Genomic DNA, 56254 nt, shown 5'->3' on the forward strand with positions numbered 1-56254 from the left:
AGAGAGATTGCTTAGAATAGCGAGGATCTAGGAGCTGTAGCTGGATTGATATGAAGTCGGAAGAGACGTTCGCTCGTCCGATGGTTGAATGATTGCCTTATCCAGTTTTGAGGGTTTACCTCAAACTATATATGATGTGGTGGTGAAGGCGAAGAGGTCACACCTGTTCCCATGCCGAACACAGAAGTTAAGCTCTTCAGCGCCGATGGTAGTCGGGTCGATCCCCGTGAGAGTAGGACGCCGCCACGTTAATATAAAACCAGAAGTTTGTGCTTCTGGTTTTTTCTGTATTTAAAAGTTAATGAAGAGGAGGACCGTTTATGGAATGGAGCAGTTTTTTTGACGATGATTTTCTTACATTTACTACAAGAATCGTAATTGCCTTGCTATTAGCTGGGCTGATTGGATTCGAAAGAGAGTTAAAGAATCATTCCGCAGGATTTAGGACTCATATTTTAGTTGGTGTAGGCTCCTGTTTAATGATGCTGCTCTCCTTATACGGTTTTGAATCTTACGTGGATGAATTTGAAAATGTACGATTTGATCCAGCGCGCATACCTTCCTATGTGATAAGTGGTATTGGTTTCTTAGGTGCAGGAACAATTATCGTCAATGGCTTAACTATTAGAGGTCTCACTACTGCTGCTTCGATATGGACAGTAGCAGGGATAGGGTTAGTGGTCGGCGCCGGTATGCATGATATCGCCATCTTAACTACTATTATCGTATTATTAAGTTTAGTTCTATTAAATAAAATTGAAAAAGAGAATTTTAATAAGAAGAAACCATATATCTTTCAACTAAAGGTAAGACCTGATGTTAAATTGCAATCGATCACTGCGATATTTGATGAAAAAGAACTGAGGATTAAAGGAATTAATATTAAGAAACAAGAGCAAGACTATAACAAACTGATTATTGAAATAGATAAAGGCCAAAAATACCACCGTACTGAATTAATCGAACAGCTTTCCCGTAATGAAGAAGTTCTTCAGATTAATCATAAATTCTAAAACCATGCCAAAATTCGGCATGGTTTTTTGTTTTAGCAGAAAAGAAATTAGGGAATCATGAATGTGAACGTAATCCAAACATTTTAGTTGCGTAACTCACAAAATTGAGTATAATAAAATTAAAGTCAAAGATAGTCAAAGTCAAAAGAGGAGGAGGGAAAATGAGGAATATCTCTGATGTAATAGAGGAATATTTGAAAGAGGTTTTGAATAAGAACCAGCAAAAGACAATTGAAATTAAGCGCAGTGAAATAGCTGATCAATTTCAATGTGTGCCTTCTCAGATTAATTATGTGATTAAAACTCGATTTACTGTGGAAAAAGGTTATATAGTAGAAAGTAAGCGTGGCGGTGGCGGATATATTCGTATTAGCCGTATCCAGCACCGCAAGGAATCGGATATGATTGAAGAGATTGTTGACATGATTAATCCCCTCGTTTCTCAAACAGCAGCTACGGATGTGATTGAGAGGTTATTAGAGAGTGGAATTATTACAGAGAGGGAAGCAAAACTTATGGGAAGCATTATTGACCGTGAAGTCCTCACGTTCCCTCTTCCTCTCCGTGATGAAGTCCGTTCTCGAATGATGACGGCTATGCTCTTCACTCTAAAGTATAAAAGCTGAATTGGAAGGGAGAGAGCGTTATGGAATGCCAGGAGTGTCACCAAAGGAAAGCTACGGTGCATTTAACTCAGGTAATAAATGGTCAAAAAACAGAAGTTCACGTTTGTGAACATTGTGCTAAAGATAAAGGTTATATGAGTTACGGAGAAGAAAATTTTTCTCTCAGTAATCTTTTGTCAGGACTATTCCATTCTGAAAGTCCGTCTACTTTTAAAGGAAAACAAGCTCACACCCAGCAGCAAACTCCTCAGCTGCAATGCCCTACCTGCGGAATGACTTATCAGGAATTTGCGCGAATTGGGAAATTTGGGTGCGGGAATTGTTATGAAACATTTGACGAGCGCTTGAACCCTGTTTTGAGAAGGGTTCACAGCGGAAATACTACTCATGACGGTAAAATTCCAAAGCGTGAAGGCGGCCATCTGCATTTAAAAAGAGAGCTGGATGAACACAAATCTAATCTTCGACAATTAATTGAGCAGGAAGAATTCGAGGAAGCAGCGAAAGTTAGAGATAAGATCCGAACTTTGGAAAGCCGATTTCATGAGGGGGAGGATGGTGAGCAATAATGTCATTGCAGCAATTTATGAATGAGGCTCTTAGTCCTTGGATGAAGCAGGATGGGCCTGACAGCGATATTGTATTAAGCAGCCGCATTCGACTGGCTCGAAATTTTTCCAGTTCTCCATTCCCGTTGATCGCTTCTGATGAGACTTTGGAAAAAGTTCTAGATTTCTTCAAAGAGGAATATAAAGGTCAATCCTTCCGCGATTACAAAGGCTTTGAGGTTGTCCAAATGAATGATCTTGAGCCTGTGGAAAAAAGGGTGCTGGTTGAAAAGCATCTTATTAGTCCACATTTGGCGGAGAAACCTAAGCATTCAGCTGCTTTGATATCAGAAAATGAGCAGGTTTCCATTATGATTAACGAGGAAGACCATATACGATTGCAGTTGTATTTTCCTGGTTTTCAATTGGATAGAGCTCTCGAACAGGCCTCCCAGCTGGATGATTGGCTTGAAGAAAAAATCAACTATGCTTTTGACGAAAAAAGAGGTTATTTAACAGCCTGTCCAACTAATGTGGGCACAGGCATGAGGGCTTCAGTGATGATGCACCTTCCTGCCTTATCCATGACCCAGCAAATTAATCGTATGACCCCGGCAATTAACCAGCTTGGACTTGTTGTTAGAGGAATATACGGTGAAGGAAGCGAAGCTCTTGGAAACATCTATCAGATTTCCAACCAGATTACGCTTGGAAAATCAGAGCAGGACATTGTAGAGGATCTGCATAGTGTAGTAAAACAATTAATTGATCAGGAAAGACGAGCCCGTGAGGCGTTAATAAGCCGATCAGGAGTTCAACTGGAGGATCGTATATTTCGCTCTTACGGTGTTTTAAAGCACAGCCGTATCATAGAGTCTAAAGAGGCTGCCAAGTGTTTATCTGATTTGAGGCTTGGAATTGATCTTAAACTAATTGACGATATCCCAAGAACTATCTTAAATGAGCTGATGATTTTAACTCAGCCCGGGTTTTTGCAACAATATGCTAAAGCCTCTCTAAATCCAGATGAGCGTGATGTACGCAGAGCTTCACTAATTCGAGAACGACTTCAATTAGAAAATGAAGAATAAATGTTAGGAGGGAATGTCCATGATGTTTGGGCGTTTTACAGAAAGAGCTCAGAAAGTACTTGCACTAGCACAAGAAGAAGCTGTTCGTTTAGGACACAATAACATCGGCACAGAGCATATTCTGCTTGGTTTAGTAAGTGAAGGAGAAGGAATAGCGGCTAAATCATTAACCGCATTAGGTCTGGAAGCTTCAAAAATTCAGCAGGAAGTAGAAAAACTGATTGGAAAAGGTGAGAAGGTTTCCCAAACCATTCACTATACTCCCCGCGCCAAGAAAGTTATCGAATTATCCATGGATGAAGCACGTAAACTTGGTCATTCATATGTAGGAACAGAACACATTCTTCTCGGCTTAATCCGTGAAGGAGAAGGGGTAGCTGCCCGGGTGCTTAACAACCTTGGTGTCAGTCTGAATAAAGCACGTCAGCAAGTGTTGCAGCTCCTTGGCAATAATGAGTCCACCGGCGGTCAAAATCGTCGAGGAGGCGGCTCTGGAGGCCAGGCAGCTAGTGCGAATACACCAACCCTTGACTCGCTGGCTCGAGACTTAACGACAATTGCTAAAGAAGGCAATATTGATCCCGTTATTGGAAGAGGTAAAGAGATTGAACGAGTCATTCAGGTTCTCAGCCGTCGTACCAAAAATAATCCGGTACTTGTAGGTGAACCTGGTGTAGGTAAAACAGCCATCGCAGAAGGTCTTGCCCAGCAGATTATAAATAATGAAATACCTGAGATTCTTCGTGATAAACGGGTAATGACCCTTGATATGGGAACCGTTGTTGCGGGCACAAAATACCGTGGTGAATTCGAAGACCGCTTGAAAAAAGTAATGGAAGAAATTCGCCAGGCCGGTAATATCATTCTATTTATTGATGAGCTGCATACCTTAATTGGTGCAGGCGGTGCAGAAGGCGCCATTGACGCTTCCAACATTCTGAAGCCGTCACTTGCCCGTGGAGAACTACAATGTATCGGTGCAACTACTCTTGATGAATATCGTAAGTATATTGAAAAAGATGCTGCACTTGAACGTCGTTTCCAGCCTATCCAAGTAGATGAACCAACCTTGGATGAATCAGTGCAAATCCTTCAAGGTCTGCGCGATCGTTATGAAGCACACCACAGAGTAACTATACCGGATGACTCTATTGAGTCTGCTGTTCGTTTTTCAGACCGTTATATTACAGATCGTTTCCTTCCAGACAAAGCGATCGATCTAATTGATGAAGCAGCATCAAAAGTTCGTCTACGTTCTTATACAGCTCCGCCGAACCTAAAAGAACTTGAACAAAAGCTTGAAGAAGTTCGTAAGGAAAAAGATGCAGCTGTTCAAAGCCAGGAATTTGAAAAAGCGGCTTCTCTGAGAGACAGTGAACAGCGTTTACGCGATGAACTGGAAGAAACGAAAGATGAATGGAAAGAAAAACAAGGGCAAGAGGATTCAGAAGTTACGGTAGAAGATATTGCTTCTGTCGTATCCACTTGGACTGGAGTTCCTGTATCCAAAATGACGAAAGATGAAAGTGAACGTCTTCTCCAACTGGAAGACACGCTTCATAACCGTGTCATTGGCCAGGATGAAGCTGTTAAATCAATATCTAAAGCTATTCGTCGTGCAAGGGCAGGTCTAAAAGATCCGAAACGCCCAATTGGTTCCTTCATTTTCCTAGGACCAACCGGAGTAGGTAAAACCGAACTGGCTCGTGCACTGGCAGAAAGCATGTTTGGTGAAGAGGATGCTATGATCCGTATTGACATGTCTGAGTATATGGAAAAACACAGCACCTCCCGATTGGTAGGTTCACCTCCTGGTTATGTAGGATACGAAGAGGGCGGTCAACTTACTGAAAAAGTCCGTAACAAACCGTACTCTGTCGTACTCTTAGACGAAGTAGAAAAAGCACACCCTGAAGTATTTAACATTCTGCTTCAAGTGTTGGAAGATGGTCGTTTAACCGATTCTAAAGGACGTGTGGTAGACTTCCGTAACACCGTTCTGATTATGACCTCAAACGTAGGTGCACAGGAGCTGAAAAGTAATAAATACGTTGGCTTCAGCATGGATGACTCGAATCAGAGCTATAAAGACATGAAATCTAAAGTTACGGATGAACTGAAGAAAGCGTTCCGTCCAGAATTCCTAAACCGTATTGATGAAACCATAGTCTTCCATTCACTAGAAAGAAAACACATGAAAGACATTGTAACTTTGATGGCAGAAGAGTTGAGAAAACGTCTGCAGGAGCAGGAAATCAACTTCACCTTATCTGATAAAGCTATTGAGCATATTGCAGAAACAGGATTCGACCCTGAATACGGAGCACGCCCGCTGCGCCGCTCTATTCAGAAAAACGTTGAAGATCTTCTATCTGAAGAGTTGCTAAAAGAGAATATTGCTAAAGGTCAATCCGTGAAAATTGACTTGAATGACAATAATGAATTCGTCGTTTATACGGAACAGGAATCTACAAACTGAATAAATCATAGCTATTAAGTGCTAAATTTAAAAATCGGAAGGCGTTTGCCTTCCGGTTTTTTTCTTATTCCTATATGCTTTTAGTAAGAGGAAATTAATCTAATTGATATGACTGTGAAACTTTTTCACAAACATAATCGTATAAACTAGAAGGGAAGGGGCGAAGAATCTTGGCAAAAAGAAAGACAAAGTTTGTTTGCCAGGAATGTGGTTACGAAACGGCGAAATGGATGGGCAAATGTCCGGGGTGTCAACAATGGAATACGCTCGTTGAAGAAGTGAGCGCTCCAAGTACAAATTCCCGCCATGTGTTTCAAACTAGTTCCACTTCCTCAAAAACGAAACCAGAAAAAATCAATTCCATAAAATCCGAAAAGGAACCGCGTCTCCCGACGGATATGCCAGAGTTTAACCGTGTACTTGGCGGAGGAATAGTAGCTGGATCCCTGGTTTTAATTGGCGGAGATCCGGGGATAGGTAAATCAACATTATTGCTTCAGGTATCGGCTCAGATTGCCAATAAAGATAAGCCTGTTCTTTATATATCAGGTGAAGAATCTTCAAGACAAACTAAGCTAAGAGCCGAGCGGTTAAATATAACCTCAGATGAACTCTATGTATTATCTGAAACAAATCTGCAGGATGTCATGAACCAGATTGAAGCTATAGAGCCAGAGTTTGTTGTGATTGATTCCATTCAGACCATTTTCAAGGAAGATGTCACATCTGCTCCAGGTAGCGTATCTCAAGTTAGGGAATGCACCAGCCAATTAATGAGAATAGCCAAAAACAAAGGTATTCCGATTTTTATTGTAGGGCATGTTACTAAGGAAGGTTCTATAGCGGGACCTAGACTTCTTGAGCATATGGTAGACGCCGTTTTATATTTTGAAGGGGAAAGACACCATACGTTCCGAATACTCAGAAGTGTTAAAAACCGTTTTGGAAGTACACACGAGATGGGCATTTTTGAAATGAAAGAACAAGGTTTAGTGGAAGTATTAAACCCATCTGAAATTTTCCTGGAAGAAAGGTCTCAAGGAGCGGCAGGTTCCGTTGTAGTTGCATCTATGGAAGGTACACGTCCTGTACTCGTAGAAATACAGTCCTTAATATCTCCTACTGCCTACGGAAATCCAAGAAGAATGGCTACAGGGCTTGATAACAACCGTGTTCCATTACTCATGGCCGTTTTAGAGAAGCGGGCCGGTCTCCTCTTACAAAATCAGGATGCTTATGTGAAAGTAGCAGGGGGAGTGAAGCTGGATGAGCCTGCGATTGATTTGGCGGTTGCATTAAGCATTGCTTCGAGTTTTAGAGATCAAGTTTCTAAGGCTGAAGATGTAGTGGTTGGAGAAGTCGGCCTGACAGGAGAGGTTCGCCGTGTCGCTCGTATTGAACAGCGTGTGCAGGAAGCCGCAAAGTTAGGATTCAAGCGTGTGATTATTCCTAAGAAAAACCTGGATGGGTGGAAGCCTTCTTCTTCGATCGAAGTGGTAGGGGTAAGTACGGTACAGGAAGCTATGAAGGTTACATTGGGGGACGCATAAATGGAATGGCATGATATGAAAGAGAATGGAATTGGAGAAATTTTGAAGCTTGTGGCTCCAGGCACGCCGCTCCGTGATGGTATCGATAATGTGCTGCGGGCTAATACTGGAGGATTGATCGTCCTTGGTTATGATGAAGTCATTCGGGATTTGGTAGATGGCGGATTTAATATTCAATCTGACTTCACACCTGCACACTTATATGAGCTGGCTAAAATGGACGGAGCCCTAATTCTAAACGATGAAGCTACCAAGATCCTTTATGCGAATGCGCAGCTGATGCCCGACCCGGATATTCTCTCTACAGAAACTGGGATGCGCCATCGTACGGCTGAGCGTGTAGCGAAGCAGACAGGATCCTTAGTTATTGCCATATCACAGCGGAGAAATGTTATCACCCTGTATAAAGGCTCTTTGCGGTATTCCTTGAAGGACATTGGCGTAATATTAACAAAAGCTAATCAGGCAATTCAGACGTTGGAGAAATACAAAAATGTACTGGATCAGTCCATAACTAACCTCGGTGCAATGGAATTTGAAAACATGGTTTCCTTTTCTGAAGTCATTCAAGTGGTCCACCGGGTAGAAATGGTGCTTCGAACGAAAACAGAAATTCTCAACTATGTGAATGAACTCGGCACAGAAGGACGTTTAATTCAACTGCAGATGACAGAACTGGTATCAAATATTGAAGAAGAGGCTGCTTTACTCTTGAAAGATTACAGTAAGCGTCCAGACTACGAACCATATTATATTCTAAGAAAAATGCAGGAAGTAACAAATCCGGAGTTGTTGTCAGATGAACAGGTGCTCAAGCTGTTAGGGTATTCTCCTAATACGAAGATGTCAGATCCGCTTCACCCTAGAGGTTACAGGATTTTAAGCCGTATTCCCCGTCTTCCACCTTTAATTATTGAGCATTTAGTAGAAAGGTTTGGAACCCTGGACGATATGATTCAGGCTTCTCAAAAAGATCTGGTAGGTGTAGATGGTGTAGGAGAGATAAGGGCGACGAAAATTCGGGATGGTTTAGAACGGATTCAAGAGCAGCTATTTGTAGATCGTCATATATGATTCTATTGACTTATTTACTATGAATATGGTATGATAAATCGTTTCGGAGATTGACTTTTTTTGGAAACTATGCTATTTTATAAAGCATCATTCCTCTTATTACACGGTTATTAGGTGTGAGGTTTGGTCATACTGTGAGTGAGGAGGTGGATACAAGTGCTTAAACGAATTGTACAGTTGTTTATTGTCATAACCGGTGGAACGATCGGTTACCTCTATTTTCCGGAATTGTTAACAGCCATGGGACTCACTTGGCAGAATTGGATGCAAGCAGTTTTAGGGGCCGTACTTGGAGCACTTATTTTATTTTTATTAACATTTTGGATCGTGGATTATATTGTAGATATTCTTAGATGGATTGAGGACACTTTGGTCCGGGCGCCTGTCGCCGATCTTTTATTCGGCAGCCTTGGGTTAATTGTTGGTCTGATCGTTGCCTATCTAATCAACATCCCGGTGCAAGATATTCAAATTCAAGTGGTTAATCAGGTGGTGCCGATTTTCTTAACCTTTTTACTGGGTTACTTCGGTTTCCAGGTGGGATTCAAACGGAAGGACGAGTTCCTCAATATGGTTTCGAAAAAAGAAAAAGCCGATGAAGGAGCTTCTTCATCTCCTGCGCCTGCAGGAGTAGACAGTTCATTAATTCCAAAAGAAAAAATTCTGGATACGAGCGTGATTATTGATGGCCGTATTGCAGATATTTGTGAGACCCATTTCCTTGAGGGTACGATAGTGATTCCTCAGTTCGTCCTGGAAGAATTACAGCATATTGCAGATTCTTCTGATGGATTGAAAAGGAACCGCGGTCGACGCGGACTAGATATTTTGAACCGTCTTCAGAAAGACCTCCCCGTCAATGTGGAGATCTATGAGGGAGATTTTGAGGATATTCAGGAAGTGGATAGTAAACTGGTTAAACTGGCTAAGGTTATGAATGGGATTGTTGTTACGAATGACTTTAATTTAAATAAAGTATGTGAATTTCAAAATGTCCAAGTATTGAACATTAACGATCTTGCCAATGCAGTGAAACCAGTCGTACTTCCTGGTGAAGAAATGAGTATACAGGTGATCAAAGATGGCAAGGAGCAAAATCAGGGTGTAGCCTATTTAGATGATGGCACGATGATCGTAGTAGAAGAAGGAAAAAGCTATATTGGAAAGACAATTGAAGTGGTCGTTACCAGCGTCCTTCAGACATCTGCCGGACGAATGATCTTTGCTAAACCGAAATCACTTGAAAAAGCCCTTTAAAAACGGTATAAACAAATAGAGACTAACAAAAGTGATAACCGGTGAGTTATCGCTTTTGTTATTTACAGAGATAGTTATAGTGGTTATTTTATGGTTTAAACCAGTTTAGGATGGATACTATGATAAATTATACGGCAGTGGTACTTGCAGCAGGACAGGGCAAGCGCATGCTGGCTGGTAAAAATAAGCAGTTTCTAAAAATAGAAGATCAACCGTTAATATTACATACACTCTCCGTTTTTGCTAAAGACGAATGGTGTGCTGAAATCGTTCTAGTGACTAATCCAAAGGAAAGAGAGCAGATGGAAGAACTGCTTCAAGCGTTTTCTTTAAATAAAGAGATTCAGCTGGTAGATGGGGGAGTGGAGAGGCAGGATAGTGTGTTTGCAGGGTTAAAGGCCGTAATTCATACAAATCTGCCTGTGTTTATCCATGACGGAGCACGTCCATTTGTTAAACAAGAGCTCTTGCACGAATTGGCCGAGCGAACGATTGAAAAGCATGCCGCTCTATTAGCAGTCCCTGTAACGGATACGATCAAACAGAAGAATGATCAATTACTGAGCACACTGGATCGAAAGACTCTATGGGCAGCCCAGACACCCCAGAGCTTCACTTTTTCGTTGATCTATAAAGCGCATCAAAAAGCACAGGAGAGCGGATACTATGGGACAGATGATGCTTCCTTAGTCGAGAGCCTGGGAGAAGAAGTGGCTATTGTGGAGGGAAGCTATGATAACATCAAACTAACGACGCCAGAGGACTTACATAAAGCAGAGTCTTATATACAAAACCAGCGCAAAGGAAAGGAAGTGGAGAATCCTATGTTCCGAATTGGTCAAGGTTTTGATGTACACCAGCTGACGGAAGGACGTAAATGCATCATTGGGGGAGTTGAGATTCCTCACGAAAAAGGACTTCTTGGGCACTCGGATGCTGATGTTCTTCTTCATACCATTGCCGATGCCTGTTTAGGCGCAATTGGAGAAGGAGATATCGGCAAACACTTTCCTGATACAGATCCTGAATATAAGAACGCCGATTCTGGTATGCTTCTGCAGCATGTCTGGAAATTTGTAAAAGCCCAGGGTTATGAACTTGGGAATGTGGATTGTACGGTCATTGCGCAAGCCCCCAAAATGGCGCCCTTTATTGAGGAGATCCGTGAGAATATAGCTTCTTTACTGGACGCGGAGACGAAACAGATTAATGTAAAAGCTACTACAACTGAAAAACTAGGTTTTACTGGAAGGAAGGAAGGAATCGCGGCTCAAGCCGTCGTTCTTTTGCAAAAACCTCAACAAGCCTGACAAAAAAATGATAAAATAAAACTGGAAAAAAGGAACGGTAACGAAAGGAGTACAATTATGTCGAATGAAGTTCGAGTACGTTATGCACCCAGCCCGACCGGCCATCTTCACATCGGGAATGCAAGAACGGCCCTGTTCAACTATTTGTTTGCACGAAATGCCGGAGGAAAGATGGTTATACGCATTGAAGATACAGATGAAAAGCGGAATGTAGAAGGCGGAGAACAAAGTCAGCTTAATTATTTACGCTGGCTTGGAATTGATTGGGACGAAAGCCCGGATAAGGGTGGGGAATACGGACCTTATCGCCAAATGGAGCGCCTTGATCTTTACCAAAAATATGTAGATGATCTGCTTCAGCGCGGCCTGGCATATAAATGTTATATGACAGCAGAAGAGCTGGAAGCAGAACGAGAAGCACAAATTGCACGTGGAGAAGCACCAAAGTATTCAGGAGCTCATCGTGACTTAAGCCAAGAGCAGATTGAACAGTTTGAGGCAGAGGGACGCGAACCAAGTATTCGCCTGCGTGTACCGGAAAACCATACGTACACGTTTAACGATATCGTCCGTGAAAATATCACGTTCGAATCCAGTGATTTTGGGGACTGGGTTATTGTAAAGAAAAGCGGAACACCAACCTACAACTTTGCCGTTGCTGTAGATGATCACCTTATGGCGATCACTCATGTACTACGCGGGGAAGAGCACATCTCAAACACACCTAAGCAAATGATGGTATATGAAGCGTTTGGATGGGAGCCGCCTAAGTTTGGTCATATGACACTCATTCTGAATGAAAATCGTAAAAAGCTAAGCAAGCGTGATGAACACATCCTGCAGTTCATTGAGCAGTATAAGAACTTAGGATATTTACCTGAATCATTATTTAATTTTATTACTTTGCTTGGCTGGTCACCGGTAGGCGAAGAGGAAATCTTCACTCAGGATAAACTGATTGAAATATTCGATGCGGAACGTCTCTCTACTTCACCAGCGGTTTTTGACCCTGCAAAACTGAAGTGGATGAACAACCAGTATATTAAATCGGCTGAGTTTGATCGTGTAGTAGATTTAACTCTCCCTCATCTCATCGAAGCGGGACGTGTTTCAGAGAATATGAGTGCTTCCGACCGGGAGTGGGTCCATGAATTAATTGCTCTCTATCAGGAACAATTGGATTATGGCGCGCAAATTGTTGAGCTTACGGAATTATTCTTCAAACAAGAAATACAATATGATGAGAATGCTATGGAAGTGCTGGAAGGCGAGCAAGTGCCGGAAGTGCTTGATACGTTCAAGAAAAAGCTGAATGAACTGGAAGAATTTACACCAGAAGCGATCAAGAAGCAGGTCAAAGCCGTACAAAAAGAAACCGGCCATAAAGGGAAGAAGCTTTTCATGCCGATCCGTGTAGCTACCACCGGCCAAACACACGGTCCTGAACTGCCCAATGCTATTCACCTGCTTGGTCTTGAAACCGTCAATGTCCGTTTAGATGATGTATTAAATAAACTTCAAGGCTAAACTTTTCACAAATGACTTCTTATGTCATATAGTAGAGTTACCAATAAGAAACGTTGATGAGGAGAAGTAGAAGAGGTTTCCCATACACAGAGAAAATCACCCCCGGCTGAAAGTGATTATTTGGGACCGCTTTGAAATGCACCTCTGAGTCTTCTGCCGAAACGAGTAGGCTGAAGCGGTTACCTTCCGTTAGCAAGGCTGAAGAAGGGAATCTATTTTTCCCAAGCAGAGTGGAACCACGCGGAACGCGTCTCTGTGCCATAGGGCACGGAGGCGCGTTTTTTGTAGCTTGATTCCCACTATTGGTTAACAAAGGAGGAGAGCAAATGGGGATTTTTAAGATGTTTAAGGAAGATGTGGATGTCGTTTTTGATCAAGATCCTGCTGCTCGTTCTTACGTTGAAGTCATTTTAACGTATTCAGGATTGCACTCTATCTGGGCCCACCGGGTGGCACATGCATTCTATAAAAAGAAATTTTTCTTTCTGGCCAGAGTGATTTCCCAATTAAGCCGCTTCTTTACCGGGATAGAAATTCACCCCGGGGCCAAAATCGGCCGCCGTTTCTTCATTGATCACGGAATGGGAGTGGTCATAGGGGAAACCTGTGAAATAGGAGATAATGTTACTTTGTTTCAAGGCGTCACGCTCGGCGGTACAGGCAAGGAAAAAGGGAAGCGTCACCCAACATTACTGGATAATTCCCTGGTAGCAACAGGGGCCAAGGTTCTGGGATCCATCACAATTGGAGAAAATTCTAAAGTAGGAGCGGGCTCAGTCGTCCTCCACGATGTGCCTCACAATTCAACCGTAGTTGGAATACCGGGCCATGTAGTCGTGCAGGATGGGAAGAAAGTACAGCAGAAAGATCTCGATCATCATAAGCTGCCCGATCCGGTTTATGATCGTATCAACCAGTTAGAAAAGGAAATTAAGCAGCTGCAAGAGGAAGTAAAAGAAGCTAAAGGAGTGAACTAGCATGAGTATTCATATATACAACACGCTGACAAGAAAAAAAGAACCATTCCGCCCCTTAGAAGAAGATAAAGTAAAGATGTATGTGTGCGGTCCAACGGTTTATAACTATATCCATATTGGCAATGCCCGCCCTGCTATTGTTTTTGATACGGTACGCAGATACTTCGAATACCGTGGCTACGACGTACACTACGTGCTGAACTTTACAGATGTAGATGACAAACTTATCAAAGCGGCGAATGAGTTAGGAGAAGAGGTTCCTGACATTGCCAACCGTTTTATAGATGCCTATAAAGAAGATGTAGGCGCACTTGGCGTTAAAGAAGCGGTGGATCATCCGCGCGTCACTGAAAACATGGATGAAATCATTGATTTTGTAAAAGGGCTGATTGATAAAGGGTACGCCTATGAAGCAAAAGGGGATGTGTATTTCAGAACTCGCTCCTTTGATAATTATGGGAAGCTTTCCCATCAGTCCGTTAATGAACTACGATCCGGCGCACGCATAGAGGTGGGGGACAAAAAGGAAGACCCGCTTGATTTTACACTATGGAAGGAAGCCAAGCCAGACGAAATATCATGGGAAAGTCCGTGGGGGAATGGTCGCCCGGGGTGGCACATTGAATGTTCCGCTATGGCTAAAAAGTATTTAGGGGAGACCATCGATATTCATGCCGGCGGTCAAGATTTAACTTTCCCTCACCACGAAAATGAAATTGCCCAGTCAGAAGCACATAACGACCAGTCATTTGCGCGTTACTGGATGCACAACGGGTATATTAATATTGAAAATGAAAAGATGTCTAAATCACTTGGGAATTTCATTCTTGCGCACGATCTTGTGAAAAAGCATGACCCTCAGGTTATTCGCTTCTTTATGCTCAGTGTTCAATACCGTCACCCTATTAATTTCAGTGATGAATTATTAAAAGGCGCGAAAAGCAGTTTTGACCGGATTCGTAATGCTTATGAGAATCTAAAGCATCGTAAATCTGCCAGTATGAACCTTCAAAATGATTCAGATCGCTGGATTAAGGAAATAGAAGCTCACAAGGAGCAGTTTATTCAAGAAATGGATGATGATTTTAATACGGCAAACGCCATTTCTGTTTTATTCGACCTTACGAAATCAGCTAATCTTTACCTTCAGGAAGAACAAACCCATACCAGTGTGATTGAGGCATATGAAAATACGTTGAAAGAACTGATGATGGTTCTTGGTCTTGAGATTGAAACCCAGGCAGAATTGCTGGATGAAGAGGTCGATGCCCTGATTGAAGAACGGAAGCAGGCAAGAAAAGATCGTAATTTTGAAAGAGCCGATCAGATCCGCGATGAGTTAAAAGACAGAAATATTATATTGGAAGACACTTCCCAGGGTACACGCTGGAAGAGGGGCTGACCCCATGACCTTAAAAGATGTTAAACAAATGAAAAGCCTGGCGCTTGCCTACATGGGGGATTCTGTATATGAACTGTATGTGAGGAAGCATCTATTGGAGCAAGGGAAAATACAACCACAACGGCTGCATAAAGCAGCCGTGAAATTTGTATCTGCTGTTTCCCAGGCCAAGGCGGTAGCATATTGGCAGGAAAAAGGGTTATTGACAGAAGAGGAGCAGGGAGTTCTCAGACGAGGAAGAAATGCCAAGTCCGGCTCTGTACCTAAGAGCACAAATGTACAAACTTATCGTTACTCAACTGGGTTTGAAGCGGTTCTTGGTTTTCTTTATTTATCTGGAAAAACCGGGCGGCTGGAAGAATTAATTGAACAGACGATCCAATTTGTAGAAGAAAGGAGTGGAGAAGGTGAATAACGAATGGATTATAGGTAAGAACCCAGTGCAGGAAGCTCTGAAATCAGGAAGAGCTATTAATAAAGTGATAGTGTCCGAGCAGTTACAACACCAGGCCTATAAAAAACTGGAGCAGGCAGCTAAAGAGAATGGGGTTATTGTTCAGAAAGTCCCGAAAAAGAAAATTGACCAGCTCGTCGAAGGAAATCATCAGGGTGTAGCGGCTTCGGTGGCCGCTTATGAATACAGTGACCTTGAGGATTTGTTTGCTAAAGCTGAAGAAAAAGGGGAGCCGCCATTTTTCATCATTTGCGATGAAATCGAAGACCCTCATAACCTGGGATCGATTTTAAGAACAGCGGATGCGAGCGGAGCACACGGGGTTATCATACCAAAAAGGCGCTCAGTGGCCCTCACCTCTACGGTGGCTAAAACATCTACAGGCGCTATCGAGTATATTCCGGTTGCTAGAGTAACCAATCTTGCGAGAACGATCGACGAATTGAAAGAGAGATTTGTGTGGGTCGTCGGAACAGACGCAGATGGTACGGAAGATTACCGGAGGCTGGATGGGAATATGCCGATCGCACTTGTGATTGGAAGCGAGGGGCGAGGAATGAGCCGTCTAACAAAAGACAAATGTGATTGGACCGTAAGTCTCCCTATGGCTGGTAAAGTAACCTCTTTAAATGCATCCGTTGCTGCTTCTTTATTAATGTACGAAGTGTATAGAAAGCGCCGCCCTGTCGGTGAGTAATAATGAATGTTCTAATAGTTGATGGGTACAACATGATTGGGGCCTGGCCGGAATTGAAAAGGTTAAAAGAACAAGATTTTGGTCAGGCAAGAGATCTTTTAATAGAAATGATGGCCGAGTACCAGTCCTATACCGGGGACCGGATCATCGTGATCTTTGATGCTTATCATGTCCGGGGTGTGGCCAAAAAACAAAAAAATTACAAAGTGGAAGTTATTTTTACGAAAGAAAATGAAACAGCGGATGAACGGATTGAAAAGCTCGCAGGAGAACTAAATGATGTCCGAACTCAAGTTTATGTAGCTACCTCGGATTATGCCGAACAGCGAACAATTTTTGGACAAGGAGCCTTTCGAAAGTCTGCCAGAGAGCTGTACATTGAAGTGAAGAATATTGAAAAACAAATTAAAAAAGATGTCGAAACTCAGAACCAGGTCCAGTACCAGCCTAAGATACCAATGAATAAGGAAGTAAGAGAACTCTTTGAAAAGTGGCGCCGAGGAGATAAATAATTCTGACAACTTGTTGACGCTTTTGAAACGCTTACTGTATAATATTGCTATATTGAGGCAGCACGGTCGGGGGGATCCTGAGTGAGCATCATTCAAACGGAGAAAGACATCAACGAGTTGGATCTTAGCAAACTTGATGACGAAACAATCATCGAACGAATTAATCAGGGAGAGGTCCAATCTCTTGATTATTTAATTAATAAGTATAAGAATTTCGTTCGCGCAAAAGCCCGAACGTATTTTCTTATTGGTGCAGATCGTGAAGATATTGTGCAAGAAGGAATGATCGGTCTTTACAAAGCGATACGAGATTATCAGGAAGGTAAGCTATCTTCATTTAAAGCGTTCGCAGAATTATGTGTCACCCGTCAGATTATAACCGCAATCAAAACCGCCACACGCCAAAAGCACATTCCATTGAATTCCTACGTATCTTTAGACAAGCCCATTTACGATGAAGAATCAGATCGTACCTTGCTTGATGTAATAGCGGGTTCAAAAGCAATAGATCCTCAAGAATTAATTGTGAATAAAGAAAAGTTCTGTGATATGGAAGAGAAGATTTCTGAGCTTTTGAGTGATCTCGAGAAAAAAGTCCTTGCTCTTTATTTGGACGGGCAGTCCTATCAGGAGATTTCGGTTGAATTAAATCGACATGTGAAATCGATTGATAACGCCCTCCAACGTGTTAAAAGAAAGCTTGAAAAGTACCTGGAAGTAAGTGAAATTACACTATAAGACACAGATTGACAGTATGTTTGAAGCGTGCTACATTTGTTGAGTGTATAAACCTCTGGTTATGAGGGGAGAACGTATGAGAAATAAAGTAGTGCTAGCCTGTACAGAATGCCAAAGTCGTAATTATAGTTCATATACAAATCGATCTAATCAATCCGACCGTCTGGAAGTTCGTAAGTTTTGTAAGAAATGTGGCAAACATACCTTACATCGCGAGACGAAATAGAGAAAGAAAGCCGGCAGGCGCAAGTTTGGGGGTATTTGCAGCATGTTTAAGTTTTTTAAAAACGTAGCTCGAGAAATGCGCAAAGTAAGCTGGCCTAAGGGACAGGAACTTACTCGGTACACGATTACTGTTTTAAGTACAGTTGTTTTTGTTGCCGTATTCTTTGCTATTGTGGACCTTGGGATCTCTGAGGTGCTTGAACTTATTTCTAAAGAATAGTAGAGTTGATTTTGTGCTATACTTGTAAATAGACTTACAAAAAACCCGTTCAGCGGGTTTTTTATGTTGGAGAAAAATTTTAAATCGAAAATAAGGGAGGGAAGGGCAAGTATTTGTCCTGAGATAATGGAAAAAAGATGGTATGTTGTTCACACCTATTCAGGTTATGAAAACAAAGTAAGGGCGAACTTAGAGAAGCGTGTTGAATCCATGGGAATGGAAGATAAGATTTTTCGCGTTCTTGTCCCTGAAGATGAAGAGACGGAAATTAAAAATGGTAAAAAGAAAATAAACAAAAAGAAAGTATTTCCTGGCTACGTGCTGGCCGAGATGGTCATGACAGATGATTCGTGGTACGTAGTTCGAAATACTCCAGGCGTGACCGGGTTCGTTGGTTCTACTGGTTCGGGCTCAAAGCCCATCCCTCTCCTGCCCGAAGAAGCAGAGACTGTACTAAAACGCATGGGTATGAATGAACAACCGAAAACTGAAGTTAACTTAGAAGTGAAAGAAAGTGTAAAAGTGACAGATGGACCTTTTGCTAATTTCACGGGCACAATCGAATATATTGATACAGATAAACAAAAAGTAAAAGTTCACGTTAACATGTTCGGTCGGGAAACACCGGTTGAACTGGATTTCTCTCAAATAGAAAAACTATAAAATACAATCCTCCCCTTGCATTATGCCTATAAAGATGCTAGAATTTTTATGTTCTATATGTGCCTCGGATTAAGAGGTGTTTTAAGCATATTGCGATGAGTGGGAGGGGTAAACCCTATTACCACATCACGGACTTTAAGGAGGTGTGTCTCGTGGCTAAAAAAGTTATTAAAGTTGTAAAACTTCAGATCCCTGCAGGGAAAGCAAACCCAGCACCACCGGTAGGACCGGCACTAGGTCAAGCTGGTATTAATATCATGGGTTTCTGTAAGGAGTTCAACGCTCGTACGCAAGATCAAGCGGGTATGATTATTCCGGTTGAAATTACGGTATTTGAAGACCGTTCATTTACATTTGTTACCAAAACTCCACCAGCTGCTGTTCTTCTTAAGAAAGCGGCAGGTATCGAATCCGGTTCTGGTGAGCCGAACCGTAACAAGGTAGCTTCTGTCAATCGCGATCAAGTTCGCGAAATTGCGGAAACAAAAATGCCTGACTTAAACGCTGCTGACGTTGAGGCTGCAATGCGCATGGTTGAAGGTACTGCGCTAAGCATGGGAATTACAGTTGAAGACTAATCCCACAACGTCACTCTGATGGAGTTAAAGGTTGCGAAATAGGAGTTCAACTTCTTTCGCAACCTTTATTCGTGGGAGGTTAATCCGTTAAAACCACAACAAGGAGGAAATTAAAATGGCTAAAAAAAGTAAAAGACAACAAGAACTTCAAAAACTTGTTGATCGTACGAAATCTTATAATGTACAAGAAGCAATCGATCTTGTAAAAGAGACATCTAAAGCGAATTTTGATGAAACAGTTGAAGCAGCATTCCGCCTAGGCGTTGATCCTAAGAAAGCGGATCAGCAAATTCGTGGAGCTATGGTGCTTCCACACGGTACGGGTAAATCCCAGCGTGTTCTTGTTTTCGCTAAAGGTGATAAAGCGAAAGAAGCAGAAGAAGCAGGTGCTGACTACGTAGGTGAACAAGACCTGATTAATAGCATTAATCAAGGCTGGTTCGATTTTGATGTAGTCGTTGCCACTCCTGACATGATGGCTGAAGTAGGTAAGCTTGGCCGAGTACTAGGACCAAAAGGTCTTATGCCAAACCCTAAAACAGGCACTGTAACGTTTGAAGTAGAAAAAGCAGTTAATGAAATCAAGGCTGGTAAAGTTGAATACCGCGTTGATAAAGCTGCTAACATCCACGTTCCAATCGGAAAAGCTTCTTTCGACAAACAAAAGCTTGCGGAAAACTTCGAAGCTATTACAGATGCTCTAGTAAAAGCTAAGCCTCAAGCATCAAAAGGAACTTATATGCGTAATGCTGCTGTTTCATCAACGATGGGTCCTGGAATTAAAGTTGATGTTTCCAATTTCGCTAAATAATAAAATTTAGTATTGACTTAACGTCCCTAATTAAATTATAATTAGGGACGTTGTATAAATGAATACGTTATACCGTAGACAGCAGGTGCGGATGCAACTCCGCTTAATTTCCTGCCGAGGTGTGTGAATAAGCAGGACAGCGCTAAAAACGCCCTGTTCTCTCATACGTACCTCCATGTCTGCATGGAGGTACTTTTTTGTGAAACCTTCCGGAACGGTATGATGAAAAGTCAATAGGAGGTGGAAAGATGAGCAGTATTATTGAACAGAAACAGCAAATTGTTAATGAATTGGCTGACAAGTTCCGCAATAGTAAATCTGCTGTATTGGTAGATTACCGCGGTCTTGATGTTGCAGAAGTAACAGAGCTTCGTTCACAACTTCGTGAAGCGGGCGTTGATTTCAAAGTGTATAAAAACACAATGACTCGCCGTGCTACAGAAGCAGTTGAACTAAGTGAACTTCATGAAGTTCTTCAAGGACCAACTGCCCTTGCGTTCCATGAGGATGACGCTGTAGCTCCAGCAAAAATTCTAAACAATTTCGCTAAAGATCACGATAACCTTGAAATTAAAGGTGGCGTAATTGAAGGACAAGTTGCAACTCTTGAACAGCTTCAGGAACTTGCCAACATCCCAAGCTACGAAGGTCTTGTATCTATGTTCCTAAGCGTACTACAAGCTCCTGTACGAAACTTCGCATATGCTACAAAAGCTATTGCGGATCAGAAAGAAGAAGAAAGCGCGTAAATCTCGCGTGCGACTAAACTATAACCTTTAAAATTAATAAGGAGGAAATTTCTCATGTCTAACGAACAAATTATCGAAGCGATTAAAGAAATGTCTGTTCTTGAGCTTAACGACCTAGTTAAAGCAATTGAAGAAGAATTTGGTGTATCAGCTGCAGCTCCAGTTGCTGCCGGCGGTGCTGCTGCAGGTGCAGAAGCTGAAGAAGAGCAAACTGAATTCGATGTAGTACTAGAATCAGCTGGAAGCTCTAAGATCAAAGTTGTTAAAGCAGTACGTGAAATCACTGGTCTTGGTCTTAAAGACGCAAAAGACCTAGTTGATAACGCTCCTGGCGCAATCAAAGAAGGCGTTTCTAAAGAAGAAGCAGAAGAAATGAAATCTCAGCTTGAAGAAGCTGGCGCAACGATCGAACTTAAGTAATTGTATCTTTAAAGTAAAGCTCGCTGATCATCGGCGGGCTTTCTTTTGCTTACTAGATGAAAAGAGGGTGTTCGGATCATGTCGGAACATTACTATTCAAAGAAAACCGCTGCGAAAAGCGATGAAAAAACCTGGTCTTACACATTACGTGACCGCTTATTAACCTTTACTACAGATCACGCCGTTTTCTCAAAAGGTGAAGTAGATTTTGGTTCTCGTTTACTGATAGACTCGTTTACAGCTCCGCCAGTGGACGGAAACTTCCTTGATCTTGGATGTGGTTATGGGCCGATTGGTCTTTCGCTTGCGCTAGAGTATCCAGATCGTCAGGTTGTCTTGGTGGATGTAAATGAGAGAGCTTTGAATCTTGCGGAAAAGAATGCTGCTAAGAATCAGGTTACTAATGTAGAGATTAAAGAGAGTGATCGGCTCCGTCAGTTGGAAGGCCGCCAGTTTGCTGCGATACTGACCAATCCCCCTATACGTGCAGGGAAAAAGGTCGTACACGCTATGTTCGAAGAGGCTAAGAAGGCTCTTGGTCAATCCGGTGAGTTGTGGGTGGTCATTCAAAAAAAGCAAGGGGCTCCTTCTGCAAAACAGAAAATAGAAGAATTGTTTGGGAATATTGAAGTTGTTCGCAAGGAAAAAGGCTACTATATTTTCAAAGCTCAAAAAGTTTGACTAGGGTATTTAATTATGCTAGTATTGGAAAATGCCCATGTACGCCCGTCCTGTCAAGTCTTTTTTTAGGAAAATGTATAAAAAGCTTGGTAGAAGGGTAAAATGGTGAAAATCAATAAGTGAAAGTAAATGAGGTTATCTATATCAAGTCGACCCTTTTTCTTTTTTGTCTAACGTTAGAGAGAAATGAAGAATCACCATTTGCTATAGAGGCGAATGTTTAAATAGTGCTTGTGGCAAGATCAACCGCAAGCCTGTTCGGCATGTCTTGCCGAACGCTTTTTTCGTTATTAAAATGCTTGATTTGAGGGGTGAATCAGTTGACAGGTCAACTAGTTCAGTATGGACGACACCGCCAGCGCAGAAGTTATGCTCGTATCAGTGAAGTTTTAGAGTTACCTAACTTAATTGAAATTCAGACGGCTTCCTACCAATGGTTCTTGGAAGAAGGTTTGAAGGAAATGTTTAAAGACATTTCTCCAATTGAAGATTTTACTGGTAACTTATCATTAGAGTTTGTAGACTACAGCCTTGGCGAACCAAAGTATCCAGTGGATGAGTCAAAAGATCGCGATGTAACATATAATGCACCGCTTCGTGTGAAAGTTCGTCTCTTAAACAATGAGACAGGAGAAGTGAAAGAGCAAGAAGTGTTTATGGGAGATTTCCCTCTCATGACAGACACCGGTACCTTTATCATTAATGGTGCTGAGCGCGTTATCGTTTCGCAGCTTGTTCGTTCTCCGAGTGTATATTACAACAAAAAGATTGATAAAAACGGTAAGAGAGGTTACACGGCTACTGTTATTCCAAACCGTGGTGCGTGGCTTGAGTTCGAAACCGATGCGAAGGATGTAGCACATGTCCGTATTGATCGTACTCGTAAATTACCAATCACCGTGTTGCTGCGTGCTTTAGGATTCGGAACAGATCAGGAGATTATTGATCTTATTGGTGAGAACGAATACTTGAAGAACACGCTTGAGAAAGATAATACAGAGAACAGTGAGAAAGCATTGCTTGAAATCTATGAGCGTCTGCGCCCTGGCGAGCCGCCAACAGTAGAAAATGCTAAGAGTTTACTTGTTTCTCGTTTCTTTGATCCGAAGCGCTATGATCTAGCTCGCGTCGGACGTTATAAAATGAATAAAAAACTTCATATAAAAGATCGATTGTTTAATCAAACGCTTGCTGAAACGTTAGTAGACGAAGAAACAGGCGAAGTACTGGCAGAAAAAGGCGATAAAATTGATCGTCGTCTGCTTAATAAATTGATTCCACATTTCGATAATGAAGAAACTACCCTTAGTGAAAGATCTCTTGATCCAGTTGAGGGAGTACTTGAAGAACCGATGCGTGTACAATCGGTTAAAATTGTAGACCCGACAGATCCAGAAGGAGAACGTTCCATTAATGTGATCGGGAATGCAAACATCGACCGTGATGTAAAAAATATTACGCCGGCAGATATCATTTCTTCTATCAGTTATTTCTTTAACTTGCTGCATAATGTGGGTGGAACAGATGACATTGACCACTTAGGTAACCGTCGTCTTCGTTCTGTAGGTGAACTTCTGCAGAACCAATTCCGTATTGGTCTATCCCGTATGGAGCGCGTAGTACGTGAACGTATGTCGATCCAGGACACTTCATCTATTACTCCACAGCAGTTAATTAATATACGTCCAGTGATTGCTTCAATTAAAGAGTTCTTTGGCAGCTCACAGTTATCTCAGTTCATGGACCAGACTAACCCGCTAGCGGAATTAACACACAAACGTCGTCTTTCTGCTCTAGGACCAGGTGGTTTAACACGTGAGCGTGCAGGATTTGAAGTTCGTGACGTACACTACTCCCACTACGGACGTATGTGTCCAATCGAAACTCCTGAGGGACCAAACATCGGTCTGATCAACTCCTTATCTTCTTACGCGAAGGTAAATGAATTTGGGTTTATCGAAACACCTTATCGTCGAGTGGATCCAGATACGAACAAGGTAACTGCTCAATTTGATTATCTTACAGCAGATGAGGAAGATAATTACGTTGTGGCCCAGGCCAACGCTAAACTCGAAGAAGACGGTTCCTTCACGGATCCTGAAGTTATCGCTCGTTTCCGTGGTGAAAACACGGTAGTAGGCCGTGATCGCTTAGATTATATGGACGTATCACCGAAGCAGGTAGTATCTGCAGCAACCGCTTGTATTCCATTCTTGGAAAACGATGACTCTAACCGTTCTCTAATGGGTGCAAACATGCAGCGTCAGGCTGTACCATTGCTTCAGCCGGATGCTCCTCTTGTAGGTACTGGAATGGAATATGTATCAGGTAAAGACTCAGGTGCAGCTGTCATCTGCCGCAACGAAGGTATCGTTGAGCGTGTAGAAGCAAAAGAAGTGTTTATACGCCGCATATCTGAAGTAGATGGCAAAGAAGTAGAAGGCGATCTTGATCGTTACCGTCTTCAGAAATTCATCCGTTCCAACCAGGGAAGCTGTTATAACCAGCGTCCGATTGTTTCCAAAGGCGATCGTGTAACGAAAGGAGAAATCCTTGCTGATGGACCTTCCATGGATATGGGAGAGTTAGCACTTGGACAAAACCCACTGGTTGCATTCATGACATGGGATGGTTACAACTATGAGGACGCCATCATCATGAGTGAGCGTCTGGTGAAAGATGACGTGTACACTTCTATTCATATTGAAGAATATGAATCAGAAGCCCGCGATACGAAACTCGGGCCAGAAGAGATTACAAGAGACATTCCTAACGTAGGTGAAGATGCTCTTCGTGACTTGGATGAACGTGGAATTATCCGTGTAGGAGCTGAGGTTAGCGATGGAGACCTTCTTGTAGGTAAAGTTACTCCTAAAGGGGTTACGGAATTATCTGCTGAAGAACGTCTGCTCCATGCTATCTTTGGTGAAAAAGCTCGTGAAGTGCGTGACACTTCCCTTCGTGTACCTCATGGTGCAGGCGGAATTGTGCTTGATGTTAAAATCTTCAATCGTGAAGACGGAGATGAACTTCCGCCAGGAGTCAACCAGCTGATTCGCGTGTACATCGTTCAGAAGCGTAAGATATCTGAAGGTGACAAAATGGCTGGTCGTCACGGAAACAAAGGTGTTATCTCTAAGATTCTTCCAGAAGAAGATATGCCATTCTTACCAGATGGAACTCCGGTAGATGTCATGTTAAACCCGCTTGGTGTACCATCTCGTATGAATATTGGACAAGTACTTGAGCTTCACTTAGGTATGGCTGCCCGTCTCCTTGGAGAAAGAGTAGCAACTCCGGTATTTGATGGTGCCCGAGAAGAAGATGTTTGGGAGACACTTCAGGAAGCTGGTATGTCCCGTGATGCGAAGACCATTCTGTATGATGGACGCACAGGTGAACCGTTTGATAACCGTGTATCTGTTGGTGTTATGTATATGATTAAACTGGCACACATGGTTGACGACAAACTGCACGCCCGTTCCACTGGACCTTACTCTCTTGTAACGCAGCAGCCATTGGGTGGTAAAGCTCAATTTGGCGGTCAGCGTTTCGGTGAGATGGAGGTATGGGCACTAGAAGCATATGGTGCCGCCTATACTCTTCAAGAAATTCTGACAGTCAAGTCAGATGACGTAGTCGGTCGTGTGAAAACGTATGAAGCGATTGTTAAAGGTGATAACGTTCCAGAACCAGGCGTACCTGAATCCTTTAAAGTTCTAATTAAAGAGCTTCAAAGTTTAGGTATGGATGTGAAAATTCTTTCTGGTGATGAACAAGAAATAGAAATGCGGGATATCGAAGAAGAGCAAACGAAAGAATCCGAGAATTTAAACCTAGACGATTAATAGACGTATTGTTCCAGACACCCGTGTTCTAAGTTTAGGGTAAAACCCGGATACTGAAAGGGAGGTAGGCCCCTTGCTAGATGTAAACAACTTTGAGTATATGAAAATTGGTTTGGCTTCACCTGATAAAATCAGATCTTGGTCTTACGGTGAGGTCAAGAAGCCAGAAACAATCAATTATCGTACGCTAAAACCCGAAAAAGACGGGTTATTCTGCGAAAGAATCTTCGGTCCGCAAAAAGACTGGGAGTGCCACTGTGGTAAATACAAGCGTGTCCGCTATAAAGGTGTTGTTTGTGACCGTTGTGGGGTAGAAGTAACAAAAGCCAAAGTACGTCGTGAGAGGATGGGGCACTTGGAATTAGCTGCCCCAGTCTCCCACATTTGGTACTTTAAAGGTATTCCAAGCCGTATGGGTCTTGTACTTGATATGTCCCCGCGTGCTTTGGAAGAAGTCATTTACTTTGCTGCTTATATCGTAACGGACCCAGGCGAAACAGCCCTTGAAAGAAAGCAGCTGCTTTCTGAAAAGGAATATCGTTCATACCGTGAAAAATTCGGGCAGGGATTCCAGGCAGCGATGGGTGCTGAAGCTATCCGTAAGCTTCTTTTTGATATCGATCTTGAAGGAGAAGTAGAAACTCTGAAAGAGGAATTAAAAACAGCTCAGGGTCAGCGACGTACTCGTGCTATTAAGCGTTTGGAAGTACTGGAATCTTTCCGTCATTCAGGAAACGATCCTTCATGGATGATTCTTGATGTACTGCCTGTCATTCCACCAGAGCTTCGTCCGATGGTTCAATTGGACGGCGGACGTTTCGCAACTTCTGACTTGAACGACTTATATCGTCGAGTAATTAACCGTAACAACCGTCTTAAACGCCTGTTAGATTTGGGGGCACCGACGATTATCGTCCAGAACGAGAAGCGTATGCTTCAAGAAGCTGTAGATGCTCTTATTGATAACGGACGTCGTGGACGTCCAGTTACTGGGCCGGGTAACCGTCCGCTTAAATCCCTTTCTCACATGCTGAAAGGTAAGCAAGGTCGTTTCCGTCAAAACTTGCTCGGTAAACGTGTCGACTATTCCGGTCGTTCAGTTATCGTTGTAGGTCCATCCTTGAAGATGTATCAGTGCGGACTTCCAAAAGAAATGGCGCTTGAATTGTTCAAGCCTTTCGTTATGAAAGAGCTCGTTTCCCGCGGACTTGCGCACAACATTAAATCAGCTAAGCGTAAAATTGAGCGTGTCCACCATGAAGTGTGGGATGTTCTTGAAGATGTTATTAAAGAACACCCGGTATTATTAAACCGTGCGCCAACACTTCACCGCCTAGGTATTCAGGCGTTCGAACCTACCCTGGTAGAAGGCCGTGCCATTCGTCTTCACCCGTTGGTATGTACAGCTTATAATGCTGACTTTGACGGTGACCAAATGGCGGTTCACGTGCCGTTGTCTTCCGAGGCCCAGGCAGAAGCCCGGATCCTAATGCTGGCTGCCCAAAACATTCTTAACCCTAAGGATGGTAAGCCGGTCGTTACACCATCACAGGATATGGTGCTAGGTAACTACTACCTGACGCTTGAACGCGAAGGAGCTGTTGGAGAAGGAATGTTCTTCAAAGATCTTAATGAAGCGTTAATGGCTTATCAGAATGGGTATGCGCACCTTCATACACGGGTTGCCGTTCAGGCAAGCTCTTTAGGAAATGAAACTTTTACTGAAGAGCAGAATCAGCAGCTGCTTCTTACTACAGTTGGTAAGTTGATCTTTAATGAAATGCTGCCTAATTCCTTCCCGTATATGAATGAGCCAACTCAAGAGAACCTTGAAGTTAAAACACCGGATCAATACTTTGTTCCTAAAGGTACAGATATTCGTCAAGAACTATCGAACCGTGAAGAAGTATCGCCATTCAAGAAAGGGATCCTGGGTGACATTATTGCGGAAGTATTTAAACGCTTCTCTATCAGTGAAACATCCAAGATGCTGGACAGAATGAAAGATCTCGGCTTTGCTTATTCCACTAAAGCAGGTATTACGGTTGGTGTATCTGACGTAGTAGTACTTCCAGAGAAACAAGAAATTCTGGAAGAAGCTCAAGGCAAAGTTGATAAAGTTCTTAAACAGTTCCGCCGTGGTTTAATTACCGACGAAGAACGCTATGACCGAGTAATTGAAATCTGGTCCGGGGCTAAAGATGATATTCAAAACCGTTTGATGAGTTCATTGAACCCGCGTAACCCTATATTCATGATGAGTGATTCAGGAGCACGTGGTAACGCGTCCAACTTTACTCAGCTCGCTGGTATGCGTGGTCTTATGGCCAACCCGGCTGGACGTATCATTGAACTTCCAATCAAATCAAGCTTCCGTGAAGGCTTAACAGTACTTGAGTACTTTATTTCCACACACGGCGCTCGTAAAGGTCTTGCCGATACAGCACTGAAAACAGCGGACTCCGGTTACCTGACTCGTCGACTTGTCGATGTAGCTCAAGACGTAATCGTCCGTGAAGATGATTGTGGTACTGACCGTGGATTACCAGTAAGTGCAATTACGGAAGGTTCAGAGGTAATAGAACCGCTAATTGATCGTCTGATTGGCCGTACGGCATTCCAAACAGTTAAACACCCGGAAACTGGTGAAGTACTGGCGAGTCGTAACGAAGTTATTTCTGAAGATGGTGCTAAACAAATCGTAGACTCCGGTATTGAAAGCATTGTTATCCGTTCTGCCTTCACTTGTAATACTAAACACGGCGTATGTAAGAAGTGCTACGGCCGTAACCTGGCAACAGGTGACGAAGTCGAAGTTGGCGAAGCAGTGGGAATCATTGCCGCTCAATCTATCGGTGAGCCTGGTACACAGCTTACAATGCGTACCTTCCACACTGGCGGTGTTGCCGGAGATGACATCACTCAAGGTCTTCCACGTATCCAGGAGATTGTGGAAGCACGTAACCCTAAAGGTCAAGCCGTAATTACAGAAATCGACGGAACCGTACAGGAAGTTAACGAAGTGAAAGAAAAACAAGAGATCGTAGTTCAAGGGGCTGTAGAGAGCCGCTCTTATACGGCTCCGTATGGCGCTCGTATGAAAGTTACTGTAGGAGATGCTGTGTCCGCAGGAAGTCCTCTTACAGAAGGTTCCATCGATCCAAAAGAACTGTTGAATATCCAGGGGCTTGACGGAGTTCAGCAATATCTTCTTAAAGAAGTACAGAAAGTTTATCGTATGCAAGGTGTTGAAATCTCTGACAAGCACGTTGAAGTAATGGTCCGCCAGATGCTTCGTAAAGTGCGAGTACTTGATGCTGGAGACACCGATGTACTTCCTGGATCACTTCTTGAGATCCACCAATTTAAAGAAGCGAACCAGAAAGCTCTTGTGGAAGGCGGACAGCCTGCAGTGGGTCGTCCGGTCATTCTTGGTATTACCAAAGCATCGCTTGAAACAGACAGCTTCCTGTCTGCGGCATCCTTCCAGGAAACAACTCGTGTCCTGACTGATGCAGCGATTAAAGGTAAGAGAGATGAACTTCTAGGATTGAAAGAGAACGTTATTATCGGTAAGCTTGTACCAGCTGGTACTGGTATGACACGCTACCGTAAGATTCAGGCTCAGTCTGAAGGGGCACCTGAACAACAGGCCCAGCCAGAAGAAGTCACTCATTCTTAAAAAGAGTAGATAGATGTTAACAAAGGGTAAAATTAATGGAAGCACAAAAAAACTACCCAAAATGCAGTTGACATGCATTTTGGGTAGTGATAATATAATCAAGGTGCTTCCGTTTATCCTTGTTACTTTGGAGGATATGAAAGATGTCTTATGAAAAAGTAGCACAGGCTAAATCAGAAATAGTGATTGGAACCAAACAAACACTTAAAGCCATGAAAAATGGCGAAGTGATTGAAGTCATAACGGCTGACGATGCTGATCAGACGATGACAATGAAAGTAGTACGGCTAGCCAGGGAATTACAAATTCCGCATACTCGTGTTTCTTCCATGAAGGAACTGGGAAATGCATGTGGTATTGATGTCGGAGCTGCTACAGTGGCGATAAAGCAATAAAGTTTTGGCGGTAAATCGCGAAAGCTTTGTTTTTTGCCTTTTTATGAACCACCTGGATGTGTGGTATTAAGTAATGTTAAGAAGGGAGGATACAAATATGCCAACTATTAATCAATTGGTACGTAAAGGACGCGAAAGCAAAACTAAACAAACAAACGCTCCAGCCTTGAACAAAGGCTTTAACAGCTATAAAAAACGTATGACGGATCAGTCATCTCCACAAAAACGTGGTGTTTGCACACGTGTCGGTACGATGACACCTAAAAAACCGAACTCCGCATTGCGTAAATATGCACGTGTTCGTTTGACCAACCAGCTAGAGGTTAACGCCTATATCCCTGGTATCGGCCACAACCTGCAAGAGCACAGTGTTGTTCTTATCCGCGGTGGTAAGGTTAAAGACTTGCCAGGTGTTCGTTACCACGTTGTACGTGGTGCCCTAGACACAGCAAGTGTTGAAGGCCGCAGACAAGGTCGTTCTAAATACGGTACGAAGAAACCTAAAAAATAATTGATATCGATTAACTATTAAAAATATGGAAGGGAGGGGAACATATGCCACGTAAAGGTCCAGTAGCTAAACGTGATGTGTTACCAGATCCGATGTACAACTCTAAGCTTGTCACTCGTTTGATCAACCAGATAATGGTTGACGGTCAACGCGGGAAGGCACAAAAGATTCTTTATAAATCTTTCGAATTAGTTCAAGAGCGCAGCGGCAATGACGCTATGGAAATCTTCGATCAGGCTATGAAAAACGTAATGCCTGTATTGGAAGTACGCGCTCGTCGTGTTGGTGGTTCCAACTACCAAGTACCTGTAGAAGTTCGCCCTGAACGTCGTCAGGCACTAGGATTGCGTTTCATTGTTAACTATGCGCGTCTTCGCGGAGAGAAAACAATGGAAGAGCGTCTTGCTAACGAAATTCTAGATGCAGGTAATAACACAGGTGCAGCAGTTAAGCGCCGTGAAGAAATGCACAAGATGGCGGAAGCTAACAAAGCATTCGCTCACTATCGTTGGTAATCATCAAACAAATAACTTTACAATTGGAAAGGAGAAAGAATCATGCCTAGAGAGTTCTCCTTGGAAAGAACACGTAATATCGGTGTAATGGCTCACATTGATGCTGGTAAAACAACAGCCACCGAGCGTATTCTTTTCTACACAGGACGTATCCACAAGATTGGTGAAACTCACGAAGGAGCTTCCCAAATGGACTGGATGGAGCAGGAACAGGAGCGCGGAATTACCATTACTTCCGCAGCAACCACTGCTCAATGGAGAGATCATCGTATTAACATCATTGACACACCAGGACACGTAGACTTCACAGTTGAGGTTGAACGTTCCCTGCGTGTACTTGATGGTTCTGTAGCCGTATTGGATGCTCAGTCTGGTGTTGAACCACAGACGGAAACAGTATGGCGTCAAGCGACAACTTACGGTGTACCCCGTATTGTGTTCGTAAACAAGATGGATAAAGTAGGGGCAGATTTCATCTACTCCCTTGGTACTCTGCAAGAGCGCCTTGGAGCTAATGCGGCTGCCGTACAACTTCCAATAGGCGCAGAAGATGAATTCGAAGGAATCATCGACTTGATTACTATGGAAGCTTACTATTACATGGATGACTTGGGTACTCGTGCAGAATCACGCCCAATTCCAGATGAATACAAAGAGCAAGCTGAAGAGTACCGCACAAAACTTCTTGAAGCTGTAGCGGAACTTGATGAAGACTTGATGATGCAATACCTTGAAGGGGAAGAAATCTCGAATGAGCAGCTTAAAGCTGCCGTTCGTACAGCTACTCTAAGCGTTGATTTCTATCCTGTTTTCTGTGGTTCTGCTTTCAAAAACAAAGGTGTTCAGCTATTGATTGATGGAGTAATCGATTACCTTCCATCTCCTCTAGATGTACCTCCAATTGAAGGTCATGTTCCGCAGACAGATGAGCCTGTTGTTCGTAAAGCTGACGACAACGCTCCATTCTCTGCGCTGGCTTTTAAAGTCGCAACAGACCCTTATGTAGGTAAACTAACATTCTTCCGCGTATATTCTGGTAAGCTTAACGCTGGTTCTTACGTGAAGAACTCTACGAAAGATAAGCGTGAACGTGTAGGTCGTATCCTACAAATGCACGCGAACTCTCGTGAAGAGATCTCAACAGTTTATGCCGGTGATATCGCTGGTGCTGTTGGACTTAAAGATACGGGTACAGGCGACACTCTATGTGATGAAAAGAGTCTTGTTATTCTTGAATCTATGGAATTCCCTGAGCCGGTTATCTCTGTAGCTATCGAACCGAAATCCAAAGCTGACCAAGATAAAATGGCAATCGCCCTTGGTAAGCTTGCGGAAGAGGATCCGACTTTCCAAACTGAAACGAACGTGGAAACTGGACAAACGATTATTGCTGGTATGGGTGAGCTTCACCTTGACATTATCGTGGACCGTCTCCGCCGTGAGTTTAAAGTTGAAGCGAATATCGGTGCTCCACAGGTTGCTTACCGTGAGACATTCCGTGCTAGCGCTCAAGTTGAAGGTAAATTCGTACGCCAGTCCGGTGGCCGTGGACAATTCGGTCACGTATGGGTTGAATTCGAACCTAACGATGAAGGTGCTGGATTTGAATTCGTAAACAAAATCGTTGGTGGTGTAGTACCGCGTGAATACATCCCATCCGTAGAACAGGGAATCAAAGAATCCTTGGAGAACGGAGTATTAGCCGGTTACCCAATGGTTGACATCAAAGCCACTCTATATGATGGCTCATACCACGATGTTGACTCCAATGAAATGGCCTTTAAGGTTGCCGCATCAATGGCTCTTAAAGAAGCTAAAAACAAATGTAAACCAGTTCTTCTTGAACCAATGATGAAAGTTGAAGTAGTCATTCCGGAAGAATATATGGGCGATATCATGGGTGACGTAACTTCACGTCGTGGACGTGTAGAAGGTATGGAAACTCGTGGTAACGCACAGGTTGTTAAAGCATTTGTACCACTATCCGAAATGTTTGGTTATGCGACAGCGCTTCGCTCAAACACACAAGGACGCGGAACTTACACGATGCACTTTGACCACTATGAAGAAGTGCCGAAGAGCATCTCAGAAGAAATCATCAAGAAAAATTCTGGTGAGTAATTGATTTTTTTGACGAGTTGAAGTATAACTTGTAATGTAAGCTTAGGAGCGCGGTTTACATGCTCGCTCCTGAGCTTCATATAAATATTTCAATTTAAATATATCGCTACTTAATTAAAGGAGGAAATATACTATGGGTAAAGAAAAATTCGACCGGTCCAAGTCCCACGTTAACATTGGTACAATTGGACACGTTGACCACGGTAAAACAACACTAACTGCAGCAATCACTACAGTACTTCACAAGCGTTCTGGATCTGGATCTGCAATGGCTTATGACATGATCGACGGTGCTCCTGAAGAGCGCGAACGTGGAATCACAATCTCAACTGCACACGTTGAGTACGAAACTGAAAACCGCCACTATGCACACGTTGACTGCCCAGGTCACGCTGACTATGTTAAAAACATGATCACTGGTGCTGCTCAGATGGACGGCGCGATCCTAGTTGTATCTGCAGCTGACGGTCCAATGCCACAAACTCGTGAGCACATCCTGCTTTCTAAAAACGTAGGTGTACCAGCAATCGTTGTATTCCTTAACAAAGTTGACATGGTAGACGACGAAGAGCTTCTTGAACTAGTAGAAATGGAAGTTCGTGATCTACTTTCTGAGTATGACTTTGATGGTGACGAAGCTCCAGTAATCAGCGGTTCAGCTCTTAAAGCACTTGAAGGCGAAGAGCAGTACGAGCAAGCAATCTATGACCTTATGGATGCTGTTGATGAGCACATCCCAACTCCAGATCGTGACACTGACAAACCATTCATGATGCCAGTTGAGGACGTATTCTCCATCACTGGTCGTGGTACTGTTGCAACAGGCCGTGTTGAGCGTGGACAAGTTAAAGTCGGTGACGAAGTTGAAATCATCGGTATGGCTGAAACAGCTCGCAAGACTACCGTTACTGGTGTTGAAATGTTCCGTAAGCTTCTAGACTATGCTGAAGCAGGCGACAACATCGGTGCACTACTACGTGGTGTTAACCGTGAAGACATCAACCGCGGTCAAGTTCTAGCTAAACCTGGTTCTATCACACCACACACAAACTTCAAAGCTGAAGTTTACGTACTAGCTAAAGACGAAGGTGGACGTCATACTCCATTCTTCTCAAACTACCGCCCACAGTTCTACTTCCGTACTACGGACGTAACTGGTGTCATTCAACTTCCAGAAGGTGTAGAAATGGTTATGCCTGGCGATAACGTTGAAATGACTGTTGAACTTATCTCCCCAATCGCGATTGAAGACGGAACTCGTTTCTCAATTCGTGAAGGTGGACGTACAGTAGGTTCTGGCGTTGTTAGTGAAATCACTAAATAATTGCTAATTAAATGAGTGAGCAGTAGCTGAAAAGCTGCTGCTCATTTTTTGTGGGAAAATGGTTGAAATAAGAGTTTTCTTTTGTTGTAATGGAAGGTGGAAATTTTGGAGCGAAATATAATCTTCATCGCAAAAAATTCAGTTTGTTTAATAGGAAGCACCTAAAAATATAGAAACCCTTGAATTTGATCTGAAAGGTTAGTATAATGATTTAGGTGTTCATATATAAAAATTATGGATTTATCCTTGCATTGACCGAATTTCTTCTATATAATGAGTAATGTTGGTCATAAAAGGCGATGAAGCGAAAGGTTGTTGACACACCCGGCCCCTTTGCCATGGCTAGTGAGTCAAGTTTTTTCGCGGAGAATGTCTATTTCAAAAATGGGCGAAGAAGGAGGGAAAATAATGGCAAAAGAGAAAATTCGTATTCGTTTAAAAGCGTATGATCATAGGGTTTTAGATCAATCTGCTGAGAAGATTGTAGACACTGCGAAGCGTTCTGGAGCTAATGTATCTGGTCCAATTCCGCTTCCAACTGAACGTTCTACCTATACAGTACTTCGTGCTACACACAAGTACAAAGATGCTCGTGAACAGTTTGAAATGCGCACGCACAAACGTCTTATCGACATTGTCAATCCAACACCACAGACCGTTGATTCATTAATGCGTTTGGATCTACCATCTGGTGTGGATATCGAAATCAAATTATAAATAAAACTGAACTATATAGGAGGTGTAACGGATGACGAAAGGAATCTTAGGACGCAAAGTCGGCATGACTCAAATCTTTTCTGAAGACGGTGAGTTAATTCCAGTAACAGTTGTACAAGCTGAGCCAAACGTTGTTCTTCAAAAGAAAACAACAGGAAATGACGGCTATGAAGCAATCCAACTTGGTTTTGCTGATGAAAAATCAAATCGTTTGAAAAAAGCAGCTAAAGGTCATGCTGAAAAAGCAAACACAACACCTAAGCGCTACGTTCGTGAATTCCGTAATGCAAACCTTGATGACTACGAACTTGGTCAAGAGGTTAAGGTGGATATTTTCGAAGCTGGTGATGTGATTGATGTTACAGGAACTTCAAAAGGTAAAGGATTCCAGGGTGCAATTAAGCGCCATAACCAATCTACTGGTCCTATGACTCACGGTTCCCGCTATCACCGTCGTCCAGGTACAATGGGTCCAATTGATCCAAACCACGTACTAAAAGGCAAAAAATTGCCAGGACAAATGGGTAGCGAAACAGTAACTCTTCAAAACCTTGAGGTAGTTAGAGTTGACGCTGAACGTAACTTGCTGCTTATCAAAGGTAATGTACCAGGTGCGAAAAAATCGTACGTTAAAGTCTCAAGTGCAATCAAGGCTAGCAAATAATTAACGGAAGGGAGGATATGTCATGCCTAAAGTAGCACTATTAAACCAAAGCGGCTCTAATGTTGGAGATGTCGAATTGAATGATGCCGTATTTGGGATCGAACCTAATACTCACGTATTACACGAAACTGTGTTGATGCAGCGCGCGAATCTTCGCCAAGGCACACACAAAGTTAAAGGGCGTTCTGAAGTGAGCGGCGGTGGACGTAAGCCATGGCGCCAAAAAGGTACTGGCCGTGCACGTCAAGGATCCATCCGTGCCCCGCAATGGGTTGGCGGTGGAGCTGTATTTGGTCCGTCACCACGCAGTTACAGCTACACAATGCCTAAAAAAGTACGTCGCTTAGCTCTACAGTCTGCTTATTCTTCTAAAGTAAAAGAAGAGAACATTATCGTTCTTGAGAGTCTATCTCTAGACGCTCCGAAAACTAAAGAAGTAGTAAGCCTTCTTAAAGCTCTCGATGTAAACGAAAAGGCATTGATTGTCACAGCAGAGAAAGATGAAAATGTTACTCTTTCTTCTAACAATATTCCTACAGTGAAAAGTTCATCTGTAGAAGAAGTAAGTGTGTTAGACTTACTAACGCATGATAAGCTGATCCTAACGAAGGAAGCAGCCGAAAAAGCAGGGGAGGTGCTCTCATAATGAAAGAACCACGTGATATCATTAAGCGCCCTGTCATAACTGAGCAATCTGCTGACCTTATGGGAGAAAAGAAATATACGTTTGAAGTTAGCCCAGCCGCTAACAAAACTGAAATTAAAAAAGCAGTTGAAGAAATCTTTAATGTAAGTGTTGATTCAGTTAACACGATGAACCTTAAAGGTAAATTTAAACGTATGGGTCGCTATGGCGGCTATCGTTCTGATCGTAAGAAAGCAGTAGTTACTTTGACTGAAGACAGCGAAGAATTAGAATTCTTTGAAGTATAAACTATAAATCTTAATTAAAAAGGAGGGAAAAAAGATGGCGATTAAAAAGTTCCGACCAATTACAAATGGTCGCAGACACATGTCAGTATCTGATTTCGCTGAAATTACCACTGACAAACCTGAACGCTCCCTTGTTACTCCACTTCACAAACGTGGTGGACGTAATAACCAAGGTAAGCTGACAGTTCGTCATCAAGGCGGAGGTCACAAGCGTCAATACCGTATCATCGACTTTAAACGTGATAAAGATGGAATACCTGGACGCGTTGCTACGATTGAATACGATCCGAACCGCTCCGCTAACATTGCGCTAATCAACTACGTTGATGGAGAAAAGCGTTATATCCTAGCTCCAAAAGGAGTGAAGGTTGGCACGGAAATCATTTCTGGTGTAGGTGCAGATATCAAACCAGGTAACTCTCTTGCATTGAAGGATATTCCTGTAGGTACAATCATTCACAACGTAGAACTTAAGCCTGGACGCGGAGGGCAGCTTGTACGTTCTGCAGGCGCATCTGCTCAAATTCTAGGTCGTGAAGAAAAATACACTCTTGTTCGCTTAACTTCTGGTGAAGTTCGCCTCGTACTAAGCACTTGCCGTGCAACAATCGGTCAAGTTGGTAACCTTGAGCACGAATTAATCAGTGTTGGTAAAGCTGGACGTTCCCGCTGGCAAGGCAAGCGCCCAACCGTACGTGGTTCTGTTATGAACCCTAGTGATCACCCACACGGTGGTGGTGAAGGCCGTGCGCCAATCGGTATGCCTTCTCCTGTTACTCCATGGGGTAAACCAACTCTTGGTTACAAGACAAGAAAACGCAACAAGCAGTCTGATAAATATATCGTTCGTAGAAGAGGTAAAAAATAACGGAATTGTCGGGCGGGCGATAATACCCGTCTTTCAATTGCGAAGGGAGGTTTATTCATGGGCCGCAGCCTGAAAAAGGGACCTTTTGTAGATGATCATTTGATGAAAAAAGTTGAGAAGTTGAACGAAGACAGTAAACACCAAGTGGTGAAGACATGGTCTCGTCGTTCTACCATCTTCCCTAACTTTGTCGGACACACAATTGCCGTTTATGACGGACGTAAACACGTACCAGTTTATGTGACAGAAGATATGGTCGGACATAAGCTAGGTGAATTCGCGCCAACCCGTACGTTCAAGGGACACTCTGGCGATGACAAGAAAACAAAACGCTAAGTAGAGAGGAGGCACTCTAATGCAAGCTAAAGCAGTTGCTAAAACCGTTCGCATCGCTCCTCGCAAAGCCCGATTAGTTATCGATCTGATTCGGGGGAAAGAGGTAGGTGAAGCGCTCGCGACATTGAATTTAAAACAGCGCGGCGCATCTCCAGTAGTTGAGAAACTTCTTAACTCTGCGATTGCAAATGCAGAACACAATTATGAAATGGATCCGGAGAATTTATATGTTTCCGAAGCGTTTGTTAATGAAGGTGTAACTCTTAAACGTTTCCGCCCACGTGCAATGGGACGTGCAAGCCAAATTAATAAACGTACCAGCCACATCACAGTGGTCGTATCAGAAAAAAAGGAGGGATAATCAGTGGGTCAAAAAATTAATCCAGTAGGTCTTCGTATCGGCGTCATCCGTGATTGGGAATCCAAATGGTACGCTGGCAAAGACTACGCAGACTTGTTACATGAAGATATTAAGATTCGTGAATTTGTTGAAAAACGTCTAAAAGACGCTGCTATTTCTACTGTTGAAATTGAACGTGCAGCTAACCGCGTAAACATCACCGTACACACGGCGAAACCAGGTATGGTTATCGGTAAAGGCGGCTCTGAAGTTGAAGCGCTTCGTAAAGCTCTCAATGACTTGACCGGCAAACGCGTTCACATTAACATTGTGGAAGTTAAAAAGCCTGATTTGGATGCTACACTTGTAGCTGACAATATCGCTCGTCAGTTAGAAAACCGTGTTTCTTTCCGTCGTGCTCAAAAACAAACACTTCAACGCGCTATGCGTGCAGGAGCCAAAGGTATTCGTACCCAAGTATCTGGTCGTCTAGGTGGCGCGGATATCGCTCGTGCAGAATATTACAGTGAAGGAACAGTACCACTACACACACTTCGTGCAGACATCGATTATGGAACTGCAGAAGCAGACACCACTTACGGAAAACTTGGTGTAAAAGTGTGGATCTACCGTGGAGAAGTCCTTCCAACTAAAACAGACAAGTAAGGAAGGGGGAAAAGCATTATGTTAATGCCAAAACGTGTTAAATATCGTAAACAGCACCGTACTAGCTTAAAAGGCCGTGCAAAAGGCGGTACTGAAGTATCATTCGGAGAATATGGTTTGCAAGCTATCGATCCAGCGTGGATCACAGCCCGTCAAATCGAGGCATCGCGTATTGCGATGACTCGTTATATGAAACGTGGCGGTAAAGTTTGGATCAAAATCTTCCCTGACAAGCCTTATACTGCTAAACCCCTAGAAGTTCGTATGGGTTCCGGTAAAGGTGCTCCAGAAGGTTTCGTAGCTGTAGTGAAACCAGGAAAAATCATGTTTGAAATCGCAGGAGTTTCTGAAGAGGTGGCACGCGAAGCACTTCGCCTTGCATCTCACAAACTTCCGATTCGTACTAAATTTGTAAAACGTGAAGAAATTGGTGGTGAAATCAATGAAGGCTAATGAAATCCGCGAATTAACCACTGCCGAAATTGAACAAAAAGTTAAGTCTCTAAAAGAAGAACTTTTTAACCTGCGCTTTCAGCTGGCAACAGGTCAACTTGAGAACACTGCACGTATTCGTGAAGTTCGCAAGTCTATTGCACGCATGAAAACTGTTGCTCGCGAACGTGAGCTAGGCGTAAATAACTAATAGATGAGAGGAGGTCACCCTCACATGACTGAACGTAACAATCGTAAAGTTTACACTGGCCGTGTCGTATCTGACAAAATGGATAAAACCATCACTGTCTTAGTTGAAACTTACAAATTCCACAAACTTTATGGCAAACGCGTAAAGTATTCTAAAAAATTCAAGACTCATGACGAAAATAACCAGGCTAAAACTGGAGATGTTGTCCGTATTATGGAAACTCGTCCGCTATCAGCAACGAAACGTTTCCGCCTGCTAGAAGTCGTAGAAGAGTCCGTAATTATCTAATTAAAGTTCGCTCGGAGTTAATCCGAAGGGAGGTTACATGGTATGATTCAACAGGAGTCTCGTTTAAAAGTTGCAGACAACTCTGGTGCCCGTGAAATCCAAACGATTAAAGTTTTGGGCGGATCTGGTCGTAAAACAGCAAATATCGGTGACATTATCACCGCAACTGTGAAACAAGCAACACCAGGGGGCGTTGTTAAAAAAGGTGAGGTAGTTAAAGCAGTTATTGTACGTTCTAAAAGCGGTATGCGCCGTAAAGATGGTTCTTACATTCGTTTCGATGAAAACGCAGCAGTAATCGTTCGTGATGATAAAGGACCACGCGGTACCCGTATCTTTGGACCGGTAGCTCGTGAACTTCGTGAAGCTAAATTCATGAAGATCGTATCTCTAGCTCCAGAAGTATTATAATGTTCGAACGAAATGCCTTGTTAAGGAGGTGCGCGAAGCATGCACGTAAAAAAAGGTGACAAAGTAATGGTTATTACTGGTAAGGATAAAGGCAAGCAAGGGACGATCCTTGAAGCTTATCCTAAAAAGGAACGTGTTCTTGTAGAAGGTGTTAACGAAGTTAAAAAACACGCTAAACCATCACAAGAAAATCCCCAAGGTGGAATCCTGACACAGGAAGCATCTATCCACGTTTCTAACGTATTACCGATCGATCCTAAGACTGGCGAGCCAACACGTGTTGGATACAAAGTCGAGGACGGTAAGAAAGTTCGTATCGCGAAAAAATCTGGTGAAGCACTAGATAAATAATCCAGATATGAAAGGAGGGCCACACGATGAACGAACTACAAAAACAATATCAAGAAGAAATTGTTCCATCTCTGATGAACAAATTTGAATATGAGTCAGTTATGCAGACGCCTAAAGTCGAGAAAATCGTTATCAACATGGGTGTTGGTGATGCTGTTCAGAACGCAAAAGCTCTGGATACAGCAGTAGAAGAATTAACATTAATTTCAGGTCAAAAACCTGTCATTACGAAAGCTAAGAAATCAATCGCAGGTTTCCGTCTACGTGAAGGTATGCCTATCGGTGCAAAAGTTACCCTTCGCGGAGAGCGTATGTATGAATTCTTCCAAAAGCTTATCTCAGTATCTCTACCACGTGTGCGTGACTTCCGTGGTATTTCTAAAAAAGCTTTTGACGGACGTGGAAACTACACACTTGGCGTTAAAGAACAATTAATTTTCCCAGAAATTAATTACGATAAAGTAAATAAAGTGCGTGGTATGGACATCGTTATCGTTACAACAGCTGATTCTGACGAAGAAGCTCGTGAGCTATTGACTCAATTCGGTATGCCGTTTCAGAAATAACGATCTAACCATAAGGAGGGAAAATAGTGGCTAAAAAATCAATGGTCGCGAAACAGAAGCGTAACCAGAAGTATCAAGTACGTGAGTACACACGCTGTGAACGTTGCGGACGTCCTCACTCTGTACTTCGTAAGTTTAAGCTTTGCCGTATTTGTTTCCGTGAACTTGCATATAAAGGACAAATCCCTGGTGTCAAAAAAGCCAGCTGGTAAACCCGAGACAGGGAAGGAGGTAAATGAGTTATGACAATGACAGATCCAATTGCAGATATGCTTACGCGTATTCGTAACGCTAACATGGTGCGTCACGAGAAGCTTGAGCTTCCAGCTTCCAACATGAAGAAAGAAATTGCTGACATTCTAAAACGTGAAGGTTTTGTACGTGATTATGAATATGTTGAAGACAGTAAACAAGGCGTTCTTCGCATCTTCCTTAAATATGGACAAAGCAACGAACGTGTGATCAGCGGCCTGAAACGTATCAGTAAACCAGGACTACGTGTTTATGCAAAAGCTGAAGAGCTTCCAAAAGTTCTTAATGGACTTGGTATAGCCGTAGTATCTACTTCAAAAGGTGTATTAACAGATAAAGAAGCTCGTGAACAAGCCATCGGTGGCGAAGTCCTAGCTTATATCTGGTAGAAAACTCAGATAAGACAGGAGGTGCAAAAATATGTCTCGCGTAGGTTTAAAAACATTAGAAATTCCTGAAGGTGTAGAAATCATTCAGGATAACAATACGATCACAGTAAAAGGTCCAAAAGGCGAATTGACTCGTACTTTCCACAAGGACATGACAGTGAAGATTGAAGATAATGTTCTTTCAGTAGAGCGTCCTAGTGACCACAAAGAACATCGTGCTCTTCACGGTACTACCCGCAGCCTGATCGCTAATATGGTTGAAGGTGTTTCCAAAGGATACGAAAAATCCCTTGAAATTATTGGTGTAGGTTACCGTGCTCAAAAGCAGGGAGAAAAAGTAGTTATTAACGCTGGCTATTCCCACCCTGTTGAGGTCCCGGTCCGCGAAGGTATTGAAATTGAAGTCCCTACCAACACGAAATTAACCATCAAAGGTATCGACAAAGAATTAGTCGGAGCTGTTGCTGCTAAAATTCGTGCGATCCGTCCACCAGAACCTTATAAAGGTAAAGGTATTCGTTACCAGGGTGAGCGTGTACGCAGTAAAGAAGGTAAAACAGGTAAGTAAGATTCGTAGGTAATGTATAGAAAGGAGTGACCCAGATGATCACAAAGGCAGATAAGAATGTCGTTCGTAAAAAGCGTCATGCACGCGTTCGTAAGAATGTTTTCGGAACAGCTGAACGTCCGCGTTTGAACGTATATCGCTCTAACAAACACATTTATGCTCAATTAATCAATGACGAGAGCCAAGTAACTGTAGCGAGCGCATCTACTATGGAAAACGGCTTTGATCTAGACGTAACAGGTAACGTAGAAGCTGCTCAAAGAGTCGGCGAATTGCTTGCGAAGCGTGCGGTTGATAACGGTTATGATATCGTAGTATTTGACCGCGGAGGTTACTTGTACCATGGACGTGTGAAAGCTCTAGCAGAAGCCGCGCGTGAAGCCGGCCTACAATTTTAATCGTTAAAGGAGGGACATAAATGAATAACAAAATTGACCCTAATAAATTAGATCTTGAAGAACGCGTAGTAACAATCAATCGTGTTGCAAAAGTTGTAAAAGGCGGACGCCGTTTCCGTTTTGCTGCATTGGTTGTTGTAGGAGATAAAAATGGTCATGTAGGTTTTGGTACAGGAAAAGCTCAAGAAGTACCAGAAGCTATCAAGAAGGCAATTGATGATGCTAAGAAAAACCTAATCACAGTACCAATTAAAGATACGACTATTCCACACGAGATTACTGGACGTTTCGGTGCAGGAAGCATCTTGATGAAACCAGCTGCTGAAGGTACTGGAGTCATCGCAGGTGGACCTGTCCGTGCGGTACTTGAGCTTGCAGGTGTCCAAGACATCCTTTCTAAGTCACTAGGTTCTAACACACCTATTAACATGGTGCGTGCAACACTTACTGGACTTAGCGAGCTTAAGCGCGCAGAAGACGTTGCAAGACTTCGTGGGAAGTCCGTAGAAGAACTGTAGGATAAGGAGGGAAATATAATGGCTAAAAAACAATTAGAAATTACCCTCACGCGCAGTGTTATTAGTAGACCGAAGGATCAACGCTCTACTGTCAAGGCGCTGGGTCTGAATAAGATCCGCCAAACTGTCGTACTTGAAGATAACCCAGCGATCCGAGGTATGGCTAATAAGGTATCTCACCTTGTATCGATTAAAGAAGTTTAACTAGAAAAGAAATAAGGAGGTGCTCGCATGAAACTGCATGAACTTAAAGCGGCAAAAGGCGCTCGTAAAGAACGTAATCGTGTAGGTCGTGGAATGGCTTCTGGAAATGGTAAAACATCCGGTCGTGGCCACAAAGGACAGGGTCAGCGCTCTGGCAGCAAAACTCGTCCAGGCTTCGAAGGTGGACAAATGCCACTATTCCAGCGTCTTCCAAAACGTGGTTTCACTAACGTACACCGTAAGGAATTTGCGATTATCAACCTTGATGCTCTTAACCGTTTTGAAGAGGGAACAGAGGTTACTCCTGAACTAATGCTTGAATCTGGTGCGGTAAGCAACCAAAAATCCGGAATTAAAGTTCTTGGTAAAGGATCTATCGATAAAAAACTTACAGTGAAAGCTCATAAGTTCTCTGCTTCAGCGAAAGAAGCAATTGAAGCAGCGGGCGGTCAAACTGAGGTGATTTAATGTTCCGTACAATCTCCAATTTTATGCGCGTGGGTGATATTCGGCGGAAAATCTTTTTCACTTTAGCTATGCTGATCGTATTCCGGTTAGGGACATTCATCCCTGTACCATTTACAAACAGAGATGCTATTAACTTCATGGATGAACAAAACGCTTTTGGCTTTTTGAACACATTTGGAGGCGGGGCATTACAGAACTTCTCCATCTTTGCCATGGGGATCATGCCTTACATTACAGCCTCAATCATCATGCAATTGTTACAGATGGATGTTGTCCCTAAGTTTGCGGAATGGAAAAAGCAAGGTGAAGTCGGCCGTCGAAAATTAGCTCAGTTTACCCGCTATGGAACGATCGCTCTCGCTTTCATTCAGGCAATTGGAATGTCGATTGGTTTTAATGCTCTGGCAGGCGGTCAGTTGATCGCGGATCCAGGCGTAACGAAATTCCTGGTAATTGCTCTGGTATTAACAGGCGGAACAGCTTTCCTTATGTGGCTTGGTGAACAAATCACATCCCACGGCGTCGGAAATGGTATTTCCATTCTGATTTTTGCGGGTATTGTAGCTGCGATTCCTACCGGTGTAAACCAGTTGTATGATCAGTATATCTCCGGTGCAGGAGAGCAACTGTTTATCAATCTTGTGATCATTGCGTTAATCGCACTTGTTATAGTAGCCGTTGTAGTTGGAGTTATTTTCATCCAGCAGGCATTGCGTAAAATTCCTATCCAGTATGCCAAGCGCTTGGTAAACCGTTCTCCTGTTGGAGGACATTCCACTCATTTACCAATCAAGGTTAATGCTGCAGGAGTAATTCCAGTAATCTTCGCGATATCCTTTATTATCGCGCCTAGAACAGTAGCTGGATTCTTCGAAAATAGTGAAATAGCATCTGTTATTCAATATATCTTTGATTACCAGAATTGGCCTGGGATGATTATCTATGTAGCGTTGATCATTGCCTTCACTTATTTCTATACTTTTGTTCAGGTTAACCCAGAACAAATGGCAGAGAACTTGAAGAAGCAAGGCGGGTATATCCCAGGGATACGTCCTGGTGCAAATACAGAAACGTATTTGACACGTGTGATGTACCGGTTAACGTTTGTAGGATCTATTTTCCTGGCAGCTGTCTCAATCCTGCCGATCATCTTAGGTTCTGTGGCACAACTGCCGCCAACCGTTCAAATTGGCGGAACCAGCTTACTCATCGTTGTTGGGGTTGCTCTGGAAATGATGAAACAGCTGGAGAGTCAGCTTGTGAAACGTCACTATAAAGGTTTTATTAAATAATTAGTGAAGAACTAATGAATAATGAGAGCGAGGGGAACACGTTGAACTTAATTCTGATGGGTCTTCCTGGTGCTGGTAAAGGCACACAGGCAGAGAAGATAGTCGAAAAATATAACATCCCTCATATCTCAACTGGAGATATGTTCCGTTTAGCTATCAAAGAAGGAACAGCGCTAGGTAAGGAAGCAAAATCATATATGGACAAAGGCGAATTGGTTCCGGATGAAGTTACCATCGGAATCGTTCGCGAGCGTCTGAGCAAACCGGATTGTAAGGAAGGTTTTCTTCTGGATGGCTTTCCGAGAACCATTGCTCAAGCTGACGCCCTTGAGAATTTGTTAAGCGATATGGATGACACGTTAGATCATGTGCTTCATATTGATGTTCCAAAAGACCAACTCATCGAGCGTCTGACTGGACGACGCATCTGCCCGACTTGCGGTGCCACTTATCATGTAGTATTCAATCCTCCAAAAGAGGAAGGGAAATGCGATCATGATGGCTCTGAGTTGATTCAGCGAGAAGACGATCAACCGGAAACTGTAAGGAAGCGCCTTGAAGTGAATGTGGAACAACAGCAGCCACTTCTGGACTTCTATCGCGACAAAGGATATTTAGTGTCTTTTGAAGGGGATAAGGATATCAACGACGTATTCAAAAACATTGATGAAGTACTTGGAGACCTATCTAAATGATTAGTTGTAAAACACCACGGGAATTAGATATCATGCGTGAAGCTGGCAGGATAGTCGCCTTAACGCACCAGGAGCTGGAAAGAAAAATCCACCCAGGCATAACGACTGGCGAATTGGATAAGATTGCTGATGATTTCATACGCAGTATGGATGCAATCCCATCTTTTAAAGGTTATAATGGATTCCGTGGTAGTATTTGCACGTCGGTCAATGAAGAGCTCGTCCATGGAATACCTGGTGATCGGGTATTGGATGAAGGAGATATTATCAGTATTGATATTGGTGCTAAATACAAGGGTTATCATGGTGACTCGGCTTGGACGTACCCAGTCGGCACTGTAGATGATAAAACATTGGATTTGCTAAAAGTGACAGAGACATCATTGTTCAAAGGACTTGATGAAGCAAACCCAGGTGAGCGCCTTTCAAATATATCCCATGCCATTCAAAGCTACGCAGAATCGAAAGGATATTCGATTGTACGTGAGTATGTAGGACACGGAGTAGGCAAGGAGCTTCATGAGGATCCCCAGATACCTCATTACGGTCCGCCGAATAAAGGTCCTCGACTCAAGCCTGGAATGGTATTGGCTGTAGAACCAATGGTGAACGCGGGGACACGTTACGTAAAAACCCTGCCAGATCGTTGGACTGTGGTCACAAAAGATGGTAAAATGTGTGCGCATTTTGAACACACCATCGCGATTACAGAAGAGGGTTACGAAGTATTAACTAAATCCTAAATGAAGGTGATCGTGTTTGAACGAATCTGAGTCGAGTCCACGAATAGGTCAAATTGTTCGTATTGTGCAGGGGCGTGAGGCAGGACAGTATGCGGTAGTTATCGATGTACTGGATGGCCGCTTTGTGCTGCTTGCCGACGGAGAGAAACGTAAGTATGATCGACCAAAGAAAAAGAATTTGCAGCATATTGAGCTTATGGATTTCATCTCTCCGGAAGTCCAGAACAGCCTTCTAGAAACTGGTCGTGTCACAAATGGCAAGCTTCGATTTGCCGTATCAAAATATGTCAATGAAGCAGTGACTGATTTGAAGAAGGGAGATCAACTCGATGGCGAAAGACGATGTAATTGAAGTTGAGGGGACAATCGTTGAAACCTTACCAAATGCACAATTTAAGGTTGAACTCGAGAACGGTCATACCGTATTAGCACACGTTTCTGGTAAAATTCGCATGCACTTCATTCGAATTCTGCCAGGGGACAAAGTGACGGTTGAGCTATCCCCGTATGATTTAAGTAAAGGACGTATTACGTACCGTTATAAATAAAAACTCCGATCTTAAAGGAGGTATGGATGATGAAGGTAAGGCCTTCTGTAAAACCAATTTGCGAAAAATGCAAAGTCATCAAACGAAAAGGTAAAGTCATGGTAATCTGTGAAAACCCTAAGCATAAACAAAAACAAGGTTAATCTGAAGGAGGTGTACGTAGCACATGGCACGTATAGCAGGTGTAGACGTTCCGCGCGATAAGCGCATCGTCGTTTCATTAACTTATATCTATGGTGTTGGTAAATCACTAGCTGCTGAGATTCTGGCTGAAGCCGGCGTATCAGAGAACACTCGTGTTCGCGATCTTACAGAAGACGAACTTGCTAAGATTCGTAAAGCAGTTGATAACCAAAACGTTGAAGGTGATCTTCGCCGTGAGAACTCTCTAAACATTAAACGTTTGATTGAGATCGGTTCTTACCGTGGAATCCGTCACCGCCGCGGGCTTCCGCTTCGTGGACAAAAGACAAAAAACAACTCTCGTACACGTAAAGGCCCACGTCGTACAGTGGCCAACAAGCGTAAATAAACGAAAGATAAAGGAGGTAAGCTAACCTTATGGCACGTAAAGGACACACACGTACTCGTAAACGTAAGGCGAAAAAGAATATAGAGTCGGGAATGGCACACATCCGCTCTACATTCAACAACACAATCGTTACGATCACTGATGTTCAAGGAAACGTCATCAGCTGGAGCAGTGCAGGTTCCCTTGGTTTCAAAGGATCCCGTAAATCTACTCCATTTGCTGCTCAAATGGCTTCAGAAGCTGCAGCGAAAGATGCTATGGACAACGGTATGAAAACTCTAGAAGTTACAGTTAAAGGCCCTGGTGCAGGTCGTGAAGCAGCGATCCGTTCACTACAAGCAGCTGGTCTTGATATCACGGCAATCCGTGACGTGACTCCAGTTCCACACAATGGTTGCCGTCCACCAAAACGTCGTCGCGTATAATAGTTCTGAATAGAATTTGTCACCCTGTCTATAATGGGTTATGATAGGTTTTTAAATCAAGCGCATGTAGACAGTGAAAAAAGCAGTTGTCTTGTATCGGAACTGCCTACCTGAGGAATTTCGGTTAGACCAAAGTCTAACCGGGGTTTCGACGTTTTGAAGGAGGGTTTAGTGTAAATGATCGAAATTGAAAAGCCAAAAATTGAAACGGTTGAGATCAGCGATGAGTCCACTTTTGGTAAGTTCGTCGTAGAACCGCTTGAGCGTGGGTATGGTACAACTCTAGGTAACTCCTTGCGTCGTATCCTATTATCCTCACTTCCTGGCTCTGCTGTAACATCAGTTCAAATTGAGGGTGTTCTTCACGAATTCTCGACTATTGATGGTGTCGTAGAAGATGTAACCACTGTTATTTTGAATCTGAAGAAACTAGCTTTGAAAGTTTATTCTGACGAAGAAAAGACTTTAGAGATTGATGTGCAGGGTGAAGGAAAAGTCACAGCTGCTGATATTACGCATGATAGTGATGTTGAAGTTCTTAACCCGGACCTTCATATCGCCACATTAGATAGCACAGCTAATCTTCGTATGCGTATTACAGCGGAACGTGGTCGAGGATATCGACCTGCAGAAGGAAACAACCATGAGGACCTGCCAATTGGCGTGATCCCGGTTGATTCAATCTTTACGCCAGTATCCCGTGTAACGTATCAAGTTGAAAATACAAGAATTGGTCAAACTTCAAACTTCGATAAACTTACTTTGGACGTGTGGACTGACGGAAGCATTCGTCCCGAAGAAGCCATTTCTCTTGGAGCTAAGATCTATATGGAGCACCTCAATATCTTTGTCGGCTTAACGGATGAAGCTCAAAAAGCTGAAATCATGGTTGAAAAAGAAGAGGACCAAAAAGAGAAAGTTCTTGAGATGACGATTGAAGAGCTTGATCTTTCCGTTCGTTCATACAACTGCTTGAAGCGTGCTGGTATTAATACAGTACAGGAACTTGCGAATAAATCGGAAGAAGATATGATGAAAGTCCGTAACCTTGGACGCAAGTCACTTGAAGAAGTGAAGTACAAGTTGGATGAACTTGGACTAGGTTTAAGAAAAGAAGACTGATTAATAGAGCATCACAGAGTTAACGGTAAGGGAGGGATTATCAATGGCTAGAAAACTAGGACGTACAACTGATCAACGTTTGGCGCTTCTTCGCAACTTAGCGACCGACTTGATCATTCATGAGCGTTTAGAAACAACAGAAGCTAAAGCAAAAGAGCTTCGTTCTGTGGTAGAAAAAATGATTACTCTAGGTAAACGCGGCGATCTTCATGCCCGTCGTCAAGCTGAGTCATTCCTCTATAAGGCTGACGCTGATGAAGAAGGAGATCAAACAGCTTTACAAAAGCTATTCTCTGACATTGGCCCACGCTATGAGGACCGTCAAGGTGGTTACACTCGCGTGCTTAAGCTAGGCGAGCGTAAAGGTGATGGAGCTAAAATGGCGATCATTGAATTAGTTTAATGACTACCACTGGTATAAAAGGGCAGGAATGAATCTCATCGTGAGGTTGAATCCAGCCCTTTTTTTATTTGTCAAAAATACTATATCTACTTTGGCCTGAAGGTCTCAAAAATATGTTATGGATGTAAGCAAAGGTCTGAAATCCAGAAATATGTCGTATTTCCTGGGAAATAGTCAGATGAGTGGAGGGGAAATGTATGGGGAGCACTCAGATCGAGTTTAGAAATGTTTCATTTCGGTACCAGGAAGATATGCCGTGGGTTCTGAAAGACGTAAGTTTTACGATTTATAATAATGAATGGGTAGCGATGATTGGGCATAACGGATCTGGGAAATCTACCATTGCAAAGTTAATGAATGGTTTGTTATTTCCTCAAGAAGGGGAAATCTTAGTAGATGGTCAGCCCGTTACCGCTTCAACTGTATGGGATATACGGAGGAAGGTAGGGATGGTTTTTCAGAATCCGGACAACCAGTTTGTGGGTACCACTGTTAGAGATGACGTGGCTTTTGGTATGGAGAATCACGGTATGGAAAGAGACTTAATGTTAGAACGTATTACAGAGAGCTTAGAAGCCGTTGGGATGAATGGTTATGAACGGCATGAACCTCATCGGCTTTCTGGAGGGCAAAAACAAAGAGTCGCCATTGCGAGTGTTCTAGCCGTATCACCCCAATATATTATTCTGGATGAAGCAACTGCGATGCTTGATCCTAAAGGTCGAAAAGAAATTATGGAAACCATTCGTGAAGTGCAATACGCGCGGGATCTTTCCCTCATCACTATTACTCATGATTTATTAGAAGTTACGCAGGCGGACAGGGTGATTGTAATGAATATGGGAGAGATTTGGATGGAAGACACTCCAAGAGAGCTTTTCACGAAGAAGAAACAATTAATTGAAATTGGCTTAGATACTCCTTTTGTAAGCAAACTGGCAGATGAATTAAAGGACGCTGGTCTGCCTCTAACACGTGAGCCACTGAATCACCAGGAGTTACTGGAGGAATTATGGACATTTCATTCAACAAGGTAAGTTATACCTATCAACCCAATACCCCATTTGAGCACCGAGCGTTGGATGAGGTGTCCTTTAGGATCAACTCCGGTTCCTACGTCGCTGTAATAGGTCATACAGGATCAGGTAAATCGACTCTTATACAGCATTTGAATGGATTGCTTCAGCCGACTAGTGGTGAGGTGAAAGTTGGAGAGTATCATCTTAAGGCTAATGAAAAAAACAAGCAGCTTAGAAAGCTTCGTGAACAAGTGGGAGTTGTTTTTCAGTACCCGGAGCACCAATTATTCGAGGAAACCGTAGCAAAGGATATTGCATTTGGTCCTCAAAACTTTGGGGTGCCGCAAGAAGAAATCCACCGAAGAACACGAGAAGCCGTAAAAGCAACTCAAATTCATGAGGACCTCCTCGAACGATCTCCTTTTGACTTAAGCGGAGGTCAAATGCGTCGGGTAGCTATTTCGGGAGTTCTTGCCATGGATCCGCGAGTACTTGTGCTTGATGAGCCCACCGCAGGGCTGGATCCTAATGGCCAAAAAGAAATTATGAATATGTTCCATCGACTGCATAAAGATAAGCAGCTTACTACTATCTTAGTCACTCACAGCATGGAAGATGCACTTGCTTATGCAGATCACATTGTGATTCTCAATCATGGTAAGGTTTATATGGAAGGTGCTCCGCTGGAGATCTTTAAACAACAACAAGCGCTTGAGGATGTGCAGCTGGATGTTCCTGAGGTTATACAGTTTGTAACAAAAGTCAGGAAACAGCTCGGAGTTGAAATTGAATACACGGGTCAGAGCATAGCAGAATTAGCAAAGGAATTAACCCGTATAGTGAAAGGGGACCGGGTGTATGAGTAATTCAATGATCATCGGTCAGTATATTCCGGGTGATTCGTTTGTTCACCGGCTGGATCCAAGGTCTAAAATTGCGATTATTTTTTTCTTTGTCATCATTGTGTTTTTTGCTAATTCTGTTATGAGTTATGGACTTCTTGCTTTTTTTGCTATCGGAAGTGCTGCCACTTCCCGTATCCCGCTAAGTTATATTATGAAGGGTCTTAAGCCTGTATGGTTTTTGGTAATTTTCACTTTCCTGCTTCACCTTATAGTAACCAAACAGGGAGAGGTATTGGTTAGTATATTAGGGTGGGAAATATATGAAGAGGGTCTCATTCAGGGAGCTGCTATATCCCTTCGATTCTTTCTCTTAATCATGGTGACGTCCCTTTTAACATTTACTACTACACCTATTGAAATTACGGATGCGATAGAAGAGCTTTTAGGCCCCTTGAAAAAAGTGAACTTTCCTGTACACGAACTAGCCTTAATGATGTCTATCTCTCTAAGATTCATTCCTACTCTTATGCAAGAAACAGAGAAAATATCAAAAGCACAGGCTTCCCGGGGAGTAGATTTCCGCACAGGCTCATTTAAAGACCGTGTGAAGGCGGTAATCCCTCTTTTGGTACCTTTGTTTGTCAGTGCTTTTAAAAGAGCTGAGGAGCTCGCTATGGCCATGGAAGCGCGAGGTTATCAAGGCGGTGAAGGCCGAACAAAATTAAGAGAGCTCCACTTAGGTAAATCAGACGTCTATTTATATATCATGTTCATTATATTAGTGATTGGGCTTTTCTTAACCAGGAGTTAAATGGAGGAAAACGTTTTGCAGCGAATACGATGTATCATTCAATATGACGGTACCAACTATGCGGGGTATCAAGTTCAACTAAATGGAAAAACCGTACAGGAAGAATTAGAAAAAGTTCTTACTAAAATTCATAAGGGCCGGAAAATAAAAGTGATAGCTTCTGGGCGAACGGACTCCGGGGTTCATGCGATCGGACAAGTCATTCATTTTGATACCGAGCTGAAGCTTCCAATGGAGAATTGGAAACGTGCCCTCGCTACTATGCTTCCTGCAGACATTACGGTAACAAAGGCTGAACCGGTAAGCAGCGATTTTCATGCTCGCTACGATACCACTGGAAAAGAATACCGCTATTTCATTTGGAATTCTAAAGAACCAAATATTTTTAAGCGCCATTATTATTATCATATTAGAAAAGAATTGGATGTCCCCGCTATGAAAGAAGCTTGCCGCTATATAGAAGGGGAGCATAACTTTACTTCTTTTTGTTCACCAAAGTCTGATGTGAAAGGAAGCAAAGTACGCATCATTCATCAGGCTTCTGTAGTTCAGAAAGGTGAAGAACTCATCTTTCAATTCAAAGGTTCAGGTTTCTTGTATAATATGGTGAGGATCATTGTAGGTACATTGCTTGAAGTAGGGCATCACGAAAGAGAACCAGCAGATATTCCGTCTATTTTTGAGAAAGAGAATCGTGAATTCGCAGGAAATACGGCTCCTCCGCATGGACTTTTCTTATGGAAGGTTGATTATGAATAAGGGCGGATAATAAATTTTTTTATAATAACAACGATTCCTGGTGTGTATTCTCTTGACATTAGTAATAAGAGTGTTATATTATATTCTATGGCATTTTATTTCTATACCACGATTAGCCCCGGAAACTAATCGTATTTGAGATAAATAAACGAAGCTTTGTAAAAATTAACAATTCAGGAGGGAAACCGACATGCGCACAACTTTCATGGCAAATGAAAACAACGTGGAACGTAAATGGTATGTTGTGGATGCTGCAGGGCAGACACTTGGCCGTTTATCAAGCGAAGTTGCTGCGATCCTTCGCGGTAAAAATAAACCAACGTACACTCCCCATGTTGACACAGGTGATCATGTAATCATCATCAACGCTGGAGAGATTCAATTGACTGGTAACAAAATCAATGACAAGATCTACTATCGTCATTCAAACCACCCAGGTGGCTTGAAAGCCCGTTCAGCTAACGAAATGCGCACGAAATACCCAGAGCAAATGCTAGAACTTGCTGTTAAAGGTATGCTGCCAAAAGGAAGCCTTGGACGTAAGATGGGTAAGAAACTTCATGTTTATGCTGGTAACGAACACAAGCATGAAGCACAACAACCAGAAGTTTACGAACTTCGCGGATAATAAAAGGAGGTAATCAAGAGTGGCACAAGTACAATACTCCGGTACTGGACGTCGTAAGAAATCAACTGCTCGTGTACGTCTTGTTCCAGGAACTGGTCGTGTAGTAGTCAACAAACGTGATGCTGAAGACTTCTTTCCATATGAAACTCTTCGCATGATTCTGAAGCAGCCTTTAGCTGTTACAGAAACAGAAGGTAACTATGATGTTTATGTAAACGTAGACGGTGGAGGATTCACTGGACAAGCTGGTGCAATCCGTCACGGTATCGCTCGTGCTTTGTTAGAAGCAGATCCAGAATACCGTACACCACTAAAACGCGCAGGATTGCTAACGCGTGACGCACGTATGAAAGAGCGTAAGAAATACGGTCTTAAAGGTGCTCGTCGTGCTCCACAGTTCTCCAAACGTTAAGATATCAACATTTCAAAGACTCTCAACCATTTTGGTTGAGGGTCTTTTTTTATTAATTATTAACATGCCCTAGCAACTAATTCGATAGGATCCTTACAATTATGGTCTTGTTATGAGGGAACTCAATATGTAGAGAGAAGAACGTCATGACGTGCTTTTCTCTCATTCTTCATTATTCTATTTCCTGGGGTGGTTCGTTGGGTACGATATTACCTTCTAATTCAAAATCCTCTAGCCCCATATTAAAGTCTTCACCAGAAGCAGTAAATCCGACTGGAGCTACAGGTGAGATAATGTCTGTTTCTTCTCCCCAGGGCTGCTCAAAAACAAATCGATTGATAAGCACTTGGATCTGCCCCGGCTCTGGAGAAGTATCGCCGCCGGAACTGTAATCCACATACACAGCAAGCCAACCTGGGTTAGGGTTGGTTACTTCATTCTCCTCAATAAGAATTGATTCTACCTCAGGAAATTCAAACGGTAGGAAGACAATAGAGTTACCTCCTCGATCCTCATGATCGAATTCGTTCTCTCGAACCAAAATAGAGACATCTTCATAGTTTCTCGTGTCGAATAAGGCAAGCTGGGTATGTCGTTCCACTCTGTTCCTTTCGAGCCTCAATGTTCCTGCAAATCGGTCTTCTTCTAAGGCTCTTACAAACGTGACTGTGCCACGGCTTAAATCACCGCCTCGAAAAGTATTGTCCTTAATGGCAGTTTCTCCTAAGGCCCCTTGAATCTCTAAAGATTCTTCATCTCCCGTATGAATGATAATGTTTCGTTCAAATATAAGGTCCTTTCCCTTTATGCGTGCAGTTCGTTTGCCACCTTCGAGAATCGAATCACGAATGGTTATCCCTTCGTAATAATCTCCTGGTACTCGTTGAGGAATTTCTAGTAAGGTGTCCTCCTCGGCATCTTCGTCTGTTGTTCTGAAGAGAGAAAGCCTTTCTACATTAATATTATCAGCGCGTAGTCTTAAGGCAGCAGCGTCAGGGAGGGTATCAGGGAAGGTTATTCTGGTCTGTTCCGCAGAGCTTCCACGAAGTGTTAAAGACTTATCAATGATCAGTGAAGTATCCTGAGGATAAGCTCCTGGCGAAATGAGTAATGTGTCCCCCGAATTTGCATCTTCAACTGCGACATCAATTAAATCATAAAGGGTCCCTTGATCCACGTTAAAGATGCGACCTGTAATGGCAGGTCTTGCAATCGCTAGCGTAGTATATATTCCGTCCTGAATCCAATCGTAAACTTTAGCTGCACGCATACATAGTTTTTCCCCTTGCTGTACAACAATAAGTGGGTTCGAAGAGAGGGCTGGATAGCTGGTTTTGTTCTCTACTACTCCACGACCGAACACTGCCGGGCATTGCGGGGGGAGAACTGGAGATGGGCAGGATTTTTCGATTTGCTGTGCTCTGGGATTACAGAAGACAGCATCCACGTCTAACGTTACTGTAGTAGACGATTTTACATCTAAACATAAGTCGATTACTACAGTAACTTCTGAAGTGGTAACCGTACAAATCTCGCACGAGTATTCAATAACCTGGCAGTCGATGGCTGTTCCTTGAGGAGCACATAAGTAATAACGGTCGCAAATACTAAATTCAACAGACACGGTAGTTTCGTCTTCAAAAGTAACCATCGCGGTTCCGGTGACCTGTAGATTGACTCGTTGGAGTGTAACGGTACTGCCGTTGAGAAAGGTAAAGACTCTTCCTTGACGACCGCCTCGCTGGGGGAGCTCCCTACAAGTTAAATTCGTAAGCATGCATGATATATTGTCCACCGCTTGCTGGATTTGAGTTGCTTTGATTTTCATATTGAACCTCCTTTTCCAATACAAGCATCTGTTTTCAGATATAGTATTTATATGCGATCCAGCTATGGTTAGGGAGGCGATAATGTAAAATAGGCAGAACGACAATATGTAAGGATTCTTTAACTATTATGAAGAAAAATGACTATAAAAAATAGATCCATGTATTTTAAATTGTAAAGGTCGTTAGTGAATAGGCTATTGTTCCTTTTCTATTCTTTTTCAGAGACTGTTTATACGTGTTCAGGTCTACAAATGAAAATAGGAAATTTGCCAATGATATCGATAAAGCAAGTGAATCCAGCAAGTCTCACAGAGCGTAACAGAACTGCTGTATGAAGGGGTTACATGGATCATCTATCACTTGTTCATATTCTTCACTCTTGTCCCATATAGTGAATTAGGGAGTTTAAGGAGTGTGGAAGAATGATCCGTAAAATGAAGACCACCTTATGGTTAGTGGGAATAATTATACTTGTCTGCCTTGTATCTTATCCTCTGCAGGAAGCAAAAGATGCCTGGACACTGTGGTCATCTCCTCTATCTGGAAAGATTATTGTGCTTGATCCGGGACATGGAGGGGCTGATGGTGGAGCAGAAGGAACAGATGGTACACA

69 protein-coding genes, 1 rRNA gene, 1 pseudogene and 2 other annotated features (1 of these 73 cut by a window edge) are annotated in these 56254 nt (G+C 42.9%); of the genes and pseudogenes, 70 read left to right on the plus strand and 1 reads right to left on the minus strand.

The window, feature by feature from the left end; all coding sequences use genetic code 11:
* The first annotated feature begins 135 nt into the window (after positions 1–135).
* The 69 genes and pseudogenes from rrf (at position 136) to rpsI (ending at position 53812) form a co-directional block, all read left to right on the plus strand.
* Positions 136–249 (plus strand): 5S ribosomal RNA (rrf, locus tag ACTWP7_RS17720).
* 71 nt (positions 250–320) lie between these two features.
* Positions 321–1013, plus strand: a complete 693-nt coding sequence (locus ACTWP7_RS17725; RefSeq protein ID WP_443124360.1) for an MgtC/SapB family protein — start codon at positions 321–323, stop codon at positions 1011–1013.
* A 161-nt stretch (positions 1014–1174) separates the two neighbouring features.
* A complete protein-coding gene (locus ACTWP7_RS17730) occupies positions 1175–1639 on the plus strand; it encodes a CtsR family transcriptional regulator (RefSeq protein WP_014641390.1) in 465 nt (154 codons plus the stop codon).
* Between the two features lie 20 nt (positions 1640–1659).
* Positions 1660–2208 (plus strand): UvrB/UvrC motif-containing protein, encoded by a 549-nt coding sequence (locus tag ACTWP7_RS17735; protein WP_443124361.1) that lies wholly within the window; start codon positions 1660–1662, stop codon positions 2206–2208.
* Positions 2208–3278 (plus strand): protein arginine kinase, encoded by a 1071-nt coding sequence (locus ACTWP7_RS17740; RefSeq protein ID WP_443124362.1) that lies wholly within the window; start codon positions 2208–2210, stop codon positions 3276–3278. Before ACTWP7_RS17735 ends, ACTWP7_RS17740 begins: the two co-directional genes overlap by 1 nt.
* Positions 3279–3297: 19 nt before the next feature.
* The gene (clpC, locus tag ACTWP7_RS17745) at positions 3298–5757 is read left to right on the plus strand and encodes an ATP-dependent protease ATP-binding subunit ClpC (RefSeq protein WP_443124363.1); all 2460 of its coding nucleotides are present in this window, start codon (positions 3298–3300) and stop codon (positions 5755–5757) included.
* Between the two features lie 170 nt (positions 5758–5927).
* Positions 5928–7307 (plus strand): DNA repair protein RadA, encoded by a 1380-nt coding sequence (radA, locus tag ACTWP7_RS17750; protein WP_443124364.1) that lies wholly within the window; start codon positions 5928–5930, stop codon positions 7305–7307.
* Entirely contained in the window at positions 7308–8381 is a 1074-nt protein-coding gene (gene disA, locus ACTWP7_RS17755) for a DNA integrity scanning diadenylate cyclase DisA (protein ID WP_014641395.1), read from the plus strand.
* 156 nt (positions 8382–8537) lie between these two features.
* Positions 8538–9638, plus strand: a complete 1101-nt coding sequence (locus tag ACTWP7_RS17760; RefSeq protein WP_443124365.1) for a PIN/TRAM domain-containing protein — start codon at positions 8538–8540, stop codon at positions 9636–9638.
* 119 nt (positions 9639–9757) lie between these two features.
* The gene (locus tag ACTWP7_RS17765; protein ID WP_443124366.1) at positions 9758–10948 is read left to right on the plus strand and encodes a bifunctional 2-C-methyl-D-erythritol 4-phosphate cytidylyltransferase/2-C-methyl-D-erythritol 2,4-cyclodiphosphate synthase; all 1191 of its coding nucleotides are present in this window, start codon (positions 9758–9760) and stop codon (positions 10946–10948) included.
* A 57-nt stretch (positions 10949–11005) separates the two neighbouring features.
* Complete coding sequence (gene gltX / locus ACTWP7_RS17770; RefSeq protein WP_443124367.1) at positions 11006–12475, plus strand: glutamate--tRNA ligase; 1470 nt, start codon at positions 11006–11008, stop codon at positions 12473–12475.
* A 44-nt stretch (positions 12476–12519) separates the two neighbouring features.
* Positions 12520–12733, plus strand: a binding site (T-box leader).
* Positions 12734–12801: 68 nt separating this feature from the next.
* A complete protein-coding gene (gene cysE, locus ACTWP7_RS17775) occupies positions 12802–13452 on the plus strand; it encodes a serine O-acetyltransferase (RefSeq protein ID WP_224895901.1) in 651 nt (216 codons plus the stop codon).
* A gap of 1 nt (position 13453) precedes the next feature.
* Entirely contained in the window at positions 13454–14854 is a 1401-nt protein-coding gene (gene cysS / locus ACTWP7_RS17780) for a cysteine--tRNA ligase (protein ID WP_443124368.1), read from the plus strand.
* Between the two features lie 4 nt (positions 14855–14858).
* Positions 14859–15269 (plus strand): Mini-ribonuclease 3, encoded by a 411-nt coding sequence (locus tag ACTWP7_RS17785; RefSeq protein WP_443124369.1) that lies wholly within the window; start codon positions 14859–14861, stop codon positions 15267–15269.
* Positions 15262–16005: a 23S rRNA (guanosine(2251)-2'-O)-methyltransferase RlmB gene (gene rlmB, locus ACTWP7_RS17790; protein ID WP_014641402.1), complete on the plus strand. Its 744-nt coding sequence runs from the start codon at positions 15262–15264 to the stop codon at positions 16003–16005. Before ACTWP7_RS17785 ends, rlmB begins: the two co-directional genes overlap by 8 nt.
* Positions 16006–16007: 2 nt before the next feature.
* Positions 16008–16517 (plus strand): NYN domain-containing protein, encoded by a 510-nt coding sequence (locus ACTWP7_RS17795; RefSeq protein ID WP_014641403.1) that lies wholly within the window; start codon positions 16008–16010, stop codon positions 16515–16517.
* A gap of 81 nt (positions 16518–16598) precedes the next feature.
* Positions 16599–17255, plus strand: a complete 657-nt coding sequence (sigH, locus tag ACTWP7_RS17800) for an RNA polymerase sporulation sigma factor SigH (RefSeq protein WP_014641404.1) — start codon at positions 16599–16601, stop codon at positions 17253–17255.
* 61 nt (positions 17256–17316) lie between these two features.
* Positions 17317–17481, plus strand: a complete 165-nt coding sequence (rpmG, locus tag ACTWP7_RS17805; RefSeq protein WP_269448432.1) for a 50S ribosomal protein L33 — start codon at positions 17317–17319, stop codon at positions 17479–17481.
* Positions 17482–17523: 42 nt separating this feature from the next.
* Positions 17524–17700 carry a preprotein translocase subunit SecE gene (gene secE, locus ACTWP7_RS17810; protein WP_014641406.1) on the plus strand — a complete coding sequence of 59 codons (177 nt, stop codon included), beginning with the start codon at positions 17524–17526 and terminating at the stop codon, positions 17698–17700.
* Between the two features lie 126 nt (positions 17701–17826).
* A complete protein-coding gene (gene nusG, locus ACTWP7_RS17815; protein WP_014641407.1) occupies positions 17827–18363 on the plus strand; it encodes a transcription termination/antitermination protein NusG in 537 nt (178 codons plus the stop codon).
* A gap of 152 nt (positions 18364–18515) precedes the next feature.
* Positions 18516–18941, plus strand: a complete 426-nt coding sequence (rplK, locus tag ACTWP7_RS17820; protein WP_014641408.1) for a 50S ribosomal protein L11 — start codon at positions 18516–18518, stop codon at positions 18939–18941.
* A gap of 115 nt (positions 18942–19056) precedes the next feature.
* Positions 19057–19752 (plus strand): 50S ribosomal protein L1, encoded by a 696-nt coding sequence (rplA, locus tag ACTWP7_RS17825; protein WP_014641409.1) that lies wholly within the window; start codon positions 19057–19059, stop codon positions 19750–19752.
* 54 nt (positions 19753–19806) lie between these two features.
* Positions 19807–19960: a sequence feature (ribosomal protein L10 leader region), on the plus strand.
* Positions 19961–20000: 40 nt separating this feature from the next.
* Positions 20001–20501, plus strand: coding sequence for a 50S ribosomal protein L10 (rplJ, locus tag ACTWP7_RS17830; RefSeq protein WP_089752374.1), 501 nt, complete (start codon positions 20001–20003; stop codon positions 20499–20501).
* Positions 20502–20555: 54 nt separating this feature from the next.
* Positions 20556–20921 (plus strand): 50S ribosomal protein L7/L12, encoded by a 366-nt coding sequence (gene rplL, locus ACTWP7_RS17835; RefSeq protein ID WP_014641411.1) that lies wholly within the window; start codon positions 20556–20558, stop codon positions 20919–20921.
* Between the two features lie 78 nt (positions 20922–20999).
* Positions 21000–21602 (plus strand): class I SAM-dependent methyltransferase, encoded by a 603-nt coding sequence (locus ACTWP7_RS17840; protein ID WP_443124370.1) that lies wholly within the window; start codon positions 21000–21002, stop codon positions 21600–21602.
* Positions 21603–21922: 320 nt separating this feature from the next.
* Entirely contained in the window at positions 21923–25450 is a 3528-nt protein-coding gene (gene rpoB, locus ACTWP7_RS17845; protein ID WP_443124371.1) for a DNA-directed RNA polymerase subunit beta, read from the plus strand.
* Between the two features lie 73 nt (positions 25451–25523).
* A complete protein-coding gene (gene rpoC, locus ACTWP7_RS17850) occupies positions 25524–29132 on the plus strand; it encodes a DNA-directed RNA polymerase subunit beta' (RefSeq protein ID WP_443124372.1) in 3609 nt (1202 codons plus the stop codon).
* 143 nt (positions 29133–29275) lie between these two features.
* Complete coding sequence (locus tag ACTWP7_RS17855; RefSeq protein WP_443124373.1) at positions 29276–29527, plus strand: 50S ribosomal protein L7ae-like protein; 252 nt, start codon at positions 29276–29278, stop codon at positions 29525–29527.
* Positions 29528–29624: 97 nt separating this feature from the next.
* Positions 29625–30038 carry a 30S ribosomal protein S12 gene (rpsL, locus tag ACTWP7_RS17860; RefSeq protein ID WP_014641416.1) on the plus strand — a complete coding sequence of 138 codons (414 nt, stop codon included), beginning with the start codon at positions 29625–29627 and terminating at the stop codon, positions 30036–30038.
* A gap of 44 nt (positions 30039–30082) precedes the next feature.
* Positions 30083–30553, plus strand: coding sequence for a 30S ribosomal protein S7 (rpsG, locus tag ACTWP7_RS17865; protein ID WP_014641417.1), 471 nt, complete (start codon positions 30083–30085; stop codon positions 30551–30553).
* A gap of 42 nt (positions 30554–30595) precedes the next feature.
* Entirely contained in the window at positions 30596–32674 is a 2079-nt protein-coding gene (gene fusA, locus ACTWP7_RS17870; RefSeq protein WP_443124374.1) for an elongation factor G, read from the plus strand.
* Positions 32675–32807: 133 nt separating this feature from the next.
* Positions 32808–33998 carry an elongation factor Tu gene (tuf, locus tag ACTWP7_RS17875; protein WP_443124375.1) on the plus strand — a complete coding sequence of 397 codons (1191 nt, stop codon included), beginning with the start codon at positions 32808–32810 and terminating at the stop codon, positions 33996–33998.
* A gap of 408 nt (positions 33999–34406) precedes the next feature.
* A complete protein-coding gene (gene rpsJ, locus ACTWP7_RS17880; RefSeq protein ID WP_443124376.1) occupies positions 34407–34715 on the plus strand; it encodes a 30S ribosomal protein S10 in 309 nt (102 codons plus the stop codon).
* A gap of 31 nt (positions 34716–34746) precedes the next feature.
* Complete coding sequence (rplC, locus tag ACTWP7_RS17885) at positions 34747–35379, plus strand: 50S ribosomal protein L3 (protein WP_014641421.1); 633 nt, start codon at positions 34747–34749, stop codon at positions 35377–35379.
* Positions 35380–35401: 22 nt separating this feature from the next.
* Positions 35402–36025, plus strand: a complete 624-nt coding sequence (gene rplD / locus ACTWP7_RS17890; protein WP_014641422.1) for a 50S ribosomal protein L4 — start codon at positions 35402–35404, stop codon at positions 36023–36025.
* Complete coding sequence (gene rplW / locus ACTWP7_RS17895) at positions 36025–36312, plus strand: 50S ribosomal protein L23 (protein WP_014641423.1); 288 nt, start codon at positions 36025–36027, stop codon at positions 36310–36312. Before rplD ends, rplW begins: the two co-directional genes overlap by 1 nt.
* Before the next feature lie 34 nt (positions 36313–36346).
* Entirely contained in the window at positions 36347–37180 is an 834-nt protein-coding gene (rplB, locus tag ACTWP7_RS17900) for a 50S ribosomal protein L2 (protein WP_014641424.1), read from the plus strand.
* Positions 37181–37237: 57 nt separating this feature from the next.
* Positions 37238–37516, plus strand: coding sequence for a 30S ribosomal protein S19 (rpsS, locus tag ACTWP7_RS17905; RefSeq protein WP_014641425.1), 279 nt, complete (start codon positions 37238–37240; stop codon positions 37514–37516).
* A 19-nt stretch (positions 37517–37535) separates the two neighbouring features.
* The gene (gene rplV / locus ACTWP7_RS17910; RefSeq protein WP_014641426.1) at positions 37536–37877 is read left to right on the plus strand and encodes a 50S ribosomal protein L22; all 342 of its coding nucleotides are present in this window, start codon (positions 37536–37538) and stop codon (positions 37875–37877) included.
* Between the two features lie 3 nt (positions 37878–37880).
* Positions 37881–38547, plus strand: a pseudogene (rpsC, locus tag ACTWP7_RS17915) (30S ribosomal protein S3).
* On the plus strand, positions 38541–38975 hold the full coding sequence (gene rplP / locus ACTWP7_RS17920) for a 50S ribosomal protein L16 (protein WP_014641428.1): 435 nt from the start codon (positions 38541–38543) through the stop codon (positions 38973–38975). The pseudogene rpsC and the gene rplP overlap by 7 nt, the downstream one beginning before the upstream one ends.
* Complete coding sequence (rpmC, locus tag ACTWP7_RS17925; protein ID WP_008636054.1) at positions 38965–39165, plus strand: 50S ribosomal protein L29; 201 nt, start codon at positions 38965–38967, stop codon at positions 39163–39165. Before rplP ends, rpmC begins: the two co-directional genes overlap by 11 nt.
* A gap of 24 nt (positions 39166–39189) precedes the next feature.
* Positions 39190–39453 carry a 30S ribosomal protein S17 gene (gene rpsQ, locus ACTWP7_RS17930; RefSeq protein WP_014641429.1) on the plus strand — a complete coding sequence of 88 codons (264 nt, stop codon included), beginning with the start codon at positions 39190–39192 and terminating at the stop codon, positions 39451–39453.
* A 42-nt stretch (positions 39454–39495) separates the two neighbouring features.
* Positions 39496–39864, plus strand: coding sequence for a 50S ribosomal protein L14 (gene rplN / locus ACTWP7_RS17935; RefSeq protein ID WP_014641430.1), 369 nt, complete (start codon positions 39496–39498; stop codon positions 39862–39864).
* 39 nt (positions 39865–39903) lie between these two features.
* Complete coding sequence (gene rplX / locus ACTWP7_RS17940) at positions 39904–40215, plus strand: 50S ribosomal protein L24 (protein WP_014641431.1); 312 nt, start codon at positions 39904–39906, stop codon at positions 40213–40215.
* 26 nt (positions 40216–40241) lie between these two features.
* Complete coding sequence (gene rplE / locus ACTWP7_RS17945; RefSeq protein ID WP_014641432.1) at positions 40242–40781, plus strand: 50S ribosomal protein L5; 540 nt, start codon at positions 40242–40244, stop codon at positions 40779–40781.
* Between the two features lie 26 nt (positions 40782–40807).
* Positions 40808–40993, plus strand: a complete 186-nt coding sequence (locus tag ACTWP7_RS17950) for a type Z 30S ribosomal protein S14 (RefSeq protein ID WP_014641433.1) — start codon at positions 40808–40810, stop codon at positions 40991–40993.
* A gap of 30 nt (positions 40994–41023) precedes the next feature.
* Positions 41024–41422 (plus strand): 30S ribosomal protein S8, encoded by a 399-nt coding sequence (gene rpsH, locus ACTWP7_RS17955; protein ID WP_014641434.1) that lies wholly within the window; start codon positions 41024–41026, stop codon positions 41420–41422.
* Between the two features lie 31 nt (positions 41423–41453).
* Complete coding sequence (rplF, locus tag ACTWP7_RS17960) at positions 41454–41990, plus strand: 50S ribosomal protein L6 (RefSeq protein WP_443124377.1); 537 nt, start codon at positions 41454–41456, stop codon at positions 41988–41990.
* A gap of 35 nt (positions 41991–42025) precedes the next feature.
* Complete coding sequence (gene rplR, locus ACTWP7_RS17965; RefSeq protein WP_014641436.1) at positions 42026–42388, plus strand: 50S ribosomal protein L18; 363 nt, start codon at positions 42026–42028, stop codon at positions 42386–42388.
* 20 nt (positions 42389–42408) lie between these two features.
* Positions 42409–42906 (plus strand): 30S ribosomal protein S5, encoded by a 498-nt coding sequence (rpsE, locus tag ACTWP7_RS17970; protein ID WP_014641437.1) that lies wholly within the window; start codon positions 42409–42411, stop codon positions 42904–42906.
* A gap of 18 nt (positions 42907–42924) precedes the next feature.
* Positions 42925–43110 (plus strand): 50S ribosomal protein L30, encoded by a 186-nt coding sequence (gene rpmD / locus ACTWP7_RS17975; RefSeq protein ID WP_014641438.1) that lies wholly within the window; start codon positions 42925–42927, stop codon positions 43108–43110.
* Between the two features lie 27 nt (positions 43111–43137).
* Positions 43138–43578 (plus strand): 50S ribosomal protein L15, encoded by a 441-nt coding sequence (rplO, locus tag ACTWP7_RS17980; RefSeq protein WP_014641439.1) that lies wholly within the window; start codon positions 43138–43140, stop codon positions 43576–43578.
* Positions 43578–44870 carry a preprotein translocase subunit SecY gene (gene secY / locus ACTWP7_RS17985; RefSeq protein ID WP_014641440.1) on the plus strand — a complete coding sequence of 431 codons (1293 nt, stop codon included), beginning with the start codon at positions 43578–43580 and terminating at the stop codon, positions 44868–44870. The genes rplO and secY overlap by 1 nt, the downstream gene beginning before the upstream one ends.
* A gap of 41 nt (positions 44871–44911) precedes the next feature.
* Positions 44912–45565 carry an adenylate kinase gene (locus ACTWP7_RS17990; RefSeq protein ID WP_014641441.1) on the plus strand — a complete coding sequence of 218 codons (654 nt, stop codon included), beginning with the start codon at positions 44912–44914 and terminating at the stop codon, positions 45563–45565.
* On the plus strand, positions 45562–46308 hold the full coding sequence (gene map, locus ACTWP7_RS17995) for a type I methionyl aminopeptidase (RefSeq protein WP_443124378.1): 747 nt from the start codon (positions 45562–45564) through the stop codon (positions 46306–46308). Before ACTWP7_RS17990 ends, map begins: the two co-directional genes overlap by 4 nt.
* A gap of 16 nt (positions 46309–46324) precedes the next feature.
* Positions 46325–46660, plus strand: coding sequence for a KOW domain-containing RNA-binding protein (locus ACTWP7_RS18000; RefSeq protein ID WP_014641443.1), 336 nt, complete (start codon positions 46325–46327; stop codon positions 46658–46660).
* Complete coding sequence (gene infA, locus ACTWP7_RS18005) at positions 46638–46856, plus strand: translation initiation factor IF-1 (RefSeq protein WP_422165908.1); 219 nt, start codon at positions 46638–46640, stop codon at positions 46854–46856. The genes ACTWP7_RS18000 and infA overlap by 23 nt, the downstream gene beginning before the upstream one ends.
* Before the next feature lie 29 nt (positions 46857–46885).
* Complete coding sequence (gene rpmJ / locus ACTWP7_RS18010; protein WP_002509257.1) at positions 46886–46999, plus strand: 50S ribosomal protein L36; 114 nt, start codon at positions 46886–46888, stop codon at positions 46997–46999.
* 23 nt (positions 47000–47022) lie between these two features.
* Positions 47023–47388 (plus strand): 30S ribosomal protein S13, encoded by a 366-nt coding sequence (gene rpsM / locus ACTWP7_RS18015; RefSeq protein WP_014641445.1) that lies wholly within the window; start codon positions 47023–47025, stop codon positions 47386–47388.
* A gap of 29 nt (positions 47389–47417) precedes the next feature.
* A complete protein-coding gene (rpsK, locus tag ACTWP7_RS18020) occupies positions 47418–47813 on the plus strand; it encodes a 30S ribosomal protein S11 (protein ID WP_089752391.1) in 396 nt (131 codons plus the stop codon).
* 177 nt (positions 47814–47990) lie between these two features.
* Positions 47991–48935: a DNA-directed RNA polymerase subunit alpha gene (locus ACTWP7_RS18025; protein WP_014641447.1), complete on the plus strand. Its 945-nt coding sequence runs from the start codon at positions 47991–47993 to the stop codon at positions 48933–48935.
* 43 nt (positions 48936–48978) lie between these two features.
* Positions 48979–49338 (plus strand): 50S ribosomal protein L17, encoded by a 360-nt coding sequence (rplQ, locus tag ACTWP7_RS18030; protein WP_014641448.1) that lies wholly within the window; start codon positions 48979–48981, stop codon positions 49336–49338.
* 197 nt (positions 49339–49535) lie between these two features.
* Entirely contained in the window at positions 49536–50375 is an 840-nt protein-coding gene (locus ACTWP7_RS18035) for an energy-coupling factor ABC transporter ATP-binding protein (RefSeq protein ID WP_443124379.1), read from the plus strand.
* Positions 50351–51223, plus strand: a complete 873-nt coding sequence (locus ACTWP7_RS18040) for an energy-coupling factor ABC transporter ATP-binding protein (protein ID WP_443124380.1) — start codon at positions 50351–50353, stop codon at positions 51221–51223. The genes ACTWP7_RS18035 and ACTWP7_RS18040 overlap by 25 nt, the downstream gene beginning before the upstream one ends.
* Entirely contained in the window at positions 51216–52013 is a 798-nt protein-coding gene (locus ACTWP7_RS18045) for an energy-coupling factor transporter transmembrane component T family protein (protein ID WP_443124381.1), read from the plus strand. Before ACTWP7_RS18040 ends, ACTWP7_RS18045 begins: the two co-directional genes overlap by 8 nt.
* A 15-nt stretch (positions 52014–52028) precedes the next feature.
* Positions 52029–52772 (plus strand): tRNA pseudouridine(38-40) synthase TruA, encoded by a 744-nt coding sequence (truA, locus tag ACTWP7_RS18050; RefSeq protein WP_443124382.1) that lies wholly within the window; start codon positions 52029–52031, stop codon positions 52770–52772.
* A gap of 190 nt (positions 52773–52962) precedes the next feature.
* Positions 52963–53400, plus strand: a complete 438-nt coding sequence (rplM, locus tag ACTWP7_RS18055) for a 50S ribosomal protein L13 (protein WP_014641453.1) — start codon at positions 52963–52965, stop codon at positions 53398–53400.
* 19 nt (positions 53401–53419) lie between these two features.
* A complete protein-coding gene (gene rpsI, locus ACTWP7_RS18060) occupies positions 53420–53812 on the plus strand; it encodes a 30S ribosomal protein S9 (RefSeq protein ID WP_014641454.1) in 393 nt (130 codons plus the stop codon).
* A 172-nt stretch (positions 53813–53984) separates the two neighbouring features.
* Here the strand turns inward: rpsI and ACTWP7_RS18065 are convergent, their stop codons facing one another.
* A complete protein-coding gene (locus ACTWP7_RS18065) occupies positions 53985–55640 on the minus strand; it encodes a hypothetical protein (protein ID WP_443124383.1) in 1656 nt (551 codons plus the stop codon).
* Between the two features lie 423 nt (positions 55641–56063).
* Between ACTWP7_RS18065 and cwlD the strand changes: the two genes are divergently transcribed.
* On the plus strand, positions 56064–56254 hold the beginning of the coding sequence (cwlD, locus tag ACTWP7_RS18070; RefSeq protein WP_443124384.1) for an N-acetylmuramoyl-L-alanine amidase CwlD. Its footprint extends 538 nt past the window's final position; only the first 191 of its 729 coding nucleotides appear in the window; it begins with the start codon at positions 56064–56066; its stop codon lies beyond the right edge, outside the window.

This window comes from Halobacillus sp. B29 (genome assembly GCF_052246755.1).
Taxonomy (GTDB): Bacteria; Bacillota; Bacilli; order Bacillales; family Halobacillaceae; genus Halobacillus; species Halobacillus halophilus.

Bases quoted from the DNA above. Each gene is read 5' to 3' on its own strand.
- rplA (WP_014641409.1), top strand. From the start codon at position 19,057: ATGGCTAAAAAAAGTAAAAGACAACAAGAACTTCAAAAACTTGTTGAT.
- rplB (WP_014641424.1), top strand. From the start codon at position 36,347: ATGGCGATTAAAAAGTTCCGACCAATTACAAATGGTCGCAGACACATG.
- rpsS (WP_014641425.1), top strand. From the start codon at position 37,238: ATGGGCCGCAGCCTGAAAAAGGGACCTTTTGTAGATGATCATTTGATG.
- rplP (WP_014641428.1), top strand. From the start codon at position 38,541: ATGTTAATGCCAAAACGTGTTAAATATCGTAAACAGCACCGTACTAGC.
- ACTWP7_RS17725 (WP_443124360.1), top strand. From the start codon at position 321: ATGGAATGGAGCAGTTTTTTTGACGATGATTTTCTTACATTTACTACA.
- clpC (WP_443124363.1), top strand. From the start codon at position 3,298: ATGATGTTTGGGCGTTTTACAGAAAGAGCTCAGAAAGTACTTGCACTA.
- rpmJ (WP_002509257.1), top strand. From the start codon at position 46,886: ATGAAGGTAAGGCCTTCTGTAAAACCAATTTGCGAAAAATGCAAAGTC.
- rplN (WP_014641430.1), top strand. From the start codon at position 39,496: ATGATTCAACAGGAGTCTCGTTTAAAAGTTGCAGACAACTCTGGTGCC.
- ACTWP7_RS17735 (WP_443124361.1), top strand. From the start codon at position 1,660: ATGGAATGCCAGGAGTGTCACCAAAGGAAAGCTACGGTGCATTTAACT.
- rplO (WP_014641439.1), top strand. From the start codon at position 43,138: ATGAAACTGCATGAACTTAAAGCGGCAAAAGGCGCTCGTAAAGAACGT.
- ACTWP7_RS17765 (WP_443124366.1), top strand. From the start codon at position 9,758: ATGATAAATTATACGGCAGTGGTACTTGCAGCAGGACAGGGCAAGCGC.
- rpsQ (WP_014641429.1), top strand. From the start codon at position 39,190: ATGACTGAACGTAACAATCGTAAAGTTTACACTGGCCGTGTCGTATCT.
- rpsG (WP_014641417.1), top strand. From the start codon at position 30,083: ATGCCACGTAAAGGTCCAGTAGCTAAACGTGATGTGTTACCAGATCCG.
- rpsE (WP_014641437.1), top strand. From the start codon at position 42,409: ATGAATAACAAAATTGACCCTAATAAATTAGATCTTGAAGAACGCGTA.
- rplW (WP_014641423.1), top strand. From the start codon at position 36,025: ATGAAAGAACCACGTGATATCATTAAGCGCCCTGTCATAACTGAGCAA.
- rpmC (WP_008636054.1), top strand. From the start codon at position 38,965: ATGAAGGCTAATGAAATCCGCGAATTAACCACTGCCGAAATTGAACAA.
- secE (WP_014641406.1), top strand. From the start codon at position 17,524: ATGTTTAAGTTTTTTAAAAACGTAGCTCGAGAAATGCGCAAAGTAAGC.
- ACTWP7_RS18065 (WP_443124383.1), bottom strand. From the start codon at position 55,640: ATGAAAATCAAAGCAACTCAAATCCAGCAAGCGGTGGACAATATATCA.
- ACTWP7_RS17840 (WP_443124370.1), top strand. From the start codon at position 21,000: ATGTCGGAACATTACTATTCAAAGAAAACCGCTGCGAAAAGCGATGAA.
- rplF (WP_443124377.1), top strand. From the start codon at position 41,454: ATGTCTCGCGTAGGTTTAAAAACATTAGAAATTCCTGAAGGTGTAGAA.
- ACTWP7_RS18035 (WP_443124379.1), top strand. From the start codon at position 49,536: ATGGGGAGCACTCAGATCGAGTTTAGAAATGTTTCATTTCGGTACCAG.
- rplJ (WP_089752374.1), top strand. From the start codon at position 20,001: ATGAGCAGTATTATTGAACAGAAACAGCAAATTGTTAATGAATTGGCT.
- rplR (WP_014641436.1), top strand. From the start codon at position 42,026: ATGATCACAAAGGCAGATAAGAATGTCGTTCGTAAAAAGCGTCATGCA.
- rplV (WP_014641426.1), top strand. From the start codon at position 37,536: ATGCAAGCTAAAGCAGTTGCTAAAACCGTTCGCATCGCTCCTCGCAAA.
- ACTWP7_RS17740 (WP_443124362.1), top strand. From the start codon at position 2,208: ATGTCATTGCAGCAATTTATGAATGAGGCTCTTAGTCCTTGGATGAAG.
- rpsK (WP_089752391.1), top strand. From the start codon at position 47,418: ATGGCACGTAAAGGACACACACGTACTCGTAAACGTAAGGCGAAAAAG.
- disA (WP_014641395.1), top strand. From the start codon at position 7,308: ATGGAATGGCATGATATGAAAGAGAATGGAATTGGAGAAATTTTGAAG.
- ACTWP7_RS17730 (WP_014641390.1), top strand. From the start codon at position 1,175: ATGAGGAATATCTCTGATGTAATAGAGGAATATTTGAAAGAGGTTTTG.
- rpmG (WP_269448432.1), top strand. From the start codon at position 17,317: ATGAGGGGAGAACGTATGAGAAATAAAGTAGTGCTAGCCTGTACAGAA.
- rpsL (WP_014641416.1), top strand. From the start codon at position 29,625: ATGCCAACTATTAATCAATTGGTACGTAAAGGACGCGAAAGCAAAACT.
- ACTWP7_RS17795 (WP_014641403.1), top strand. From the start codon at position 16,008: ATGAATGTTCTAATAGTTGATGGGTACAACATGATTGGGGCCTGGCCG.
- infA (WP_422165908.1), top strand. From the start codon at position 46,638: ATGGCGAAAGACGATGTAATTGAAGTTGAGGGGACAATCGTTGAAACC.
- rplX (WP_014641431.1), top strand. From the start codon at position 39,904: ATGCACGTAAAAAAAGGTGACAAAGTAATGGTTATTACTGGTAAGGAT.
- rplE (WP_014641432.1), top strand. From the start codon at position 40,242: ATGAACGAACTACAAAAACAATATCAAGAAGAAATTGTTCCATCTCTG.
- rpsM (WP_014641445.1), top strand. From the start codon at position 47,023: ATGGCACGTATAGCAGGTGTAGACGTTCCGCGCGATAAGCGCATCGTC.
- rplC (WP_014641421.1), top strand. From the start codon at position 34,747: ATGACGAAAGGAATCTTAGGACGCAAAGTCGGCATGACTCAAATCTTT.
- cysE (WP_224895901.1), top strand. From the start codon at position 12,802: ATGGGGATTTTTAAGATGTTTAAGGAAGATGTGGATGTCGTTTTTGAT.
- ACTWP7_RS17785 (WP_443124369.1), top strand. From the start codon at position 14,859: ATGACCTTAAAAGATGTTAAACAAATGAAAAGCCTGGCGCTTGCCTAC.
- ACTWP7_RS17855 (WP_443124373.1), top strand. From the start codon at position 29,276: ATGTCTTATGAAAAAGTAGCACAGGCTAAATCAGAAATAGTGATTGGA.
- cysS (WP_443124368.1), top strand. From the start codon at position 13,454: ATGAGTATTCATATATACAACACGCTGACAAGAAAAAAAGAACCATTC.
- map (WP_443124378.1), top strand. From the start codon at position 45,562: ATGATTAGTTGTAAAACACCACGGGAATTAGATATCATGCGTGAAGCT.
- ACTWP7_RS18045 (WP_443124381.1), top strand. From the start codon at position 51,216: ATGAGTAATTCAATGATCATCGGTCAGTATATTCCGGGTGATTCGTTT.
- nusG (WP_014641407.1), top strand. From the start codon at position 17,827: ATGGAAAAAAGATGGTATGTTGTTCACACCTATTCAGGTTATGAAAAC.
- tuf (WP_443124375.1), top strand. From the start codon at position 32,808: ATGGGTAAAGAAAAATTCGACCGGTCCAAGTCCCACGTTAACATTGGT.
- rplL (WP_014641411.1), top strand. From the start codon at position 20,556: ATGTCTAACGAACAAATTATCGAAGCGATTAAAGAAATGTCTGTTCTT.
- rpsJ (WP_443124376.1), top strand. From the start codon at position 34,407: ATGGCAAAAGAGAAAATTCGTATTCGTTTAAAAGCGTATGATCATAGG.
- rplM (WP_014641453.1), top strand. From the start codon at position 52,963: ATGCGCACAACTTTCATGGCAAATGAAAACAACGTGGAACGTAAATGG.
- fusA (WP_443124374.1), top strand. From the start codon at position 30,596: ATGCCTAGAGAGTTCTCCTTGGAAAGAACACGTAATATCGGTGTAATG.
- secY (WP_014641440.1), top strand. From the start codon at position 43,578: ATGTTCCGTACAATCTCCAATTTTATGCGCGTGGGTGATATTCGGCGG.
- gltX (WP_443124367.1), top strand. From the start codon at position 11,006: ATGTCGAATGAAGTTCGAGTACGTTATGCACCCAGCCCGACCGGCCAT.
- rplD (WP_014641422.1), top strand. From the start codon at position 35,402: ATGCCTAAAGTAGCACTATTAAACCAAAGCGGCTCTAATGTTGGAGAT.
- rpmD (WP_014641438.1), top strand. From the start codon at position 42,925: ATGGCTAAAAAACAATTAGAAATTACCCTCACGCGCAGTGTTATTAGT.
- rpsH (WP_014641434.1), top strand. From the start codon at position 41,024: ATGACAATGACAGATCCAATTGCAGATATGCTTACGCGTATTCGTAAC.
- ACTWP7_RS18025 (WP_014641447.1), top strand. From the start codon at position 47,991: ATGATCGAAATTGAAAAGCCAAAAATTGAAACGGTTGAGATCAGCGAT.
- ACTWP7_RS18040 (WP_443124380.1), top strand. From the start codon at position 50,351: ATGGACATTTCATTCAACAAGGTAAGTTATACCTATCAACCCAATACC.
- rplQ (WP_014641448.1), top strand. From the start codon at position 48,979: ATGGCTAGAAAACTAGGACGTACAACTGATCAACGTTTGGCGCTTCTT.